50 protein-coding genes and 1 pseudogene (1 of these 51 only partly in view) are annotated in these 49455 nt (G+C 70.6%); 23 read left to right on the plus strand and 28 right to left on the minus strand.

Features of this window, described 5'->3' with window-relative positions; genetic code table 11:
• Positions 1-934 carry the 3' portion of a hypothetical protein gene (locus WME98_RS37210; RefSeq protein WP_437946416.1) on the plus strand. The gene continues 482 nt to the left of window position 1, outside the view, so the window shows 934 of its 1416 coding nt (coding positions 483-1416); its start codon lies off the left edge, out of view; the stop codon is at positions 932-934.
• Between the two features lie 111 nt (positions 935-1045).
• Here the strand turns inward: WME98_RS37210 and WME98_RS37215 are convergent, their stop codons facing one another.
• From WME98_RS37215 to WME98_RS37235, 5 genes are all read right to left on the minus strand, one after another.
• The gene (locus tag WME98_RS37215; protein WP_437946417.1) at positions 1046-1558 is read right to left on the minus strand and encodes a JAB domain-containing protein; all 513 of its coding nucleotides are present in this window, start codon (positions 1556-1558) and stop codon (positions 1046-1048) included.
• 22 nt (positions 1559-1580) lie between these two features.
• Positions 1581-2003: an HNH endonuclease gene (locus tag WME98_RS37220; protein WP_437946418.1), complete on the minus strand. Its 423-nt coding sequence runs from the start codon at positions 2001-2003 to the stop codon at positions 1581-1583.
• A 34-nt stretch (positions 2004-2037) separates the two neighbouring features.
• Complete coding sequence (locus tag WME98_RS37225; RefSeq protein WP_437946419.1) at positions 2038-2442, minus strand: hypothetical protein; 405 nt, start codon at positions 2440-2442, stop codon at positions 2038-2040.
• Between the two features lie 229 nt (positions 2443-2671).
• Positions 2672-3298, minus strand: coding sequence for a JAB domain-containing protein (locus WME98_RS37230; RefSeq protein WP_437954062.1), 627 nt, complete (start codon positions 3296-3298; stop codon positions 2672-2674).
• Between the two features lie 5 nt (positions 3299-3303).
• Positions 3304-3630: an RNA polymerase sigma factor gene (locus tag WME98_RS37235; protein WP_437946420.1), complete on the minus strand. Its 327-nt coding sequence runs from the start codon at positions 3628-3630 to the stop codon at positions 3304-3306.
• A 2-nt stretch (positions 3631-3632) separates the two neighbouring features.
• On the opposite strand from WME98_RS37235, the gene WME98_RS37240 reads away from it, so the two are divergent.
• Positions 3633-3884 carry a hypothetical protein gene (locus tag WME98_RS37240; RefSeq protein WP_437946422.1) on the plus strand — a complete coding sequence of 84 codons (252 nt, stop codon included), beginning with the start codon at positions 3633-3635 and terminating at the stop codon, positions 3882-3884.
• A gap of 254 nt (positions 3885-4138) precedes the next feature.
• On the opposite strand, the gene WME98_RS37245 is transcribed toward WME98_RS37240, so the two are convergent.
• Positions 4139-4390: an LIC_13387 family protein gene (locus WME98_RS37245; protein ID WP_437946423.1), complete on the minus strand. Its 252-nt coding sequence runs from the start codon at positions 4388-4390 to the stop codon at positions 4139-4141.
• The gene (locus WME98_RS37250; RefSeq protein ID WP_437946425.1) at positions 4390-4563 is read right to left on the minus strand and encodes an LIC_13387 family protein; all 174 of its coding nucleotides are present in this window, start codon (positions 4561-4563) and stop codon (positions 4390-4392) included. Before WME98_RS37250 ends, WME98_RS37245 begins: the two co-directional genes overlap by 1 nt.
• Positions 4564-4687: 124 nt before the next feature.
• On the opposite strand from WME98_RS37250, the gene WME98_RS37255 reads away from it, so the two are divergent.
• Both WME98_RS37255 and WME98_RS37260 read left to right on the plus strand, forming a co-directional pair.
• A complete protein-coding gene (locus WME98_RS37255) occupies positions 4688-5137 on the plus strand; it encodes a hypothetical protein (protein ID WP_437946426.1) in 450 nt (149 codons plus the stop codon).
• 208 nt (positions 5138-5345) lie between these two features.
• On the plus strand, positions 5346-5597 hold the full coding sequence (locus tag WME98_RS37260) for an addiction module protein (protein ID WP_437946427.1): 252 nt from the start codon (positions 5346-5348) through the stop codon (positions 5595-5597).
• A 435-nt stretch (positions 5598-6032) separates the two neighbouring features.
• On the opposite strand, the gene WME98_RS37265 is transcribed toward WME98_RS37260, so the two are convergent.
• Positions 6033-6236, minus strand: a complete 204-nt coding sequence (locus WME98_RS37265) for a hypothetical protein (protein ID WP_437946429.1) — start codon at positions 6234-6236, stop codon at positions 6033-6035.
• Positions 6237-6307: 71 nt separating this feature from the next.
• On the opposite strand from WME98_RS37265, the gene WME98_RS37270 reads away from it, so the two are divergent.
• On the plus strand, positions 6308-6730 hold the full coding sequence (locus WME98_RS37270; RefSeq protein WP_437946430.1) for a hypothetical protein: 423 nt from the start codon (positions 6308-6310) through the stop codon (positions 6728-6730).
• A 138-nt stretch (positions 6731-6868) separates the two neighbouring features.
• Here the strand turns inward: WME98_RS37270 and WME98_RS37275 are convergent, their stop codons facing one another.
• A complete protein-coding gene (locus tag WME98_RS37275) occupies positions 6869-7174 on the minus strand; it encodes a hypothetical protein (RefSeq protein WP_437946432.1) in 306 nt (101 codons plus the stop codon).
• A gap of 362 nt (positions 7175-7536) precedes the next feature.
• Here WME98_RS37275 and WME98_RS37280 point away from each other — a divergent pair, with 362 nt between their 5' ends.
• The 3 genes from WME98_RS37280 (at position 7537) to WME98_RS37290 (ending at position 9584) form a co-directional block, all read left to right on the plus strand.
• Positions 7537-7776 (plus strand): hypothetical protein, encoded by a 240-nt coding sequence (locus tag WME98_RS37280; RefSeq protein ID WP_020734561.1) that lies wholly within the window; start codon positions 7537-7539, stop codon positions 7774-7776.
• Positions 7773-8168: a type II toxin-antitoxin system VapC family toxin gene (locus tag WME98_RS37285; protein ID WP_437946433.1), complete on the plus strand. Its 396-nt coding sequence runs from the start codon at positions 7773-7775 to the stop codon at positions 8166-8168. The genes WME98_RS37280 and WME98_RS37285 overlap by 4 nt, the downstream gene beginning before the upstream one ends.
• A 180-nt stretch (positions 8169-8348) precedes the next feature.
• The gene (locus tag WME98_RS37290) at positions 8349-9584 is read left to right on the plus strand and encodes a hypothetical protein (RefSeq protein WP_437946434.1); all 1236 of its coding nucleotides are present in this window, start codon (positions 8349-8351) and stop codon (positions 9582-9584) included.
• An 827-nt stretch (positions 9585-10411) separates the two neighbouring features.
• Here WME98_RS37290 and WME98_RS37295 read toward each other — a convergent pair.
• The gene (locus tag WME98_RS37295; RefSeq protein WP_437946435.1) at positions 10412-11368 is read right to left on the minus strand and encodes an ATPase; all 957 of its coding nucleotides are present in this window, start codon (positions 11366-11368) and stop codon (positions 10412-10414) included.
• A gap of 623 nt (positions 11369-11991) precedes the next feature.
• Positions 11992-13155, minus strand: a complete 1164-nt coding sequence (locus WME98_RS37300; protein WP_437946437.1) for an integrase core domain-containing protein — start codon at positions 13153-13155, stop codon at positions 11992-11994.
• Between the two features lie 358 nt (positions 13156-13513).
• On the opposite strand from WME98_RS37300, the gene WME98_RS37305 reads away from it, so the two are divergent.
• Entirely contained in the window at positions 13514-13963 is a 450-nt protein-coding gene (locus WME98_RS37305; RefSeq protein WP_437946438.1) for a hypothetical protein, read from the plus strand.
• A 13-nt stretch (positions 13964-13976) separates the two neighbouring features.
• Here WME98_RS37305 and WME98_RS37310 read toward each other — a convergent pair whose 3' ends face one another.
• Complete coding sequence (locus WME98_RS37310; RefSeq protein ID WP_437946439.1) at positions 13977-14573, minus strand: hypothetical protein; 597 nt, start codon at positions 14571-14573, stop codon at positions 13977-13979.
• Positions 14574-14689: 116 nt separating this feature from the next.
• Positions 14690-15646: pseudogene (locus WME98_RS37315) on the minus strand (LysR family transcriptional regulator); the annotation flags it as partial.
• Between the two features lie 113 nt (positions 15647-15759).
• On the opposite strand from WME98_RS37315, the gene WME98_RS37320 reads away from it, so the two are divergent.
• Both WME98_RS37320 and WME98_RS37325 read left to right on the plus strand, forming a co-directional pair.
• Positions 15760-16239, plus strand: coding sequence for a DUF4260 domain-containing protein (locus WME98_RS37320; RefSeq protein ID WP_437946440.1), 480 nt, complete (start codon positions 15760-15762; stop codon positions 16237-16239).
• Positions 16236-16445: an AraC family transcriptional regulator gene (locus WME98_RS37325; protein ID WP_061628608.1), complete on the plus strand. Its 210-nt coding sequence runs from the start codon at positions 16236-16238 to the stop codon at positions 16443-16445. The genes WME98_RS37320 and WME98_RS37325 overlap by 4 nt, the downstream gene beginning before the upstream one ends.
• Positions 16446-16483: 38 nt before the next feature.
• Here the strand turns inward: WME98_RS37325 and WME98_RS37330 are convergent, their stop codons facing one another.
• Positions 16484-18013, minus strand: coding sequence for a PA4780 family RIO1-like protein kinase (locus WME98_RS37330; RefSeq protein WP_437946441.1), 1530 nt, complete (start codon positions 18011-18013; stop codon positions 16484-16486).
• Between the two features lie 478 nt (positions 18014-18491).
• Positions 18492-19472 (minus strand): LysR family transcriptional regulator, encoded by a 981-nt coding sequence (locus tag WME98_RS37335; RefSeq protein WP_437946442.1) that lies wholly within the window; start codon positions 19470-19472, stop codon positions 18492-18494.
• A 42-nt stretch (positions 19473-19514) separates the two neighbouring features.
• On the opposite strand from WME98_RS37335, the gene WME98_RS37340 reads away from it, so the two are divergent.
• On the plus strand, positions 19515-20573 hold the full coding sequence (locus WME98_RS37340; protein ID WP_437946443.1) for an SDR family oxidoreductase: 1059 nt from the start codon (positions 19515-19517) through the stop codon (positions 20571-20573).
• Positions 20574-20709: 136 nt separating this feature from the next.
• On the opposite strand, the gene WME98_RS37345 is transcribed toward WME98_RS37340, so the two are convergent.
• From WME98_RS37345 to WME98_RS37355, 3 genes are all read right to left on the minus strand, one after another.
• Positions 20710-21378: an NAD(P)-dependent oxidoreductase gene (locus WME98_RS37345; protein WP_437946444.1), complete on the minus strand. Its 669-nt coding sequence runs from the start codon at positions 21376-21378 to the stop codon at positions 20710-20712.
• A 67-nt stretch (positions 21379-21445) separates the two neighbouring features.
• A complete protein-coding gene (locus WME98_RS37350; protein WP_061628614.1) occupies positions 21446-21919 on the minus strand; it encodes an SRPBCC family protein in 474 nt (157 codons plus the stop codon).
• A 41-nt stretch (positions 21920-21960) separates the two neighbouring features.
• Entirely contained in the window at positions 21961-22830 is an 870-nt protein-coding gene (locus WME98_RS37355; protein ID WP_437946446.1) for an NmrA/HSCARG family protein, read from the minus strand.
• 103 nt (positions 22831-22933) lie between these two features.
• On the opposite strand from WME98_RS37355, the gene WME98_RS37360 reads away from it, so the two are divergent.
• Complete coding sequence (locus WME98_RS37360) at positions 22934-23827, plus strand: LysR family transcriptional regulator (RefSeq protein ID WP_437954063.1); 894 nt, start codon at positions 22934-22936, stop codon at positions 23825-23827.
• On the opposite strand, the gene WME98_RS37365 is transcribed toward WME98_RS37360, so the two are convergent.
• On the minus strand, positions 23814-24164 hold the full coding sequence (locus WME98_RS37365) for a hypothetical protein (protein ID WP_437946448.1): 351 nt from the start codon (positions 24162-24164) through the stop codon (positions 23814-23816). The genes WME98_RS37360 and WME98_RS37365 overlap by 14 nt on opposite strands.
• A 1056-nt stretch (positions 24165-25220) precedes the next feature.
• On the opposite strand from WME98_RS37365, the gene WME98_RS37370 reads away from it, so the two are divergent.
• Complete coding sequence (locus WME98_RS37370) at positions 25221-25406, plus strand: hypothetical protein (protein WP_437946449.1); 186 nt, start codon at positions 25221-25223, stop codon at positions 25404-25406.
• A gap of 119 nt (positions 25407-25525) precedes the next feature.
• Positions 25526-27889, plus strand: coding sequence for a beta-L-arabinofuranosidase domain-containing protein (locus tag WME98_RS37375; protein WP_437946451.1), 2364 nt, complete (start codon positions 25526-25528; stop codon positions 27887-27889).
• A gap of 116 nt (positions 27890-28005) precedes the next feature.
• Here the strand turns inward: WME98_RS37375 and WME98_RS37380 are convergent, their stop codons facing one another.
• A complete protein-coding gene (locus tag WME98_RS37380) occupies positions 28006-29889 on the minus strand; it encodes a metallophosphoesterase family protein (RefSeq protein WP_437946452.1) in 1884 nt (627 codons plus the stop codon).
• Here WME98_RS37380 and WME98_RS37385 point away from each other — a divergent pair.
• Entirely contained in the window at positions 29888-30667 is a 780-nt protein-coding gene (locus tag WME98_RS37385; protein ID WP_437946454.1) for a hypothetical protein, read from the plus strand. The two genes, WME98_RS37380 and WME98_RS37385, sit on opposite strands and share 2 nt — an antisense overlap.
• 565 nt (positions 30668-31232) lie before the next feature.
• On the opposite strand, the gene WME98_RS37390 is transcribed toward WME98_RS37385, so the two are convergent.
• The 4 genes from WME98_RS37390 to WME98_RS37405 form a co-directional block, all read right to left on the minus strand.
• The gene (locus tag WME98_RS37390; protein WP_437946455.1) at positions 31233-32504 is read right to left on the minus strand and encodes a hypothetical protein; all 1272 of its coding nucleotides are present in this window, start codon (positions 32502-32504) and stop codon (positions 31233-31235) included.
• A gap of 241 nt (positions 32505-32745) precedes the next feature.
• A complete protein-coding gene (locus WME98_RS37395) occupies positions 32746-33312 on the minus strand; it encodes a hypothetical protein (RefSeq protein ID WP_437946456.1) in 567 nt (188 codons plus the stop codon).
• Between the two features lie 631 nt (positions 33313-33943).
• On the minus strand, positions 33944-35761 hold the full coding sequence (locus WME98_RS37400) for a DUF885 domain-containing protein (RefSeq protein ID WP_437946457.1): 1818 nt from the start codon (positions 35759-35761) through the stop codon (positions 33944-33946).
• Positions 35762-35935: 174 nt separating this feature from the next.
• Positions 35936-36397 carry a bestrophin family ion channel gene (locus WME98_RS37405; RefSeq protein ID WP_437946459.1) on the minus strand — a complete coding sequence of 154 codons (462 nt, stop codon included), beginning with the start codon at positions 36395-36397 and terminating at the stop codon, positions 35936-35938.
• 197 nt (positions 36398-36594) lie between these two features.
• Here WME98_RS37405 and WME98_RS37410 point away from each other — a divergent pair, with 197 nt between their 5' ends.
• The gene (locus WME98_RS37410; protein WP_437946460.1) at positions 36595-37809 is read left to right on the plus strand and encodes a metallophosphoesterase; all 1215 of its coding nucleotides are present in this window, start codon (positions 36595-36597) and stop codon (positions 37807-37809) included.
• Between the two features lie 187 nt (positions 37810-37996).
• On the opposite strand, the gene WME98_RS37415 is transcribed toward WME98_RS37410, so the two are convergent.
• The gene (locus tag WME98_RS37415; protein WP_020734582.1) at positions 37997-38263 is read right to left on the minus strand and encodes a hypothetical protein; all 267 of its coding nucleotides are present in this window, start codon (positions 38261-38263) and stop codon (positions 37997-37999) included.
• 354 nt (positions 38264-38617) lie between these two features.
• Here WME98_RS37415 and WME98_RS37420 point away from each other — a divergent pair, with 354 nt between their 5' ends.
• From WME98_RS37420 to WME98_RS37445, 6 genes are all read left to right on the plus strand, one after another.
• On the plus strand, positions 38618-41011 hold the full coding sequence (locus WME98_RS37420; protein WP_437946462.1) for a glycoside hydrolase family 9 protein: 2394 nt from the start codon (positions 38618-38620) through the stop codon (positions 41009-41011).
• A gap of 228 nt (positions 41012-41239) precedes the next feature.
• Complete coding sequence (locus WME98_RS37425) at positions 41240-42160, plus strand: LysR family transcriptional regulator (protein WP_437946464.1); 921 nt, start codon at positions 41240-41242, stop codon at positions 42158-42160.
• 258 nt (positions 42161-42418) lie between these two features.
• Positions 42419-43573, plus strand: a complete 1155-nt coding sequence (locus tag WME98_RS37430) for a 2Fe-2S iron-sulfur cluster-binding protein (RefSeq protein WP_437946466.1) — start codon at positions 42419-42421, stop codon at positions 43571-43573.
• Positions 43555-44472, plus strand: coding sequence for a sterol desaturase family protein (locus tag WME98_RS37435; protein WP_437946467.1), 918 nt, complete (start codon positions 43555-43557; stop codon positions 44470-44472). The genes WME98_RS37430 and WME98_RS37435 overlap by 19 nt, the downstream gene beginning before the upstream one ends.
• 273 nt (positions 44473-44745) lie before the next feature.
• Positions 44746-45774, plus strand: a complete 1029-nt coding sequence (locus tag WME98_RS37440) for a hypothetical protein (RefSeq protein ID WP_437946468.1) — start codon at positions 44746-44748, stop codon at positions 45772-45774.
• On the plus strand, positions 45771-47090 hold the full coding sequence (locus WME98_RS37445; RefSeq protein ID WP_437946469.1) for a Dyp-type peroxidase: 1320 nt from the start codon (positions 45771-45773) through the stop codon (positions 47088-47090). Before WME98_RS37440 ends, WME98_RS37445 begins: the two co-directional genes overlap by 4 nt.
• A 47-nt stretch (positions 47091-47137) precedes the next feature.
• Here the strand turns inward: WME98_RS37445 and WME98_RS37450 are convergent, their stop codons facing one another.
• The 3 genes from WME98_RS37450 to WME98_RS37460 all read right to left on the minus strand — a co-directional run bounded on the left by WME98_RS37450 (position 47138) and on the right by WME98_RS37460 (position 49210).
• Positions 47138-48133 carry an HTTM domain-containing protein gene (locus WME98_RS37450; RefSeq protein ID WP_437946471.1) on the minus strand — a complete coding sequence of 332 codons (996 nt, stop codon included), beginning with the start codon at positions 48131-48133 and terminating at the stop codon, positions 47138-47140.
• Complete coding sequence (locus WME98_RS37455; protein WP_437946473.1) at positions 48130-48684, minus strand: hypothetical protein; 555 nt, start codon at positions 48682-48684, stop codon at positions 48130-48132. Before WME98_RS37455 ends, WME98_RS37450 begins: the two co-directional genes overlap by 4 nt.
• 223 nt (positions 48685-48907) lie before the next feature.
• Positions 48908-49210 carry a hypothetical protein gene (locus tag WME98_RS37460; protein WP_437946475.1) on the minus strand — a complete coding sequence of 101 codons (303 nt, stop codon included), beginning with the start codon at positions 49208-49210 and terminating at the stop codon, positions 48908-48910.
• Positions 49211-49455: the final 245 nt, after the last annotated feature.

Raw genomic sequence — 49455 nt, forward strand, 5'->3', positions numbered from 1 at the left:
GCTCGCCCGGCTCGCCACGGCGGATCGGATCGGGCAGAACCAAGCGCTTGCCATCCTCCGCGCGGCGGTGTCTCTTCCACCGACGTCCCGAGCGAACGCCCTGGCGCCCCTCTTGCCCGTGCTGCCCGATGAGGAGCGGGCCGGCGCTGTCTCGATGTCCTTCGATGCGTTCTTTGCCGACCACGACGAGGGCGCCGAGAGGCACGACACCGACGCATGCACCGCGGCGCTGCTTCCCTTCCTCGGGATGGTCGAGCTCTCGCGGCTTCTGGACGAGGCCCTCCCGTCCCCTTTCGCGCTGGCCGTGCGGTTCGCCGAGCTCGGCGCTCCGGAGCGCGCGCTCGGCATCATCCAAGAGCGTTGTGGCCGCGGGATCTTCGCCGCTCGTCCCTTGCTCTGCGCCGCAGCGATCGAGGGAGGCAGGCCCCTCGCGCAGGCGGCGCGCGACGCGGTGGCCTCGCTGGATCCTCCGTGGGCAGCCGCGGGGCTCGTGTGTGATCACGCTGCCGAGGCGATCCAGGTGCTCGGGCTCGAGACGGCGGTGGAGATCGCCGAGGGAGGCGGCGGAGGTGGCTCGGAGGCCGCGCGCATCATGGCCCTCGTGGCGCTCTGTCTCGCCGCCCCCGAGCGGTCGCGCCCCGGGCTGACCGCGCGCGCCATCGCTGCTTACCACGACGACCGAGGAACTGAGGGGCTGGAGGGCGTGGTGCGCTGCGCTCCCTGGATGTCGCTCACGACAGCGGCAAGGCTGTTCTTCATGAGCCTCGGGGACGCCGCGGAGGACGTCACGCTCGTCTCGACGCTGAGCCGCTGGGGCGGCGTGGAGCAGCTCGCACCGCTCATCGCGCGCGTCGGCGGAGATGACTCGCTCTCGGCTGTCGCCAGCGTCCTCCCCGAGGCGCTCCTGTGGAAATCGCGGAGGAAGACCGATTGAAAAAGGCGCCCTTTGGACGGGCTCCCCGAGGCTGACCGTGCAGTGAAGGCGGCTCCTTCGATGCGCAGGGGCGCAGCGCGCCGGCGGCGGGGCGCAGCGCCCCGCGAGGGCCTACTCGTGGACGGCGGCGTAGCGGCCGCTGGGCGTGACGATGACGTGGGCCGTGAGCGGGACTTCGAGCTCCGAGGCGAGGTGGCGCAGCTCCAGGGTCATCGCTTCGTCCTCGCGGGTCGGCGTGGGGTCGCCGCTCGGGTGGTTGCGGGCGAGGACGAAGCTGTGGGCGGCCATGTCCAGCGCCGTGCGCAGGACGGTGGAGCGGCCGACGTGGAGGGCGTCGTCGGAACCGCGGGCGAGCAGGCGCGTCTCGCGGACGCGGCCGTGGGCGTCGAGCGCGGCGATCCAGAGCTCCTCGTGGACCAGGGAGGCGAGCCTCGGGCCGAAGTACCGCGCCACGCGGGCGGCGTGGGTGCGGCGGCCGAGCTCGAAGGCGGCGGCGAGCCGGGTGGCGTCGAAGAGGGCGATCTGGGTGCGCTCGGCCAGCGCCGCGGGAGAGAGGCGGCCGAGGGAGGGGAGAGCGGCCGTGCCGAGGAGGCGCGGGCCGACGCCGGGCAGGCCGAGCACCATCTTGAGGAGGGGGTAGCCAGCTCTAAGCGGGCGGGTGCCAGCCCACCTCGGCCCAGCGCCGACGTGCGGCGACGATCGTCGGGCGGTTCATTCGGAGCGCGATGACCGTTGCTCTACCGAACGGCGTCACGCCCTCTACCCTGGTTGCGTCGACGCTCCACGTGAAGTGATCGCTCCAGCGATGGAGGCGGGGATTGAAGAGCGGCACGACTTCTCCCGTCAGCGGGTCGACCGACTCCGTGGCGCCTGCCTTGAACTCGTTGCATGGGCGGCATGCGAGGCATACGTTCTCGAACGAGGTCGGCCCGCCCTTCGAGATCGGCGTGATGTGATCGTAAGTCAGGGGAATTCCGCTATTGGCCTCGCTTGTCAGGCAGTATTGACAGCGGCGCCGGTCGGCCTCCTCGATACGAGAACGGAGCAGCTCGGAGACGTAGGTTGACACCGCAGTCCGTCTTCCTTCTCGTGGAGGGCGCGCGCTACGGAGAAGCGACGGCGTGCCCGCGCCATCGCAGGAGCGCCGCAGCGTGCGCTTTGCGGAGCATGAACAGGTCGCTCTCGTGGCGAAGGCGCTCGAGCTCGATGCGCTCGGCCGGCGTGAGGAGCCCCTGGGTGTTCCGTTCGAGCAGCTCGTCGTAGCGCGCGAGCTCTGCTTCGGACCTGTGGCTCTTTGCGATCTGCCAGAGCGCCTGGTCGTCCATCTTGTCCAGGCAGGCGAGGTCGACCTGGAACTCCGGGGGCGCGTCGTCCCAGGCGGGAGGGCTGCCGAGGCTCAGCGCCCGCAGCATCACGGCTTCGAGCGGCTGTCGGGTCGCGAGCGCAGTCCCCTTCAGTCGCTGGTAGAGCGCTTCGGGGAGAGCGAGGGTGACGGTGGCGGTCGACATCGCGCTGGGGTGGACGCGGGAGGCGAGCCCGCTTCGCCGTCGAGCCTAGCACGAGGAGCCCCCCGGCTCCTCCCCGGCCAGCCGCGATGACGAGAGCGAACGCGCGGCGGGGCTGCCGGCTGGGGCGGTGCGCGGGAGGCTTTCGGCTGGATGCGCAGGGGCGGGGGGCGCCCCACCGCAGCGGCGCCGCGCGCCGGCGACGGGGCGGGGTGCTGCGCCTCGCGAGGGCCTACTCGTGGACGGCGGCGTAGCGGCCGCTGGGCGTGACGATGACGTGGGCGGTGAGCGGGACTTCCAGCTCCGAGCCGAGGTGGCGCAGCTCCAGGGTCATCGCTTCGTCCTCGGGGGTCGGCGTGGGGTCGCCGCTGGGGTGGTTGTGGGCGAGGACGAAGCTGACGGCGGCCATGTCCAGCGCCGTGCGCAGGACGGTGGAGCGGCCGACGTGGAGGGCGTCGTCGGAACCGCGGGCGAGCAGACGCGTCTCGCGGGCGCGGCCGTGGGTGTCGAGCGCGGCGATCCAGAGCTCCTCGTGGACCAGGGAGGCGAGCCGCGGGCCGAAGTAGCGCGCCACGCGGGCGGCGTCGTTGAGGAGCGCGCCCCGGCGCGCGCGGGCGGCGTGGTATCGGCGGCCGAGCTCGAAGGCGGCGGCGAGCCGGGTCGCGTCGAAGAGGGCGATCTGGGTGCGCTCGGCCAGCGCCGCGGGCGAGAGGCGGCCGAGCGAGGGGAGAGCGGCCGTGCCGAGGAGGCGCGGCCCGACGCCGGGCAGGCCGAGCACCATCTCGAGGAGGGCGGCCTCGGTCGCTGTTGGCAGCTCGGCCGCCGTCTCGGCGGGGGCGTCGACGGGGGCGCGGCTCATCGGGCTCATCGGGGCCACCTCCGAGAGCGGGTGAGGGCGCGGGCGAAGAGGCGGCGCGCGAGGCGGAGGCGGGTGGCGACCGTGGGGCGCGGGAGCGAGAGGGAGGCGGCGATCTCGAGCGAGGAAAGGCCGGTGGCGGCGAGCGACAGGATCTCGCGCAGCTCGGGGCGGAGACGGTGGAAGGCGCGGAGGAGGCCGCGGGCGACGAGGCGGGCCTCGGGAGAGGGGGCGGCGAAGGCGGAGAGTTGGGCGGGGGGTCGACGGAGGGGAGCTCGTGGCTGACCTTGAACCGACGACAGAGGGATGACGCGAGGCGTTGAAGACGGAGACACTCATGGAGAAGCGAACCATCGAGCATCTCGAGGCGGCACTCGACGCCATCAGCAAGGACCTGGCGCCCCGCGTAGAGGAGCTCGCTCAGAAGAGCACAAGCGGCGTCCTCACGCCTGAAGAGCACAGAGAGTATGCCGAGGTCGTCCGTTTGAACGACATGCTCAGCCTCCTCAAGCTTCAGTCAGCCTGGTACCCCGAGGCTCACGCGAAGGCCCGCTCGGTGATGTCGACGGAGCCGGCCGTGCCATCGTAACCGCCTCCCCATCGCCATGGTAGTCGACTGCGGCGAGCGCCGCATCTGGGCCCTGGGGCGCCTGAAGGGCGCGCGGCGGGCGGGCAGCCGGAGGCGCCGCGCCGAAGGGACCGCTTCACGCCCCAGCCTGCGGGCCGCCGCCTCGCGATGGCGGCGCTGTCCGCCGGAACCCGAACGAGCGATCCCGCAACGGCTCCGCCGACGGGCCGCTCGTGGCGACTGCGATGCGCTATGGGCTATCTTCGCCCGCACGCTCAGTGCACCACGACCGCCGCGCCGAAGCACGCCGTCGCGACCAGCAGGGCCACGATCGGCGGCGGCGGAAACGCGCGGACGGCGATGTCCAGCAGCGCCAGCGACACCGCCGCGTTCAGCGCCACGACAGCAGGGAGCGCGGCGAGGGCGGGCGCGGCGAGCACGCCGACGGCGCCGTGCAGCGCGAGCACCAGGCCCATGGCCACGCTGAACCCCCTGAAGAGGCCGAGCAGGTCGCGCGACAGCCCCATCACAGCCCCATCATGGACATCCGGTGCGCCCGCATCGCGTCCAGGACCGCGGTCTCCGCGGCGGGCGTCGCGGGGCGACCGAGCAGCAGCGCGGTGATCGCGAGGTGCCCGATCCCGGTGACGACCCACGCCCACGCGCCCACCTGAAACAGCACCTGTGCACGGCTACTCATGACAGCCCTCGTTTCTTTGCCGCCCGTCCCTGGCGGGTGCGCTCCACATGCTGCCGTTTGGATCTGGAGCACGGCCCTGGAGATTTCAATACGGCACCGGAGGGTCTCCGGTGCGATCGTCGCCGTGACCGACAGCTCAGCCGAATCCTCCGCGGGCGTCGTCTGGCATCAGCTCGAACCGCGCGATCCGGACACCGCCGCCATGAACGATTCAGCCCTCTTCGACTGGTCTTTCACCGAGAAAGTCGATCTGGGCCAGCTCCGCCACCAACGCTTCGCGTTCGGCGCCGGCGAATCGAGCAGCGGGCTGATCTCGGACGTCGAGGGACGCCTCGGAGTCCATACCCCCTGGCTCTTCTTCTTCTCCGTCCCGTCCCTCGACGTCGCAGTCGGCCGTGTGCGCAGGCACGGCGGAATCGTCATCGGGCCCATCGCGCTTGATGCGCTCGCGCGCCCACAAGCACCGCGACGAGGCACACCGAAGGCGACAGGGACCCGCTTGGGGGCCGCAAGGGATGGCCTGGCCGGTCGCAGCGAGCCGCGCCGCACGGGGCTCACGCCAGCAAAGACATAGCGGCCAGACTCCGCTGCGGGTCGGCAGCAGAGGCCGCTGAAGCCGAGCCGAAGGAGCCAGGCTCCGTTCTGCGTGACGTGCAGGCCGGGCATCGCCCGCAGCGGCCCAAGGACCGGGGACGTCGCGAGCGATGGACCCTCGCCCAGGACCCGCATCGAGGCGGGTCCCGCTCGTGACCCGGCCGAACTTGCGGTAAGCTCCCTGCATCATGAGCGACGTCGAGGATGTCCTGGTCGTAGCGCTGCGTCTGTCGGCGGAGGACCGAGCGGCCGTGGCGGCCGCGCTGATCCAGAGCCTCGACGAGCCCGAGCAGACGACCGAGGAGGTCGAGGCTGCGTGGGCCGAGGAGATCCAGCAACGTCTCGCCGACGTCGATGCCGGGGTCGTCACGCCGGTCCCCTGGCCGGAAGCCCGGCGCCGCATCCTGGCGGCTGCAAACGGCCGTCGTGAAGATCGTTGAGGTTCTGCCAGCCGCACTCGCGGAAGCCGAGGAGGCTGCGGCGTGGTACGCGGAGCGGGATCCACGCGTCGCGGTACGGTTCGCCGAAGGGATCGAGGCAGCATTGACCCGAATTGCGGAGGCGCCGGACCGCTGTCCTACTGTTACGGGACGCGTCGGGTGCGCTTGACACGGTTTCCCTATCTCGTCGTGTACCGAGACGAGCCAACGCGCATTCTCGTCGTGGCCATCGCACACGCAAAGCAGAGACCGGGCTACTGGAGAAAGCGATGATGTGAGCGCCGCATGCGGTCCCACCGAGCTCTGAGGGTTGGACGTCCAGTGACGAGCCAACCCTGACTCTGCACCCGCGGTTGTAGCGGCGGGCCGCTGCCCCCTGGGCCTGTGGACGCGCCGGCCACTACGCCGCGGTTCGCTGAACGAGCTCCAATCCAGCTATTCAGGAAACCGCAGCGTCTCCATAGCGACGCCATCCTCGCCGCTGATCATCTTGCCCTGCTCGTCCCAGCCGACGCCGCCCTTGCCCGGCGGCCCCAGCGTGAAGGTGACACCCAGGGCCGTAAGCCGGTCCTCGTCGAGGCAGGCGATGCCGATCGAATCGCCCCCGCGCCCCGGGCCGCCGTAGCCGCAGGGAAGCACTGTAAGGGGGCAGGCAGGTCGACCGTTCCCCCGGAATGCATACGAGCTTGGGTCGAGGAGCTGGTCGTCTCGTGATCGCCGTCGCCGCGCTGCTGGCCGCGTGCGGCGACGCACACCGTCCGGGTGGGCCCCCGCGGGGCGCGGAGCAGCCGCCCGAAGCCGCCGTGACGCCGACTGCGGCATCGACGGCGACCGTCGCCGGCGGGCCGACGGGGGCGCCCCTGCCGCCCGGCCCGGCGACCTGCGCTGCCGCGTCGGACTGCGTGATCGTGGCCGCGGCCGACCGCTGCTGCTCTTGCGGCACGATCTCGTCGAGGGCGGTCGCGAGTGCGTCCAACCTGATGGTCTACGACGGCAGCGGAGCCTTCTTCCGTGAGCTCAACGCCCGTAGCCCCCCCGCGTGCCGGAACCTCCAGTGCGCCCCGTGCCCGCCACCGCCGCAGCTCGCGTGCGTGGCCGGCACGTGCCAGGCCGCGCCGCAGCCAGGCCCCTGATGGGAATAGGTGACCGGCGCCGCGCGGACGGTCACGATGCCCTTGGCTGGGCGGCTACGCCTCGTCCGCCTCGCTGGGGCTCGCCGCCGTCGCCGCCCGGGTCGCCGTCGGACGTCTCGATCTCGCTGTCGCGCACGGTCACCCTTGGCGTGCAGCGCGACGATGCCGACGCTCGGGGAGTTGTTCTCGCCCGCTTGCCGCGTCGGCCACCGCAGCCGCCGGACCCGGGGTGCGGACGAGATCGGCCGCGTCGCGCTCGGCGGCGAGCTGGATGCGGCTCGACCAGATGACGCGCCGGGCGAGCTTGCCGGGGAAAATCATGGTGTTGTCGCCCAGCGACTCGGCCTCTCGCAGGAGCTCGGCCTCGCGGGCGGCGCTCAGCGTGTACGCTGCTGCGCCCGTCGAGGAGCGAGGCGCGCCCCGTGTCTCGCGCGACGCGCGCACAGGAGGAGGTGTTTCCGGAGGATGCGGTCCAGTCCGACGCGCCTGCTCGCTAACGTGGCGTCGCACCTGACGGGCGTCACGCATCAGGTTTCTCGCCTGGCGGGTTCCGCGCCCGGCGGGTACGTTCGGCGCGCCTGGAGGCCAAAGGTCCCGCAGGTGAACTGGGGCATTGCGCTTGTAAAGACCGGGATACGGTCTCTCAGGCGCAGGTTCCGGCGCATCGCGCCGGGTCGAGCCGGCGCCTGTAGGACATGTCCGTCGGGGCCGCGCGCACCGGCCGGCCCGCCTCGGGCATCGCTCGTGACGCCGGGGAGCTCTGACGCTAGACTGAGATCGCCGGTAACGGAGTAGGAGGAAGCATCGTGCGAGCCGCCAAGATCCCCATCGTCATCCCTGCAGACCGTCGGGTAGAGCTGCAGGTGCCCGCAGACCTCCCAGAAGGCCCGGCGGAGGTGATCGTCCTCATCTCCTCTCCGCAAAAGGCTGCGCCACGCGACAAGCGGGCAGCGCTTGGCATGGATCGAGGTACGGTCCAGATCGCCGATGACTTCGACGCGCCGCTGCCGGAGGACCTACAGCGAGCGTTCGATGGTGAGACATGAGGTTGCTGCTCGACACACACTGCTGGCTCTGGCTCGTCGCCGACCCCGAGAGGATCAGGCGCGACGTCGTGGAGATGCTCGTCGCAGAAGGTGCTGACGTCTACATCTCGGCTGCGACAGCATGGGAAATCGTCATCAAGCACGCGCTCGGAAAGCTCTCCCTTCCCATCCCGCCTGCCGAATACATTCCTTCTCGCATGGCCGCCCTCGGTCACCTTTCCCTGCCCATCGAGCAACGGCACACCCTCCAGGTCGCCGGACTTCCCCCGCATCACAAGGATCCATTTGACCGGATCTTGGTCGCGCAGGCCCAGGTCGAGGACATACAGCTCGTCACCGCCGATCGGCTCATGGCGCCCTACGATGTCCGTGTGATCTGGGCAGATGCATGATCGTGCTGGGATCAAGGTATGCGTCGATCGATATATGGTGTCATTCCATCGAGACTCCGCCCGGCAGGGGCACTGCACCCGACGGCCTCCGGGCGAGACGACCGTGGTCGCGACGACGTCGGCCCGGATCCGCGAGGAGATGGAGCTCCTCGGCATCGGCGCGTTGGCACGCGCGCCTCGATGCTCATCCTCGGCACATTCACGTTGGGCGCCTGCGGGTCCGAGGTCCTCGTCCTGGATCCCGGCGGCGGCTCCACGTCGAGCGCCCAGGCCGGCTCAGGCGGCGGCTCGACGTCGGCTGGCGCGGGCGGCGGCTCGACGTCGGCCGGCGCGGGCGGCGGCTCGACGTCGGCTGGCGCGGGCGGCGGCTCGACGTCGGCTGGCGCGGGCGGCGGCTCGACGTCGGCTGGCGCGGGCGGCGGCTCGACGTCGGCCGGCTCGGGCGGCGGCTCGACGTCGGCTGGCGCGGGCGGCGGCTCGACCTCGACGAACGCGAGCAGCGGAAGCGGCGGGGCGGGAGGTGGGGTCAGCGCCGGCGGCGGCGGTCCGGGCAACATCAGCGATGTGTTCGATCCTGCGGAGGTCTACCTGCTGGGGACGGTCCAGCCGGGCTCCAGCGGTCGTGACGCCATGGCCCACTGGAGCGACCCGAACACGGCCGCCGTCGGGTTCATTGGCGCCTACGATGAGTTCAGCGCGCGCCTCCAGGACAGCGGCAAGCTGCTCTACGTGCTCGCAGGATCGGTTCGCGAGTTCGTGTGCGACGCATGTCCCTACGTGGGCACGTACCTCAACGGCTCGGACGCGAACGACCTCGTCCTGCCGACGGCACCATGCGTCCCCAACGATTGGATCGAGGACATCAAGGTGGGGCCCGGGGGATCGTGGATTCACAGCTGCTCCGGCGACGCGAACAGGCACTGGTACGACTCGAACGGCGTCATGGTGTACGGCGACGAGGAGGACATGCTCGTCCACCTCGGCTACTCGAACCTCGCGCTCACTCAGCACCGCGTCGTCGATCTCGCCAACGCGAGCTCGGTGCCGATCGTCGGCCTGCCGAACGCTCCGCTGCTCGCCGTGCGCGCGCTCGCGCCGGACTCGTTCCGCGTCGCGCTCGCCACGGGCCAGGAGAGCGGGGCAGTCGAGCTCTGGCAGATCGACGCGACCGGGACGGCGACGCTCATCGGCTCGTATCCACCGGTGCCCGCGGGGTACACGGTGCAGCCTTTCTCTCCCCACCGGCATCACGCGCTGGAGGCGACGGGCGCGCTGCTGCAGCTCGGAGAAGGGCCGATGGTGTTTCAGGACGTGATCATCCGACGCGAGATCGGAGGCTCGAGTGTGGTGGTCTACGACGAGGCGAGTGGTCCGCTCGTACAGATCCACATCTCGGGTCTCGTGACGGGGCCGTGACGATCCGCCGAGCGCCCCAGCGTTCTGTGATCTTTCCTCATCATCCTTGGGCTGCTCGCCGCGACGCCCTCGGCGTCCATGCGCCAAGCTGCAGCCTGGCGCCGGTGCGGCGGGCCATCGACCTGGAGGCCGCATCGCCGTGCGTGGCGGACCACGAGAGGCGCCCCGGGCTGGGCGACGAGTTCATCGCTGAGAACCAAGTGAGGTGACGCGTCATGTCGCTCGTGGAGTTGCTCTCGGATATTTAGTCTTTGCCGCGTGCTGACAAGCTCAAGCTGATCCAGTTCCTCGCACAGGAGCTGGCGGAGGCGGAGGAGCCGCCTGCGCTCCGGGCGGGCCGGTCCTACTCCGTGTGGTCGCCCGACCGAGCGTTTGCGGCGGCCGAGACGCTCCTCCAGACCTTGTCTCGTCAAGGGCGGTCGCGAGTGCGTCCGACCTGATGGTCTACGACGGCAGCGGCGCCTTCTTCCGTGAGCTCAACGCCCGTCTCCCCCCCGCGTGCCGGCACGTCCAGTGCGCCCCGTGCCCGCCACCGCCGCAGCTCGCGTGCGTGGCCGGCACGTGCCAGGCCGCGCCGCAGCCAGGCCCCTGATGGGAATAGGTGACCGGCGCCGCGCGGACGGTCACCCTGGCGTGCAGCGCGACGATGCCGACGCTCGGGGAGCCGTTCTCGCCCCGCTTGCCGCCTCGGCCACCGCAGCCGCCGGCCCCGCCCGAGGCTCCCCCGCGTGGCGCCCGGCCGGGCCGGCGCGCTGGCTGGGAGCCTCGACCCCTCGCGACGCGCGAGGCGCCCCCCTCCTTGACGCGCCCGCCGCGGCCTGGGGCGATCACCCCTCGTCTTCGTCCTCGTCCGGCGCGTCGCCGTCCGTCGCGCCCCCTTCCGACGCGTCGCCTTCCGGCGCGCCGTTCTCCGCGGCGGCCTCGCCTTCCTCCTCTTCCTCTCCGGTGGACGCGGCGCCGCGGGAGACGGGGAAGGGCGCGTAATCCTTTATCCTGTCGGTGCCGGCATACCAGTACTCCGCGGCGGCGCGCAGCCGCCGCTCGGCGTGCATGACGAGCGTGTACGCGGCGTCGCGGAGCTTGCGCGCGCGCTGCGCCTCGGGAGAGAACGTCTTGTCGGCGAGCATGCGCGCGAGCTCGGGCGAGAGCGCGCGGAGGCGGGCCGCCGCGTCGGCCTCGCCGCGAGGCGCCTTGCGAAGGGCCTCCGCGTGCTCGGAGCAGAGCAAGAGCAGGTCGGAGACGTCCTGGACCAGATCCGCGTCGCCGCTGCCCGCGCGGATCGCCATGAGCCGCTTTTGCCCCTCGGGGCTGTTCTTGAAGCGGAGATCGAAGAAGCGGAGGAGCGTTTGCCGGTGCAGGGCGGCCTCGGCGGCCGGCCCCTTGAACATCGCGACGGCCTGCTCCTGGCGCTGCTGCACGGCTTGCCAGCGCGATTGCGTGACGCGCAGGAGCTCGATCCTGTCGCGGAGCGCGCGGATCTCCTCGCGTGTCAGCGCGGGCTCGTCCTCGGGGAAGGGGGTGCGGACGAGATCGGCCGCGTCGCGCTCGGCGGCGAGCTGGATGCGGCTCGACCAGATGACGCGCCGGGCGAGCTTGCCGGGGAAAATCATGGTGTTGTCGCCCAGCGACTCGGCCTCTCGTAGGAGCTCGGCCTCGCGGGCGGCGCTCAGCGTGTACGCTGCTGCGCCCGTCGAGGCGCGAGGCGCGCCCCGCGTCTCGCGCGACGCGCGCTTCGTTGCGGCCTTGTCGGTCCTGGGCGACGTGGTGGTGGATGCCTTTGCCATGGTAAAAATACGCCTCCTTGTCGGGGCAGCGCCCCCCGGAATGAGGGGCTGGAAGATCGGCGAGGGTATCGGCGAACGAGGCATTGGCCAGCGGAGAGCACGAGTCGGTCGCGCCGCGGAGAAGGCGCTCGGGCCGAGGCTGGGAGAGGCGGTGTGCCACGCATCGAATCGAGGGGGGCGGCGTGCCCGGCGCCGCGGGCAGCGGGCCGCGGAGGTGGTGCACGAAAGAAAAAGAGTTGCGCAGCAACCACAAAAGGCGCGCGAGACGACGCCGGGGCTGCGCAGGAGACCCATCGGGCCTGCGCAGGAGCTCGACGAGGATGACGAAGGACCCCAACGGGGGCGCGCAGGAGGGTCGCGAGGGCCGCGCAGGATTGAGGCCATTGTAGTGCAGGACACTGTACGAGCGGAGCCCTGGTAACACTTCTGACCGGGAGCCGCGGTGACACTTCCTTAGAGCTACGGGCCGCTGCTCCGGGAGGACTGGAAACAGAGGCCGGATCCTCGTCGACGCGACACGCTCACCGCGCTCTCTCGGACCGCCAGGATCTATACACGAACCGCTTCCCGCGGTCTCGGTACACGCGAGCCTCTCCTCACGTTCCGGCGTGAGTGCGCGCAGGTCACCGTGCCTTGGCGAGCTGCAGCTCCTTGTTCTTCAAGGTGACCTGCGCGAGCAGAACCGGCCCGTAGTACAGCTCCCAGACGTCGTCGGCGATCGGAAGCAGCCCCACGGGCTCGTTGGCGATCAGCTTGGAGACGAAGGTGTTCGCGCCACCGAACTGCAGCCGTCCCATGTCCCCCACGCGTCGCACGGCCATCGTGTCCGGATACTCCGGCGAGGAGGGCTTGCTCGGCATCGTCCGCCGCGACGGCGTGTAGCGCGAAGCCGGCGTCCTCTGGCCGAGCGCCTCGTGGGGCCGCTGGTCATTGTACTCGTGCCGGAAGCGGTCGAAGACGCGCTGCTGCGCCGCGAGCGTGGCTCCGGGCGGCGATGTCGCCTCCGCCTTCAGCGTCTTGTGCATGCGCTCGTGACGGCCGTTCTGCTGCGGCTTGCCGGGCTCGATGCGCTCGGGAGCCACGCCGAGCTTGATCCAGCTCACCGACAGCGCCGAGAGCCCTCCGATGCCCAGCGTGGCGAACGGCGGGCCGTTGTCCGAGCGGATACGGTTCGGCAGCCCGAACTCGCGGAACGCGCGCTCGAAGTGCGGCCGCACCGAGGCCTCGTCCGGCTTCGCTACGCCCTCGCACTTGAGCAAGTACCGCGACGCCTGGTCCGTCAACGTCAGCGGGTGGCACCGGGTCTTGTCGCCAAGCGCAAAGTGCCCCTTGAAATCGACGCACCATGTGTCATTAGGCTGCTCCGCTGGAGCCAGCGTCGACGGCATCGCTGACGTCGGCATCACCACGCGGCGCCGCCGGGGCCGGATCAGCCCGTGTTTCTTGAGCAGCTCGCCGATGGTGCTCGTCGCCGGCAGCCCCTCAAGGCCCATGCTCTCCAGCCGGGCGCGCAGCTTCTTCGGACCCCAGGTGGGTCGCACCTTCCGCAGCTCGACCAGCGCGTCGACGATCGCCGCTGGCGTCGCATGCGGGAACGTGTGCGCCACGGGCCGCCGCTCCTCCAGACCACGAGGTCCGGATTGCTCGTAGCGCTCCACCCACTTGTACCCCGTCTTCCGGCTGATGCCGAACCGTCGGCACAGCTCCGCGAACGTCTCGTCCGACTCGTTGACCTGCGCGATGAACTGAAGCCTCTCGTCCACTGAACATGTCTCTTTCCAGGGCACCAGCGATCCTCCGTCGCCGACCCTCTACGACATGTGTCACCCAGGCTCCCGGTCCGTCCGGGTGCTACCCAGGCTCCCGGTCTGAACCGTTACCCAGGTCACCGGTCCGTACCGCGTGCCGCGGTAGCGCTATATCGTCCGATAGGCGAGCGAGACGGCGGGCGGGGCGCCTTCGGGCAGGGGGCGACGCGCGCGAGCCGGGGCGATTCGGGGCCGCAGGCACACCTCACCGTCACCGGTGGCGAGTTCACACAGGTAGGGCGCAGCTGTCAGGCCGTATCGGAGGCCGCGCACCGAAAATTTCGCGGAAAGTCCGCTGGTCCCAAGCTTGCCAGGCTCGCGAGCGACGCTTGCCAGGGTGGGAACCGAGGTCGACATGGAAGGGACCCTTCAGGAAGGGCGGCGCGCGCCCGAGTTCTTGGCGTGGGCGCCGCTGGCGGCCGTCGCGCTGTTCACGCTCAATAACTTCTGGCTCAAGGGGCGGGCGCCGGTCGTGCTCGCCGGCAAGCTCAGCGATCTTGCCGCCTGCTTCTTCTTGCCGCTGTTCGTGGCGGCGCTGCTCGCTCGCGTCACGCGCTGGTCGCGAGCGCGGCGGGTGGCGCTCGGGGCCGTCACGACGGCGCTGGTATTCACGCTGGTGAAGACGAACGCAGCGGCGTCGGCCGTGCTCGACGGCTTTTGCGCCGCGCTCGGCTCGCTCGTGGCGCTGCGGTCACCAGCCAATCGCGTGGATCCGACCGACCTGCTCGCGTTGCCGATGGCGCTGCTCGCGTGCTGGTGGTCGAACAATCAGGGGAGAAAACGATGAAGAGGTGGGTAGCTCAGAAGCTCGAGCTGGTGGCGCTGATCGCGACGGGCGCCTCGCTGGTGGCGCACGGCGGGGACATTCCGACGTGCGTTCTGAACGACGCCGAGAGCATCACCGTCAACGTGACCGGCGATTGTGGTCCTGCTGGCGTCGTCACCATCGAGCTGGGGGATGCGTCGTGCTCGGTCAGCGTGAGCGGGGACCAGACGGGCTTGCCTCGCTCGGGGCACAGCAGCAATGGCTTGAGCTCGGGGTTCACCCTGCGGGCCGAGGAGGCAGACGGCATCGAGCGCGAATGCAGTGCGAAAAAGCAGGCGGACGCCGAGGACACGTACAAACTGAGCTGCTTTGTCAGCCGCAAAGGTGGCAGTCCGTACTCGACCCTGGCGTGCGAAGCCGAGCTTTCGCCCGTCAGCGACGGGTGCGACTTGCGCCAATGCGCCCCGCTCGCGTGCCCGGACGGCCAGGAGCCGCGCTCGGCGGCAGGTGCTTGCTGCCCGGTGTGCGTCGATCCGCCGTTGCAACCCCAGCCGCCGCCGGTGCCGATCGATCCGTGCGCCGACGTCGAGTGCCCCAGCGCCTGTCCGGAAGGGCAGGAGCTGGCCTTCACCGGTATCGGGTGCTGCGCGCAGTGCACCACGCAGTCTGCAGCTTGCTTCGAGCAGCGTGACGCCTTCGAGCCCGAGCTAGCCGCGACGCTCGCGCTGACGCGCGCCTGCGAGACCCCGCGCTGCGCCTTCCCCGCGCGCCCGGCGCCCGGGCCTTCGCCGCCACCGGCCGTGTTTCGCCTGCCTGGGTCGCGTAGGCACCGAGCTGCGCGACGAGGTGCTCGAAGACGAGGCGGACGCGGCGCACGGCGCGCAGATCCTCGTGCATGACGACCCAGACGTCCAGGTGGAAGGCGAGCGTGGGCAGCACGCGCACGAGCGGCACCGGCCGCCGGCTGAGCGGGAGCTGGCACACCCCGATGCCGAGGCCGGCGCGTACCGCGGCGAGCTTCGCGATGTCGCTGTCGCTGCGGAACGCATAATCGCGCGGCGTGGTGACGAGCCCGGCGGCGGCGAGCCCGTCGATGATGGCGCGCGAGCGGTCGGCGCCGATGAGGGCGTGGTCCGGCACGAGCCCCGCGAGCGACGTCGGGGCAGCGCGCGCGGCGAGGTACGCCTTGGTGGCGAAGAGGCCGAGCTCGACGCGCCCGGCGCAGCGCCTCACCAGGCCGGCCTGCGTCGGCTCCGCCATGCGCACGGCGACGTCGGCGTCGCGGCGCAGGAGATCCTCGGTGCGATTCGTGGCGACGAGCTCGATCTGAAGGCGCGGATGAGCAACGCGGAGCGCGGCGAGCATCGGGGGAAGCACCTCGGCGCCAACGACCTCGCTGCACGTGACGCGCACGGTGCCGCGGTCGCCATCGGCGGGGCTCGACACGGCGCGCACGAGGGCGCGCGCGCTCGCGGCGATGGACTCGGCGTAGGGCAGCGTGGCCAGCGCGAGCTCGGTCGGCACCAGGCCGTTCGGCGCGCGGGTGAAGAGCACGACGCCGAGCTGCGCCTCGAGCTGCTCGATCTGGCGGCGCACGGTGGGCTGCGCGACGCCGAGGGCACGCGCGGCGGCGGAGAGGCTGCCGGTGCGCATGACGGCGAGGAAGGCACCGTAGAGGTCCCACGAGGGCTCGGCTGGGCTCATCAAAAGATGATGAGCGGATGGACACATTTGTACAATGTTCATGAGCGCCCGCGGCGACCATGCTCTCCACGTCGCCGGCGCCCGCGCCGGTACCCACGACGAGGAGGACGACCATGACCACCGCCGCGACGCTCCCTGCGCTCGACCTTGCTCCCTCGACCCGCCGCCCCGCGCCGCAGCCCACCTGCGAGGTCTCGGCGGGCGGGGCCAAGGGCATGCCGCGCGCGCTCCTGCGCCTCGAGGGCGCGCTCGTGCTCGGAGCAGCGCTGCTCGCCTACGAGCACCTGGGCGGGAGCTGGGGATGGTTCGCGGCGCTGTTCCTCCTGCCCGACCTGTCGCTGCTCGGCTACCTCGCGGGCCCGCGCGTGGGCGCGGCGGTCTACAACGCGGGGCACAGCCATCTGGCCCCGGCGCTGCTCGCGGTCGCGTCGGTCGCCCTTGGTGCGCCGGCGCTGCTGCTCGGCGCGGCGATCTGGGTCGGGCACATCGGCTTCGATCGGATGCTGGGCTATGGGCTCAAGTACGGGACGGCGTTCGGCGACACGCACCTCGGCCGCGTGGGCTCGAAGCGCTCTTTGAGTCGAGCCACGTGAATGCCATCGGCGACGATCTCGGCGTGAGCGAGCGCCACCTCCGCCGCGTGTTTCGCGACGCGGTCGGGGTCGGCCCGAAAGCGTTCGCCGAGCTCGCAGGAAGGTCGACGGACTGCACAGGAGGGCCGGCGAGCTGCCGCTCCGCCTATCCCCAGCTCCGCGATCACCTCACCGCCGTGCGCGCCCAGCACGCTGAGACGCGGTGACGCGCGGACCCGCCGCGGGCGACCCCACGCGGGGCCTATCAGGGGTTCCGGCGCGTGCCCGAACGCCGATCGCTGGTGCTCACCGAGATGACGACACGGCGGCGTGGCCGCGACGCCGCCTGAGCCTCCCCTTGCTGCGGCGGCCCTTGCATCGCCTGGTGCTGTTGAGGCCTGTGCGGCGCTTCGTGCTGCTGCGGCCTGTGCGGCGCCTCGTGCTGCTGCGGCCTGTGCGGCGCCTCGTGCTGCTGCGGCCTGCGCGGCGCCTCGTGCTGCTGCGGCCTGCGCGGCGCCTCGTGCTGCTGCGGCCTGCGCGGCGCCTCGTGCTGCTGCGGCCTGCGCGGCGCCTCGTGCTGCTGCGGCCTGTGCGGCGCCTCGTGCTGCGCAGGCCGTTGCGCCGTCGCATGCTGGGCCGGCCGATGGTCTGGCCGATGCCGCTGTGGTCGCTGCCTCGCCTCGTACTGCACCGGCGGTTGTCCTGATGGGTGCTGCGGTGGTCTTTGGGCAGGCGCGTTGCCCGCGTGCTGCGGCCTCTTGTCAGGCCCGGCGTTTTGCGGCCTTCGCCCTGGTCCGTGCTGCCGCGGCCTTGGCCCGCCCCCATTCCCGGCATGCGCAGCCGGCCTCTCCGCCTGCCGCGGTCGGTCCCGCGGATCGGTCGTTCGCCCCTCGGTCGTGGGCGCCTCGGGGGCGGGCGCGGGCGATGGGGTGGTCTTCGGCGCTCCCCGCATGCTGAGGCCCTGACGCTCGCGGCGCTTGCGCTCGTCGTAGTTCGCGTCGCCGATGAGGTCGAGCACGGCGCGGGTATCCACCCTTCGCTCGGAGACCCGATGGCGGCCGGTCAATCGGGTCTCAGGGGTAAGCGCGCCGCTGGCGTAGAGCTCCCACATCTCCTCACCATACGCGGCTCGCCGTTGCTCGGGCACGAAGCGCGTGAGGAAGCGATGGAGGTTGTCGACGTCACGGAGCAGGAGCTGCTTGGCGTTCTGGTTCTTCGCGGCGTCCACCGACTGGGGGAAGTCGATGATCACTGGCCCGTCGGCGCTCATGAGCACGTTGAAGTCCGACAGATCGCCGTGCACGACGCCGGCGCACAACATCCGCGTGACCTCGCCGATCAGGCGATGGTAGACCCACGTGGCCTGATCTCGGTCGAGGCTCGTCTCGGCGAGGCGAGGCGCGGGGCTGCCGTCGGCGTCGGTGACCAACTCCATCAGGAGCACGCCGTCGATCGCGTGGTACGGCGTCGGCACGCGGACGCCTGCGTCGCGCAGGCGGTAGATCATGTCGACCTCGGTCGAGCGCCAGGCGGCTTCGTCCTGAGCCCGGCCGTGGCGCGAGCGTTTGTCCATCGCGCGCTGGTCGCGGCTGTTGCGCACCTTGCGGCCCTCGGTGTACGCCGCGCGGTTCTTGAAGCTGCGGTTCTGCGCTTCTTTGTAGACCTTCGCGACGCGCAGCTCGCCGCCCGACCGGACGAGGAAGACCACCGCTTCCTTTCCGCTCATCAGCGGCCGCACAACCTCGTCGATGAGCCCTTCGTCGACCAGCGACGTGAGGTTGCTCGGAATTTGCATGTTCTCGTGTGTCTTCGTTTCGTGGGAGGAAAAATCTCCGGCCTCCTCTTGCCGCAAAAGATGGTGCGCTGCAACCGTAGCCCACGCTTCGGCGGCTGCGCGTCGCCCGCCTGAAGGTCCCGGCGAAGGACACGCTGGAGCGCAATCTCGCCGCCCGTGGCACGCGCGAACGTCCCCCTGCCCGTCGTGACCGGCTTCTCGCCCCCCTCGCCGCCTCCGCCGCCGCGCTGGCCCGGCGTGCCCCAGCCGCCGTCGCCGCCCCGGTCCGTTTCCCAGCCGGCTTCGCCGATGCGCCCGATAACCTGGCCGGGGGCGCCGACGGTGCCTCGCGCGCCGTAGCTCCCGTAGCTTCCTTCCGTGCAGCCCACGTCGGCCCCGTCCCCGCGTCCTCGCCGTCCGTAGTTGCTGGGGTTCGGCGTCGGGGTGGGCTCGCCGTCGCGACCGTCCTCCGTGCCGCCGGGCAGGTAGCGCCCGACCGTCAGCCGGACTCCCCCGCGCCCCGGCGGACCAGGGCCCGCAGGTGCGGCGAGAGGGCACGGCCCGAGAAGAAGAGGTCCCGGAACCAGCGCTGCGCCGGGTCGTCGTCGTGGCGCTGCGACCACAGGGCCACGACCTGCGCGGCGGGCAGCTCGAAGGGGGGCGCGAAGACCCGCAGTCCGAAGAGCTCGCGGGCGCGCTGGGCGACGCTGCTCGCGATCGTGCAGATGAGATCGGAGCTGCGAACGGCGAGGGGCGCGGCCATGAAATGAGGCACGCGCAGGGCCACGCGCCTGGTCTCGCCGAGGCGGGCCAGGGCGCGGTCGACGGCGCCGTCGCGGCGGCCCTCGACGCTGACGAGGACGTGGCCGAGGGAGACGTAGGTCTCGAGGTCGAGGCGGCGCGCGATCGCCGGGTGGCCTTTGCGGACCACGACGGCGAAGGGCTCCTCGTAGAACGGCGCGCGGCGGAGGCCAGCGGCGGGCACGGGCTGGGAGGCGCCGATCAGGGCCAGATCGACGTCGCCGAGGACCAGCGCGGGGACGGTATCGGGGGAGAAGCGCTCGATCTCCAGGCGTACGAAGGGGGCGTGTTTGCCCAGGTGGTCGAGCACATCCGGGAGGGTCGTGAGCTCGAAGTGGTCGACGGTGGCGATATGGAAGGTGCACGCCGAGGTGCGCGGATCGAAGGGCTCGGGGGAAGCGAGGGCGCGGCGGAGATGCTCGAAGGCGGCGGGCAGGGCCGCCCGGAGCTGGAGGGCGCGCGGCGTGGGGGCGAGGCCGCGGCCGAGGGGGGTGAGCAGGGGATCGCCGAAGAGCTCGCGCAGGCGCGCCAGGGAGTGGCTCATCGCCGACTGGCTGACGTGGGCGCGACGCGCCGCAGCGCTGACGCTGCCCTCGATGAGCAGCGCCTCGAGGGCGGGAAGGAGGTTCAGGTTGATGCTGCGGACATCGATCTCGCTCATGCCTGGTATGAGATACATCCAATTTTCATCATGGGTCCAGCGACGCATGCTGGGCGGCCTATGAACGTGAGCGACGTCGAGGTTCTGGTGACGGGGGGTACGGGGTTCATCGGGCGCTGGCTGCTGGCCGAGCTGACCCGGACGAAGGTCGTGGCGGCGCCGGTACGCCGCGCGCGGCAGCGGGCCGCAGCGCTCGCCGCGTTCGTCGACGCGCACGGCGGCGATTCGCGGCGGCTCCTGGTGGTCGAGGGCGATGTGGAAGAGGCGTCGCTCGGCCTTTCGGACCGCTTCGAGCAGGTGCGCGATGTCTATCACCTGGCGGCGCGCTTCGCCTTCGGGCTCGGCGCGCAGGAGGCGCGGCGCTGCAATGTCGAGGGCTCGCTGCACGCGGCCGGGTGGGCGCTCTCGCGGCCCCGCCTGCGGCGCTTCGTCTATCTCGGCGGCTACCGCATGGTGCACGCGAGCACCCGGCCGGGCGCGGAGAGCGCGCTGACCGAGCGCGCACGGGGCCGGCTCTACCGCCGGCTCGGCGCCTACGAGGCGTCGAAGCACGAGTCGAATCTCGCCGTGCGCCGCTTCGCGGCCGAGCGCGGGCTGCGCTGGACGGCCGTGCATCCGAGCAGCGTCATCGGCGACTCGCGCACCGGCGAGACAACGCAGCTCACCGGACTCGGCGAGACCATCGAGCGGCTCTGGCAGGGCCGCTTGCCGGCCCTCGTCGGCAGCGAGCGCACCTTCCTGCCGCTGGTGACCGTCGACTACCTGGCGCGCTTCCTGGCGAGCGTGCCCGAGCGCCCCGAGACCGCGGAACAGGACCTCTGCGTCCTCGATCAGGCGACGCCGCGGCTGCCCGCGCTGGTCCGCGGCATCGCCGCCCACCTGGAGCGCCGCCCCCCGAGGTGGGTGCTGCCCGTCGGCCTGGTACGCCTGCTGCCGGAGGCGCTCACCGGCGTGCCGCGAGAGAGCCTGTCGTTCCTCGCCGAGGATGCCTATGACACCCGCGCGGCCGACGCCCACGCCCGCGCGATCGGGCTGGCGATGCCGCCGATCTGGACGAGCGTCGAGCGCTGGTGCGACTACCTCGCGGCGACGCGCTTCGGCGCCGCACCCGGGAGATAGAGTCGCGCAGCAACCGCAAAGGGCGCGCGAGACGACGCCGCGGCCGGGGCTCGTCCAGGAGGGCCGGCGGGCCGCACAGGAGGCCGACGCACGACGCCGAGCGCCGAACCACAGGCCTGATCGCGCTGAGCTGCTCTCACCAGGTGATCAACGGGGAACGATGCACCCAGGTGTCGTCGCGCACCTGGTCCAAGACGAAGCCCGCGACATCTCCTCGCGATATGGTTCCGCCGTGGAAGCTCGAGAGATCCGTGAGCGCGCGGATCGTGTTGCGGCCTTGCTTGTCGTTGAGGACGGAGGGGCGAACGAGAACCCAGTCGAGCCCGCTGTCTCTGACGATAGCCTCCTGCCGGTCCTTGTCGGCGTACACCTTGCGCAAGAGGAGCGGGAAAATCAGGTTGTCGAAGAGAAAGCCGCCGTGCCCAGCGCTGTCTCCGGCGCCGATCCCTGTGATGCAGACCAGGCGTGAGACTTGCTCGCTCTTCATGGCGCTCACGAGCGCGCGCGTCGCGGACGACAGGAGGGTCACCTCGCGGAAGGGGCTGGCGGGCGTGCCGAGCGCGCTGACCACGGCGTCCCGGCCTTTGAGCGCTTGGCGAAGGACCCTCTCGTCGCGGGCGTCTCCGACGATGAGCTTCGCCCCCTTGAGGTCGCTCGCCCTCTCGGCAGAACGCACGAGCACGGTGACATCGTACCCTCGCGCCACGGCCTGGCTGACGATCAGGCGGCCGGTGGCGCCGGTCGCGCCAAGGACCAGTATCTTCGGTTGGGCAGTCCGGGTGTCGTCGGTCACGGAGTCTTGCATGGTAGCTACCTCGGAGAGCGGGACGCCTCCTGAGAGGCGGTCCCGTCGTTCATGTCCCTCGTGGTGATCAGAGCCGGCCCTCCGCGAGCAGCTCGCGGGTGCGCTTCAGCGTCGACAGCAAGGCGCTCTTGTAGCCCTTGTCGCCGTTCATCCACGCCTGCTCGGCCTGCTCCTCGGGGCCGTTCGGCGCTTTGCCGCGCAGGCCGAGGTAGCAGTAGAAGCGGAGCTGGAGCGCGCCGTCGGCGTCCTCGAACAGCTCGTTGATGATCGCGCCCTCGCGGGGACCGGTGGCCTGGAAGAAGGTGACCTTGCTCTGCGGCTCGAACGTGATGATCTCGCGCAGGTCTTCGCCCGCGATCGTGGCCTCACGCACGATGTGAGAAGCGCTCTCCTCGACGACGTCGCAACGGGTGCAGAGGCCGGGCGGGAGGAACAGGCGGGCGTCGCGGGCCTTGAGGACCAGGCCCTCCCATGCCTGCGCGCGGGTCAGCGCGGTCTCGCCTTCGGGGTTCACGGGGACGGTGGCGGTCGAATAGATCATGAGGATGTTCCTTGTCGTGCGTGTCGAGGTTCGCTCGGCCGTCAGCCCGAGGTCGCGATCTCGGCGGCGAAGTCGCGGTAGGAGCGCAGGGGGCGCCCCAGGAGCGTGGTGAGACGCGCCACGTCGCCGGCCTCGGGGAGCATGCCCTCGCTGAGGAAGCGCTCGCTCATCAGGCGCATGTCGAAGGCCATCCAGCTCGGCATGAACCGCCGGAGGCTCTGCTCGAACCCGGCGGTGTCATCGCCAGGATAGGCGATCGGGCGCCCCAGGACCTCCGTCCAGATGGCCGCGACATCCGCGCCGGTCAGCGTGTCGGGCCCGACGAGGTTGATCCGGTCGAGGGGAAGCGGGGCGGCGGCCCGCTCGCGGCGGATCAGCTCGATGGCCGCGATCTCGCCGATGTCGCGCGCGTCGATCATGGCGAGCCCCTTGCCGCCGATCGGCATCGGGTAGACACCGACTCCGGTCACCACGTCCTTGATCGTGAGATCGTTGTTCATGAAGTACGCGGGGCGCAGGATGGTGGCGCGGAGGCCCATCTGCTCGATCATGCGCTCGACGGCGAACTTGCCCGCGAAGTGCGGCACGTTCACGTAGCGGTCGCTGTGGATCACCGATAGGTAGACGATCCGCTCGACGCCGGCCTCGCGGGCGAGGTTGAGCGCGATCAGGGCCTGGGTGAATTCGTCAGGCACCACGGCGTTGAGCAGGAAGAGCGTGGAGACGCCCGAGAAGGCGCTCCGCAGCGCGTCGACGTCGAGCAGGTCGCCCTGCGCGACCGCGACGCCCGCCGGGAAGTTGGCCTTGGCGGGATCGCGGACGAGCGCGCGCACGCCGGCGCCGCGCTTCGCGAGCTGTTCGACGACGTGGCGGCCGACTGTGCCGGTCGCGCCGGTAACGAGGATGGTCATGGGGATCGCTCCGGTTTGGGTCGAAAGACACCCTGCAAATTAGTGGTTCACAGCCATGCCGATAGACGTTACCTTGGGACAGACCGTCTCGCTGGTGGAACGCATGGATTTGCTCGCTCTCGCTGATTTCAGCCTCGTCGCCCGGCACGGGGGCTTCGGACGAGCCGCGCGCGCCGCGGGGCGCCCGAAAGCGACCCTGTCCCGCCGGGTCGCGGAGCTGGAGGCCGCCCTCGACCTGCGGCTCTTCGAGCGCGGGGGGCGCACACTGAAGCTCACCGAGGAAGGACGGGCGCTCTTCGAGCGAACGGGGGCGTTGCTCACCGAGCTCGACGAGACCGCGGCGGCGATCGCCTCGGGTGGGGGCCGGCCGCGAGGCAAGCTGCGAATCAGCGCGCCTCTGCTCTTCTCGCAGATCGCGATGGGCAAGATCGCGGCCGGGTTCGCGCTGAAATATCCGGAGGTCCGGCTCGAGGTCACGACGGAAGATCGGACCGTCGACATGGTCGAGGAAGGTTATGACCTGGTGATCCGGGTCAATCCGGATCCGGATGAGAGCCTCGTCGGACGGATCTTGATGCGCGATCGGCTGGTCGTCGTCGCGAGCCCGGGCCTCGCTCGACCGGCGGACAACCTCGCTGTTCCGGCGGTCGTGCGGGGGGCAGGCGACCGGACCGCGGCCTGGGACGTCATGGCGCCAGCGGGAAGATCACGCATCGTGGTCGATCCAGTCCTGCGCCTGTCGTCGCTCATCATGGTCCGCGATGCTGTCCGAGCGGGCGTCGGCGCCGGACGCCTCCCAATTTCACTCGTAAGTCACGATCTGGCCGCTGGGACTCTTGTGCATTGGGGCGATGTGGACGGCCCAGACATCGTCCTGTGGACGCTCTACCCGTCACGGCGGCTGCTGAGCGCTCGTGTCTCCGCCTTCCTCGACCATTTGAAGGAGGCCTTTCCCATGGGAAAGCCTGACGAGCTGGCGGCCTTTATCGGCGCATGAGGCGGCCAATCCCGCCGCGGGCGAGGCGTCGTGTGCGGCGGGCGGCCGGGACCTCGTAGGCGAACGAGCCGCGCTCCTCGAGGCGGTAGGCGGAGACGTCACGGTCGATCCTGCGGCCGCCGGCGCTCGTGAGCATGCGCCTGGGAAAGACGCGCACGCGGGCCTGCGCGGCGCCGGGGAGGAGCTCGAAGCGGCCGGCGCTGAAGCCGTGGAGGCGGGTCACGGCGCGGCCGCCGGGGCCGTCGTGCTCCTCGAGACCGAAGAGGGAGGCGCCCTGCAGGGCGTGGCGCGCGTGGCCGCCGCCGTGGGCGGTGGAGGTGGCGGTGCCCTCGTGCATGTGGCCGAAGAAGTGGGCGGCGAAGCGAAGCGAACGCTCATCCAGACGGCGCTCGAGGTCGCCTGCGAGACCGCGGCGGGTGGTGGAGGCGTACCGACGGCTGCTCGCCGGGGAGGTGGCGCCGGCGGAGGTCGCGTGCGGGCTGCGGGGTGAGGGGAGCTACCGCGTGGTGCGGGGGTCGCTGCGCCGCCCTCGCGCGCGACAGGAGCCAACCATACTTTGCGCCCCCGCCTTCGTGAACGCCTCCACCCGCTCCCCGCTGATAGGAAAACGTAAAAAACGGGCTCCGTCGGGCCTCCCGCTGCTCGTGCCCCAGCATGACGACCCTGGTCCCGAACCGCGCTGAAGCGGCGCGCCTCGGAGCGAAATGTTAACGTTAACAAATCGAATGTCAATTCGGAACGGGCGCCCTCGCGCCCCCATGGCAGACGGGTCTCCTCCGAGAGCGTCGCGTTAATTTTCGGCGCGACGCGTCAAGATGGCGGGCATCGGGCTGCGGTCATGCAGGCGCTGCAGCGGCGCCGTCACCGGCGCGCGGCGGCGCGGTCGTACGCTGGCGATGCGGTCGCGACGCGTCGCGTCGCGCGCCAGCCGCCGATGCGCTGATGGGCTTCCAGTTCGTCGGCCGGTCCGGCGACGATCGCGGCAAGGCGCCCGCCCCTCCTGCCGCGGCGCTGCGGAGGAGCCCGCCAGCCCCGTGATCCAGCGGGATCGAGATACTTACAAACCTGTCGATTGGAATTGACAGCCGTAATGTTAACGTTCACATTGCCGTCCACGGGTGTCCTTGTTGCCGCGCATTGCTCGGGTCGCCACGCGTACCGAGGCCTTCGTCGTCTGATCGATTTTTTTCGCACCAACTCTGTTCGCTCGGTCGTCGCGGCAGCGGTCGCTGAACGATGGGGATGGGCATCGGGCCGAGGGGGCTCCACCAGAGAACACGGCATGCCGCGCTTGTTCGGCGGCTGTCGTGAAATATCGATTGCTGTTCACCGGAGATGATTCCCTCAAAGATGCGGCGGTGCTGGCCACGTGGCCGGGTCACAACGCCTCGCGGTGTCTGTCTCGTTCGGCGCGATGACGGGGCACCTGATCCATCGGTTTTCTCTGCCCCCGCTCCTGGTGACGCTCGCGGGCATGTCCTTCGCCCGCGGCGCGGCGTTCCTCGTCAGCATGCGGCCCATCGGCATCGATCACATGGTCAATTTACCAACCTCGAAGAGCGGTCTGGGCAGTGCTTGAGCGCGATGGTGCGACGGTCGACAAGCGAATAGAGAGGGGGCTTCGTCGCTGTTTGGCGCGGCGTAGTCTCGTCTCGAATATCCTAGATACAACGCATTCGAGATCTGAAGGGAACTGTCATGAGTAAGAGAATCCTGCAGACCCGGCGCTCGCTCTCGGGCGCCGCCGCGTTGACTGTTTCGCTTCTGCTTGGAGCTCTCGCTCCAGGGGCGGCGTCCGCCGCGGACCCCGTCGAGAAGCTGCAGGAGTTCGCGCTGGACGAGGTGAGCGTGACCGACGCGTACTACCAGAACATCTCTTCGAAAGAGATCGCGTACATCATGAGCCTCGACCCCAACCGGCTTCTGGCGGGCTTCAAGGCGGTGTCGCAAGGAAAGGACCCTGGGAATGCGACGGGTCTCAATCTCTACGGCGGGTGGGAGGGCGGCTGGAGCCTTCTGCGCGGGCACACGATAGGCCACTATCTGTCCGCCATGGCGCGAGCGTACAAACAGCTCAGTGGCTCCGACGCGGGGCAGAGCGCCGCCATCGCGCAGAAGATCGACTACACGATCGGCCAGTTGAAATCATTCCAAGACGCGAGTCCAAAAGGGTACCTGTTCGCGTCGCCGGAGACGCATTTCGACGTCATCGAGGGGAAGGCCAGCGGCTCCAGCTGGGCGCCGTGGTACACGATGCACAAGATCATCGCGGGCCTCATCGACGTCTACGAGTTCGAGGGAAATGCAACGGCCCTCGAGATCGCGAGCAGGTTGGGGGACTGGGCCTACAATCGCAGCTCAACCTGGAATGCGGACCTTCGAAGGAAGGTCCTGGGCGTTGAGTACGGCGGCATGAACGACTGCCTGTACGATCTGTACAGGCTGACGAACAAGGCCAACCACCTGGCGGCAGCCCACGTTTTCGACGAGGACACGCTCTTCACTCCGATTTCTCAAGGCAACAACGTCCTGCCAGGCAAGCACGCCAATACGCAAATCCCCAAGTTCATCGGCGCTCTGAACCGCTACCGGACGCTGGGCCAAACGGAGAACTTCTACTACACCGCGGCAGAAAAATTCTGGACCATCGTGTTGAGGGATCACACGTATGTCACCGGTGGGAATAGCCAGCTCGAGCATTTTCACGAACCCAGGCAGCTGGACGCGCAAAGGGACAACGTGAACAACGAGACGTGCAACTCGTACAACATGCTGAAGCTGGCGAGGGGGCTCTTCAAAGCCACGGGGGACGTCAAGTATGCCGACTACTACGAGCAGACCCATATCAACGAGATCATGTCTGCCGTCAATCCGACGAACGGAATGACGACCTACTTCAAGCCGATGGGGACAGGGTACTTCAAGCTGTTCGGCAAACCGGAGGACACGTTCTGGTGTTGCAACGGAACCGGCATGGAGAACTATACCAAGCTCAATGATAGCTTGTACTTCCATGACGACACGGATCTGTACGTCAACATGTTCCTCAGCTCGACGTTGAATTGGTCCGCGCGGGGGCTGTCGTTGAAACAGACCTCCAATTTCCCTGTTTCCGACAAGGCGGTTTTCGAGATCGCCGCTGCCCCGGACGATGCGGTCACGATCAACTTCAGAAAGCCCTCCTGGGTTGCTCGGTGTCAGCCCGTGACGATCACGGTCAACGGTCAGGCATGCGACGCAACGGAGGCGAACGGCTATCTTGCGGTAAGTCGCGCCTGGAAGCCCGGAGACAAGGTGGAGCTCACGCTGCCGATGGAGGTGAAGGTGTCGAGACTCCCCGACAACCCCAATGCGGTGGCGTTCGTCTACGGACCGGTCGTCTTGAGCGCCGGTCTCGGGACGGAGAGGATGCTGTCGGAGCCCCAGTGGGCATCCGCGAAGGCTACTATCCCCGCTGGTGTCGTCATCAAAGACACCATCGGCATCAACAACGGTATCACGATCAACGAGTGGATCGCCGACATCGAGAACAACCTGGTTCAAACCCCGGGTACGGTGGAGTTCACGCTGCGGAACACGGACTCCAATAACACGTTGAAGTTCACTCCGCACTATCAGCGATACGAAGATAGGTACGGCATCTACTTCCGCCTCACTGGGACGGCGGGTGAAAACATCCCAGACGACGGCGAGTGCTCGCCCCCTCCTGGAACTGGCAAACTGTGCGATAGCGTCTCGCCTTCGGAAAGCGTCGGAGCGACAAGCAGCGGAGCGACAGGCAGCGGAGCGACAAGCAGCGGAGCGACTGGCGGCGGAGCGACTGGCGGCGGAGCGACGAGCAACGGATCCACTGGCGGCGCGTCCGAGGGCGGCTCCGGTGGTTCGGGGGGCGCGGATGATGGCACCACGGACCAGGGCAGTTCGGGTTGCTCCTGCACGCTCCGTCGTGCTTCGTCGGAACGCTGGCCATTCGCCGCGCTGTTCGGCCTTGGCCTGATCGCGTGGCGCCGGGGGAGACGTCGTGAGGCGCCGCAGGGGTCGCGGACCTTCGGTGCGCGATAAGCCCCCACATCTGCCTGCGCCCGAGTGATCTTTCGCCACTCCGGAGCCCGACATCATCTCGCCCTCCTGGTCCCCGCTGTTGCCGCCCTTGCCCGGCGGCAACAGCGTGAAGGGCGTCATGCGCGGCGGGCGGTCGGGACCTCGTAGGCGAACGAGCCGCGCTCATCGAGGTGGTAGGCGGAGACGTCACGGTCGATCCGCCGCCCGCCTGCGCTCGTGAACATGCGCCGGGGGAAGACGCGCACGCGGGCCTGCGCGGCGCCGGGGAGGAGCTCGAAGCGGCCGGCGCTGAAGCCGTGGAGGCGGGTCACGGCGCGGCCGCCGGGGCCGTCGTGCTCCTCGAGACCGAAGAGGGAGGCGCCCTGCAGGGCGTGGCGCGCGTGGCCGCCGCCGTGGGCGGTGGAGGTGGCGGTGCCCTCGTGCATGTGGCCGAAGAAGTGGGCGGCGAAGCGACCGGCCGGGTCGACCTCCTGGCGGAACTCCTGGCGCGCCTGCGGGTGGAGCCACTCGGGCGGGTGGTGGGTGAGCAGCAGGTTGATGTGGTGGCGCTGCAACCACTCGGGGGCGTACTCGTCGCAAACGGCGTGGAGCTGGCGCGGGTCCACGGCGAGGCGCTCCTGGTAGTCGCCGCCGGTGAGCTGCAGGAAGGCCGAGTTGAGGCCGATGACGCCGAGCTCGAGGCCGTGGAGCGACAGCGAGTACGCGCTGTCGCCCGGCAGGAGGCCGAGCCTCCGGCGGTCGCGGACGTGCCACCGGCAGGAATCGACCCAGTCGGTGTAGGGCCTGAAGATCTGCGCGAGGCGCTCGCGGTAGCCGAGGGAGTCCTGCGCGTCGAACACCTGGTCGCGCAGGCGCGAATTGGCGTGCCACTGCGAGAGGGCGAGCACGTACGGGTCGAGGTCCCTGGGGCGGTTCAGGTCGTGGTTGCCGGGCACGGTGATCAGCCGCGGCTGCGAGCCGAGCTGGTCGAAGCGCCGCCACAGCCTGTCGAGGGTAGCGTCGAGCTTCTGGAACTCGTCGCGCGTGCCGCACTGGGTCAGGTCCCCGGTGAACAGCACGAGGTCCCACGGGCCGCACACGTCGTGCAGGCGCGCGAGGTCGTCGAACAGCGCGGTCATGACGTTCGGCCACAGCCAGCTCGTGCCGCCCATGCCCTGGTGGAGGTCGGTGAGGTGCAGCCAGCCGAGCGAGGCGGGCCTCGCGGGCGTGGACGGCGCCGGCCGCGGGGCGCTCGCGTCCTCCTCGGGAGGGCGGGTCGAGCGCGACAGCTTGGCCGAGGCGTCGGGACCCCGAGGGGCCAGGGCGACGGTCGTCGCGTCGCGTCGGGCGGTCGGCCGCGCGGGCTCCGGCGCGGGGGGCGCGGGCGGCGCGGGCGGGGCTTCTTCGAGCTCGCCCGCGTCCGAGTCCGCGGCTTCTCCGGCGAGCTGGGCCCCTTGCCAGAGCAGCACGTCGGCGCCGTGGGGCGAGATCGTGTGCTCCGCGAGGAGCTTGCGGACGCGTGCGCTGTACTCGAGGTACCCGGTCGGCCTGCCGAGCGCGATGGGCGGGCCGCCGTCGATCGCGGCGAGCCCCCGCGCCATCGTCGTGGTCGCCGGCGGGAAGCGCATGGGATCGCGGGTGTGCAAGATCATCGACGGGAACAGCCAGCCGCCGCCCGGCAGGCTGCGCCCGCGGCGGAGCTCGGCCAGGTGCTCGGCGAGCCAGGCGTCGTCGGCTCGCCATAAAGAAGGCACCGCCGCGTTGACGCCGTCGAGCGCGGCGGCCAGCAGGTTCGCGTTGTTGCCGATCAGGCCGGTGGCGAAGCGGTTGTTCACGTCGCGGCCGTCGACGTGGTCGGCGTTGAAGAGCTGGAGCAGCCGCCGGAGGCCGGCCTCGTCGAGCTTGCCGAGGGAGCCCTCGATCAGCGTGCGCGCTCGCGCGAGCGCGTCCTCCCGCCGGGCGATGCGCTCCGGGTGCAGCCGGGCCCGCGCCTGGAGCAACACCTGTTGGCGATCGAGCATGGGCGGCGACTATATCCTGGCGCGGCTCCCGTCGGCGCGCCTCGCGCGGACGGGCGTGGCCCTGGCCGGGCGAGGCCATCCGAGCGATCATGCCCTCGTGGAAGCCCTGCTCCTCTCCGCGCTGGGGGTCGCGCTGACGCTCGGCCTCGGCGGGGCCGGGCTGCGATGGGCGCTGCGGCGCGCCGAGCGACAGCGGCTGCGCCGGGCGTGCGTCGACGCGATCGCGAAGCTGCGGCCAGCCCGCTTCACCGCCGCGAGGGGCCGAGCGGTGCCCGTCGGCGAGCCGCTCGTCGCGCCCTTCAGCGGGCGCCCGTGCGTCGCCTTCCGGGTCGTGCGCTGGCGGCAGGAGCGCAAGGGCGGCGTCGGCCGCAACAACCTGGGCTTCGTCTGGGTCGTGGACGACGACGCCGAGTGGGCCCCCGACTTCGCCCTCGACGACGGCACGGGCCAGGCGCTCGTCCGACCGAGCGGCCACGTGCGCTTCGACCTCGCGGACGCCGAACCGCCCCCGGACGCCGCCGGCCACGTCCACGCCTTTCGCGAGCGCTACGGGCACGAGCGCGCGTCGTTCTTCGCCGGCTTTCACGGCGCGGTTCGCTACCGGGAGACGGTCATCGAGGTGGGGCAGCCCGTGCTCGTCGCGGGCGCCGCCGCCGTCTCGAGCCCGCTCGACGCGAACGATGCGCGGGACGGCCATCGCGCGCCGCCGCGACCGATCGAGCTTCGGCCCGACGACGACCCGCTCTACATCGGCGACGGCCGACGACCGGACGCGTGAGCCCCGATGTCCACCGCGATGGACGACCTCGTGTAGGGGAGCGCCCGCGTCGCGCGCGCAAGTCGACGGAATCCCGGTTCGCCTCCATCTCGGCCGCCGCCCCCGAGCGCGCCTCGGAGCATCACCGGCCAGGGATCCGGAGCGAGAGTGCAACGCAAAGGCGCAAAGACGCAAAGACGCAAAAAAAAGATTTGTAGTTTTGCGCCTTTGCGCCTTTGCGCCTTTGCGTTTATTTCTCTATCGCTCGTGAGGCAGAACCCTGGCGGGAGTTCTGATCCGGGGAGCGAATTAGGGCACCACCCCTGCAGGTCGCTGCCGCCTGGTCTGGACTACCGCCCGGCCGACCTGCATGTCGCCGCCGTCTGGTCAGGACCACCCTCCGGCCGACCTGCATGTCGCAGCCGCCTGGTCAGGACCACCCCCCGGCCGACCTGCATGTCGCCGCCGTCTGGTCAGGACCACGCCCCGGCCGACCTGCATGTCGCCGCCGCCCGGTCAGGACCACCCCCCGGCCGACCTCCAGGTCGCTGCGGTCCGGCCGCGACCCCATTCCCCTTCCATCCCCTCATCTCGGCTCCGCCGGACTCCCCGCGCCGGCGGCGGGCGCGTCGAGCGGCACGGTCGTCGTGCAGGTCCCCGCCGCGACCTCCACCGTGCGCCCGGCGAGCTTCACCCTGGCCGCGTCCCGGCCCCCCGCGCGGCTCAGCCGCACGAGCTCCCGGCCCGTCTTCGCGTCGTAGAAGAGCTCCTCGGTCTCGAGCCGCCCGGGGTCGCACGCGTCGGCCCCCGCTTCGTCCGCGCTCTTCCAGGCGCGGAGCTCCGCCTCGACCGTCACGTGCACCACGTCGGGCGCGAACCGCACCTCGAGCCGCTCCTCGGGGATACACGCCATCCGGTTCATCGCCGTGAGGTCCGTCGTCCGCAACACCATGCCCGCATGGAAAACGAGCAGCGCGCCGTCCGGCCGCGACAGGACGTGATCCTCGATCTCGCCCTGGGTGCTGTTCAGGTAGCGCGTCAGCAGCCACGGCGAAGGGCCCGTGCAGCGATCCGCGCCGTGGCGATCGCAGAGCGAGCGCTGCGCCTCGGCCTCCGTCGCGGGCTCCTTCGGCTCCACCTTCGGGTCGTTGTCCCGGTAGAGCTGCTCGTAGGCGTCGAGCCAGCCCCGCGCGACGACGAGCCTCGGCGCGAGGAAGTCGCCTCTGGACGGGGCTTCGCGGCGCTCGACGAGCACGCCGCACGGCATGCCGGGGCCCGCCTTGGCCCTGGCCGCGGCCGTGGGCGACAGGAAGAACGACCGGGCGAAGGCGGCGCGGGCCAGCTCGGCCTCGCCGCGCAGCTCGTCGAGCAGACCGAGGTTGTACCAGATCTGGGCGGCGAGCTTGTCGTCGGGCCCGAGCTGCTCGGCGCGCTGCAGGTCGGCGGCGGCCGCGTCGAGGTCCGCGCCGAGGCGCATCCGGGCGTGGCCGCGCTCGGCGAGGGCGCGCGGCTCGTGCGGCATCGCGGCGAGCGCGCGGTCGAAGGCGGCGATCGCCTCGGCGTACCGGCCCTCGCGCGCGGCGGCGCGGCCCCGGCCGAGGGCGCCGAGGTACGCCGCGCGATCCACCGGCGCCGCGTCGACGCGAGGTGACCCGGGCAGCGCGGCGGCCGAGCCGCTGGGCGTGGGGGCGAGCGCCGCGGCGCCGCCCGAGGCGATCGGGGCGACGGCCGCGTCGCTCGACGCGGCGGCCGGAGCCGCGGCGCCGGCGAGCGCCTCGGGCGCCGGCTGGAGCGCGGCCGAGGGATCCGGCGCGCAGTCGCGGCACCCGGGCGCGGCGAGGACCAGAAGGAGCGGCAAGGAACGACACACACGCATCGGTCGCCCAGGATAACCGAAGACCGCGCGCCAGGGCCGGACCGCAGACCGGAGGAGTTGGGGGATCCTTGCTCGTCGCTGCCGGCGCGTGCGTGCGCCGAGGGCACGCCGCGCCCCGCCTCGGGACCGCGGACCGCAAGCCCTGCGAGCACGGAGCCTGCTCGGGCACCTCTTCGGCGGCCGACTGGCGGGGATTGCGCGAGCCGCCTCTGGTTCGGGATAGTTACTCGGATTCTACGCAGATGGCATCACCGAGCGAGCGAGAGTCGGTCGCGCGGACGTTGCAATCGTACCCTGCACCGTCAATGGAGCCACCTCCACCGATCCTCGCAATTCCCCACAGCCCGACGTGAGGGCATATCTCCTCCGCGTAGGCGGAGGCGGTCGCGAAATCCACGTGCTCGAAGCCCTCGATGCACTGCTCTCCGCCTCTCACCACCGCAAAGGTGGTCCCGCCGATGTCGAAGAGCTCGTAGTTGGGCTTGCAGAGCGTGTAGTCCAGCTCGCGGGTATCGTTCGCATGCTGCTGGCAGCTGTTCCACGGGCCATCTATCGAACCCCCGTCCGCGATACGAAAGACTCCTGAATAGGGGAGCTCGTCGCAGCGGCCGACGAACGTCCAGAAGGCATCCGCCGCGGTCAACGGTGCGTATCCTACCGGGCAACCATCTCCTTCGTAGACTTCGTACTCCACCGCCTGAGCTTGCGCGGGTGCGCCCAGCGAGATTGCTCCGGCGACGAGGCCGCAAGTCAGGGCGCGCATGAGCGTCATATGATAGGTGTGTTTCATTTGTCCGCCAATGGGTTGTGATGGTTTATGTGTCCAAACCGAGCGCGTGGTCGGCGCAGGGGTTCATCGGTGCCTCTCGGCCACGGCGCAAGATGCGCTGCGGGCTCCGCAGTGGAGCGCCCGTCCCGTGCTCCGTCGGCCGGTGCGGAGGTATCATTTGCACAGGTGGAAACTCTGTCAACGTCGAAACGAGCATTCCGTTTTCATGGATATCTCTGGTTGAGATGGAAATGGCAATCGGATGACCAGAGTGTGCGGCGACATGGTGGGCGTCGCCAGCCAGCGGGCTGGAACGGCGGCGTTCGAGGAGTGAAACAGTGCTATCGCTGCTGCGGGGAGTCGAGCCGGGGAGCGAACCGCCGATCGCCCAGCGCTGGAGGACGCGCCGCGGATGCAGCTCGACCGCGAGCGGCTGAAGACCGTGTCCGCTGGAGCGACGCGCAAGAGCAGCGTCGAGGAGCATTTCGTCTCCATCCTCGACTCGTATTCTTCCGTGGTCGATCGCCACGGAATCGCCGAGGAGGATCCCTGGGAGGATGATGACGATTGGAACGGCCGATGCGCGGGCCGGAAGGGCGCACCCGCCGCCGCTCACCTCACGGCTGGACGCCGGTCCGAGGTGGCGATCGGCTCAGGGGAGGCGCGCGCGCGACGCGACCCAGCGCGCGATCTGGTCGCCGAGGATCGGCAGGGTGACCGCGCCCGCGCCGAGCAGCGCGTCGTGGAACCCCTTGATGTCGAACCGGGGCCCGAGCTTCTGCTCGGCGTCCTTGCGCAGCCGCAGGATCTCCAGCTGCCCGACCTTGTACGCGAGCGCCTGCCCGGGCCAGGTGATGTAGCGATCGACCTCGTTCACGACGACGCCCTCGCCGAGGATCGTGTTCTCCATCATGTACGTCACGGCCTGCGCGCGGCTCCAGCCCTTCGCGTGGATGCCCGTGTCGAGCACGAGCCGGCACGCGCGCCAGGCGTCGGCGCTCAGCATCCCGAGCCGATCGAGGTCGCTGGAGTAGAGCCCCATCTCGTTCGCCAGCCGCTCGCTGTAGAGCCCCCAGCCCTCCGTGAACGCCATGACGTTCGCGTGCTTGCGAAACGCGGGCACCTCGCCGAGCTCCTGCGCCAGCGCGACCTGGACGTGGTGGCCAGGGATCGCCTCGTGGAACGCGACGACCTCGGACTCGAAGCGGCGGCGCGTCTCGGGGGCATACGTGTTGACGAAGTACGTCCCGGGGCGGCTCCCGTCCTGCGCGGGCTCGCGGTAGAAGGCGGGCGGGGAGTGCTTCTCCTCGAACGCCTCCATGCGCTTCACGACGAGCGGGGTCCGGGGCAGGGCGCCGATCCACGCAGGGAGCGCGGCCCTGGCCCGCGCGACCGCCGCCGCCGCCGCCGCCTCGACCTCGTCGCGCGTGGCGTAGGCGAGCGCCTTGTCCTCGCGGAGGCGGCGCTGGATCTCCGCGAAATCCGCGGTGCCGAGCGCCTTCGCGCCGAGCGCCTTCATCTCGTCCCGGATGCGCGCGACCTGCTCGAGGCCCATCGCGTGGACCTCGTCGGCCGAGAGCGCGAGCGAGGTGCTCGCCTGGATGAGGCGCGCGTAGCACGCCTCGCCGCCGGGCACGTGGGACAGGCCCGCGCGCGCCTGGTCCCTGGCGCGCGGCAGGATCTCGCGGGCGAGCGCCTCCCGGTAGCGCGAGAAGGCCGGACGGGCGCCGCCCTCGACGGCCTGCTCCACCGCCGCCGCGAACGATTTCTGCTCCGCTTCCGGCCAGTCGGGGTGCGCGGCGTCGCGGGGGCTCATGAGCGCCCACTCGCCGGAGGGCTTCGCGAGCAGCTCGTCGAGCTGGGCGATCACGCGCTCCACCGTGGCGCGCGGGGCCACCTTGCCCTGTTCGAGCGCTCGCTGGAGCCGGTCGGTGCGAGCGTCCACGTACGCGCCGATCTTGCTCCAGCGCGCGACGAGGGCGCGGCCCTCCTCCACCGTGCGCACCGTCTGGACCCGCGCGAGCTGGAAGAGCTCGACCTGCGGCCCCCCGAGCTGGTCGGCCGTCCACGCCGAGAGGTCACACGCGCGCCACGCGAGGTCGCTCTCGATCTCATGGACAAGCATCCCGTGCGTGACGCGATCGGGGAGCGCGAGGGACGCCGCGTCGATCGCGCGCGCCCGCCCGAGCAGCGCCTCGAGGCGCGCGATCTCGCGCGCGCGGCCGGCCTCGGTGACGTCGGGGAGGCGGTCGTCGTGGCTGCGGAAGCCGAGGAACGTCGCGTCAACGGGCTCGGCCGCGAGCCGGCCGTCCCAGTACTCGCCGGCGAGCGCCGCGAGCCGCGCCGCCGCGGCGGAGCCTTGCGTCTCGGTGCGCCCCGGCGCCGCCGGCGACCGGGGATCGGTGCAGGCGAGCGGGGTCAGGGCGAAGAGCGCCAGCGACAGCAGCACGGTCCGTGATGAATGGAACAAGGAGCCCTCCAGCGTGGATGCGATGATGCCTCTTCCCGTCAAGGCGCGCGCACGATCGCCTGGTGGATGCCAGTTGCCTCGGTGCTCCGTCGCTCGATCGTACATCGACGGCGTCGATTTCATGCGCCCGAGCGCTCCCGCGCAAGCCGGGGCGAATTTTGCAGGAAGTGGCGCTCAGTCCACATAGCTCTCGGCCTTCGACGCCATCACCAGGACGAGCGGCGAAGAGCCGAGGAGGTTGCGCTCGATGGTGTCGCAGATGCGCGTGAGCGGCAGGTCGTTCGGCTCGTGGCCGAACGGGTCGTCGAGCTCCCCGCCGAGCGCCTCGATCATCAGGACGGGGTAGGCCACCATCATCGTCACCAGGGGCGTCATGAACCCGATCGCGTTGATGAGGGCGAGGGGCAGCGTGGCCAGGTAGAGCGCCACGCCACGCCGGAGGAGCAGCACGTAGCCGAGCGGCGTCGGCGTCTTGAGGATGCGCTCGCAGCCCCCGAGGCAGTTGACGAGGACGTTCAGCTCCTCCTCGGCGCACACCGCCATGTTGCGCTCGAGGCTCCCGGCCCGCGCGAAGGCCGCGAGGCGCTCGGAGACCTGCTGCGCGGCGTAGAGCGGCGGGTGGGGGTGCGCCGCCATGGCCTCGACCTGCCCCGCGGCGTACCAGCAGGGGGCCTATGCCGCAACGCCGCCAGCCCCAAGGGGGTAAGCCCGCCCGTCGCACGACCGGACCCGGGCGCCTGGCGCGGGCGCGCCGGACGCGGGAGACTCGCCAGTCCGACCGGGCAGGGCAGACCGCGGTGGCTCTGCGCGCCCGCGTCGCCTGGAGCCGTCGATTGAAGCCCCTCTCCCCCGTCGTCCTGTTCTGGGTGGCCTCCCTCCTGGCCTGGCTCCTCGTCGTCGTCGCGGCGCGGCGCCGCCGCGGCCGGCTCTACGCCCGGTTCGTCGGCGTGCTGCTCGGCATCCACACGCTGATCGCGTGCGCGCTCTTCCGCCACGTCGGCCCGCTCGCGCCGGCGTTCGCGTACCTCCACGGCGCGGTCTACCTGCACTTCCTCCTGCTCTCGCGCCCGCGGATGCGCCCGCTCGCCTACCGGGCGCTCGTGAGCATCCCGGCGTCCTACTTCGTGGCGGCGACCTTCCTGTCGTTCCCTTGGGCCATCGCGGGCGCCCTCGGCGCGACGCCGTACGGCCTCTGGGCGCCGTTCGCCCTCGCCGGCGTCGGCATCCTCCAGTCGCTCACCGCCCGCCGCGAGGAGGTCGAGCTCGTTGTCGACCGCGCGCGCGTCGACGGGCTGAAGCGCCACCCGCTCCCGCGCGAGGGCGCACCCCCCGCGCGCCGCCCGCTCCGCATCGTCCAGATCACCGACCCTCACCTCGGCCCGTTCATGTCCGTCGCGCGGCTCCGCGGCATCTGCGAGCGCGCGGTCGCGCGCGATCCGGATCTCGTCGTGCTCACCGGCGACTACCTGACCATGGAGTCGCAGGACACCGCGGAGCACCTCGCCGAGGCGCTGTCCCCGCTCCGCGCCCTGGAGGGCCGCGTGTTCGCGTGCCACGGCAACCACGATCACGAGTCGCCCCGCCTCGTCGCGACCGCGCTCGCCCGGGCCGGGGTGCGCCTGCTCGTCGACGAGGCGGCGCTCGTCGAGACGGCCGCGGGGCCGGTCCAGGTGCTCGGGATGGACTTCCACTACCGCGATCGCGCGGAGCGCATGGCCGAGGTCTGCGCCCGGCACCCGCGCGCGCCCGGGGCGCTCCGGCTCGTCCTGCTCCACGATCCGGGTGCGTTCCGCCTCCTCGGCGAGGGCGAGGGGGATCTCGTGCTCTCCGGCCACACCCACGGCGGGCAGCTCGGATTGGTCAGCCTCGGCGGCTCCTGGACCGCCCTCCGGCTCTTCGTGAACATGCCCGATCACGGCCTGTGGGCCCGCGGCCCGGACCGGCTCTACGTGCACCGCGGGACAGGGCACTACGGCTTCCCCCTCCGGCTCGGCGTCCCCGCCGAGGAGAGCGTGCTCAAGGTGCACCTCGCCGGCGACGGCGCGTGACAGGCGAGCTCCCGCCCGGGGGGCCGACGCCGGCCGCCCCGCGCCCCGAGGGGCGCGTTCCAGAGTGGATGGATGCTTCGCGGAGGAGGCCCGACGCGCCAGGGCGGCGCGGCGATCGACTCCGCGCCTCGCGCGGCGACGGCTGAGCGCGCAGGCGGGCGCGCGCGGGTAGGTAGGCGGCCGGGCGTCAGGCCTTTTCGAGGAACTTGCGCACCTGGGACTCGATGGCGCTGCCGGGGACGATGAACGGCTTGTCCGTGATGTCGACCGAGAAGCTCTGCGCGGCGATGGCATAGGAGCCCTTCACCGTCCCCGCCGGCGTGGGCACCGAGAACGTGCCGTTGCCCTCGTTGCCGCTGAACTGACCACCGGCCTTCTCGATCGCTGCCTTGGCCTTCGCGACGATGTCTTGAGCGGAGCCGGGGAAGGGGACTGAGAAGCTGTGCTTTGCCATGTCGTCTCCTCGTTTGGGGTGCTCGGTCGCGATCCGGACGCGACGAGGCTCGGCAGAGCCTAGTGCGCCCGCGCCGGAGGTACCAGCGCGAATCGACCGGCGCCGCAGCACCCGGGGGATGGAGCGCGCGCGGCCCCGGCCTCCGGCGCGCTCGCGATCTCCGGCGTGCTTTCCGTGGGGCTCCGGCGTGGCTCCGGCGCAGCGCCGCCGTGTCGCGCCGCGGGGAGCCGGGCGGGGATCCGCAGGACGGAGCGGCCCGCCGATTCGACGCGCAGGCGAGGATTGCGCTTGACAAGATGGACATAATTGCCGCTTTTTAAGCGCGGATTGCCCCCATCCGTGAACCGAGGACTTATGAACCACTCCCATCTCAAGCCGTGGATCCTCCGCCGAGCGGGGCGGGTGTCCGCGCTCGTGCTCGGCGCGCTCGCGGCGAGCGCTGGATGCGCGACCTCGCAGGGCCCCTCCGCGGAGGCTCCTTCCGCCGGCGCCGCCCCGGGCGCCGACACGGGCGCCGCGGCGAGCGCCGGGCCCGCGCAGACCAACCTGCTCAAGGCCTCCGATTTCAACGACGACAAGAGCCTGCCCTGGACCACCTCGTTCACCGCGCCGGGCGCGGGCAGCGCCGAGGTGAAGAACGGCGCCTATTGCGTGACGGTGACGAACAAGGGGTCGAACAACTGGGACGCCCAGTTCCGCCACCGGGAGATGGTGATCCAGAAGGGGCACAGCTACACGATCCAGTACAAGGCGTGGGCGTCCGCGCCCACGAAGGCGCGCCCGAAGGTCGGCATGTCGGGGCCGCCGTACGACGAGTACTGGTTCGAGACCGTCGAGCTCGGGACCGAGCCCAAGACCTTCTCCGGCAAGTTCTCGATGGCGAAGGCCGACGACGCGACGGCGGAGCTCGCCTTCCACATCGGCGGCGCGATGGCGTCGGCCAAGGAGCCGTTCGAGGTCTGCATCGACGACATCCGCCTCGACGACCCGGAGTTCAGGGCCGCCGCGCCCGCGGGCGACGCGGCGGCGGCGGCGCCGAAGGTCGCCGTGAACCAGGTCGGGTATCTGCCGGGCGCGATCAAGATCGCGAGCGTGAGCGACGCCGCGACCGCGCCGCTCGCGTGGGAGCTGCTCGACGGCTCGGGCAAGCCGGTCGCGCGCGGCCAGACCAAGGTCTTCGGGAAGGACGGCGCCTCCGGCGATCACGTCCACCTCGTCGATTTCACCGCCCACAAGGCGCCGGGCCAGGGCTACGTGCTCAAGGTCGGCGAGGAGAAGAGCTACCCGTTCGACATCGGCGCCGACATCTACCAGAAGCTCAAGTACGACGCGCTCGCGTATTTCTATCACAACCGGAGCGGCATCGAGATCAAGATGCCTTATGCCGGCAAGCCCGAGCTGGCGCGCCCGGCCGGGCACCTCCAGGACAAGAGCACGCGCTGCCTCAAGGGCAGCGGCTGCGACTACGCGCTCGACGCGTCCCGCGGCTGGTACGACGCCGGCGATCACGGCAAGTACGTGGTCAACGGCGGCATCTCGGTGTGGACGCTGCTCAACTGGCACGAGCGGACGAAGCACCTCGGCAGCTCGAGCGCCGATTTCGGCGACGGCAAGCTGAGCATCCCCGAGGGCAAGAACAACGTGCCCGACATCCTCGACGAGGCGCGCTGGGAGATCGAGTTCCTGCTGGGGATGCAGGTGCCGGAAGGCAAGCCGCTCGCCGGCATGGTGCACCACAAGATGCACGACGACGCGTGGACGGGCCTCGGCCTCGCGCCGCACGAGGACAAGATGACGCGCTCGCTGCACAAGCCGAGCACGGCGGCGACGCTCAACGTCGCTGCCGTCGGGGCGCAGTGCGCGCGCGTCTGGAAGACGGTGGACGCGGCGTTCTCCGCGCGGTGCCTCAAGGCCGCCGAGCGCGCGTGGGCGGCGGCGAAGCAGAACCCGGCCCTGTACGCGCCGCCCGGCGGCGACAAGGGCGGCGGGCCGTACGACGACACCGACGTCAAGGACGACTTCTACTGGGCCGCGGCCGAGCTCTTCGTCACCACCGGGAAGCCGGAGTACAAGCAGTACCTCCAGGCCTCGCCGCTGAACGCGCGGTTCCCGACGGAGGTCGACGGGGTGGCCTCGTCGATGAACTGGAAGGTCACGGACGCGCTCGGCCAGATCTCGATGGCGATCGTGCCCGGCCACGTCGACGCGGCGTGGCAGCAGCAGATCCGCGGCCGCATCGCGAAGGCCGCCGACCAGTACCTCGCGATCGCCGAGAAGGAGGGCTACCGGACGCTCGTCCAGCGGACGCCCGCCGGCAAGTACGAGTGGGGCTCGAACTCCTTCGTGCTCAACAACATGCTCGTGGTCGCGCTCGCCCACGACTTCACCAAGCAGCCGAAGTACCTCGACGGGGTGGTGCTCGGCATGGACTACCTCCTCGGGCGCAACGCGCTCGGGCAGTCGTATGTGACCGGCTACGGCGACAAGCCGCTCGAGAACCCGCACCACCGGTTCTGGGCCCACCAGGCGAACAGCAAGTACCCGAAGGCGCCGCCCGGCGCCGTATCCGGCGGCCCGAACTCCTCGCTGCAGGACCCCCACGTCCAGAGCGCCGGCCTCAAGGGGTGCGTCGCGCAGCGGTGCTTCGTCGACCACATCGAGGCCTGGAGCGTCAACGAGATCACGATCAACTGGAACGCGCCGTTCGCGTGGGTGACCGGCTTCCTAGACGAGAAGGCGAAGAAGTAGGGTCGCCGAGCCGAGGGCGGGCGCTCCGGAGCGCGCGTGCGCTCCGGGGCGCGGCCCCGCCGGCCCAGCCCACAGGCTGGAGAGATCGCGCCATCGACCCCACGACGCCCGCCGCCGTGGCCGGCTCGCTGGCCAGCACCCTGAGCCGCCGACCTCAAGGAGGCGCGGAGGAGCTCGCCCCCCGCGGGCCGACCGCGGCACGTGGTGGGGCCGCGCTACCCTTTCCGCATGAGCGCACCGCCGCTCCCTCGCCTGCGCGCCGTGGACCTGAACCTGCTCACCGTGCTCGACGTCATGCTCGCCGAGCGCAACGTGACACGGGCAGCCGAGCGCCTCGGCATGACCCAGCCAGCCGTGAGCAGCGCTCTGGCCCGGATGCGGCTGCTGTTCGACGACGATCTCTTCGTACGTTGCGGCAAGGAGATGGCTCCGACGCCGCGCGCCCTCTCGCTCGCCGGCCCGATCCGGAGGGCACTCGACCTGATCCAGGCCTCGCTGGCTCAGCCTGACGCCTTCGACTACACGGCGAGCCACACCTTCAAGCTGGGGATCGGCGACCTCGGAGAGGCCGTTCTCTTGCCCCGGTTTCTGCGGTGGCTCGAGCAGCTCGGCGCTCGCGTCCGGATCGAGATCTGCCGCGAGCCCGGGGCCCTGCTGCAGAATGAAATGCGGCTCGGCAAGGTCGAGCTCGTCCTGGATCACGTCGTCATCCCGGGCGAGGGGTTCCGGCGAGAGCGCGTGCTCGACGTCGAGCTCGTCCCGCTGGTGCGCCAGGATCACCCGACCGTGGGGCCATCCTTGACCGTCGACGAGTACATGGCGCTCGAGCACGTCATCCTCGAGCCGCGCGAGGGCCAGACCGACCTGGCGGAGCACACCCAGGCCGCCGTGGGGCGATCGCGGCGCGTGCAGGTGCAGGTCCCCCATTATCTATCGATGCCGTTCATCGTCTCGCAGTCGAACCTCGTCTGCACGCTGCCGCTCCCCCTGGCCCGGCTGTTCGAGCAGCACTTCCCCGTCCGGGTCGTAAGCTGTCCGCTGCCCATCCAGCCGATCCCGCTGTTCATGATGTGGCACGTATGTCAGGAGGCCGACCCGGCCCATCAGTGGCTCCGGCGATCCCTCGCCGATCTCTGCAGCCGCGTCTGACCCGTCCTCGGCAGCCGCGTCTGACCCGTCCTCGGTGGGCGGGCTGGTTCAAGAAGAGGTGCGACCCCGGATTCCGCGGAATATTCGCGCCGGTGAACTGACTCATACCGTTTCTTGATTGGGCTTTGCGTGGGTCCCCGCCCATGAAATCCGCGCGCTCAGGGCCGCACGAGCAAGCGGCGGCCGAGCGAAGAGCGACCCGAGCTCGCGGCCAGGTGCCGCGGACCTGGGGGGCCATCCACACGGAGAGAACACATCATGTTCGGATTGTCATCTGTCCGCCGAAAGCGAGGTCGAGGCGGGACGCTTCATGTCCTGGGCAGCGAGCGCGCGGCGGCCATCGAGCCCGGAGAGACGCTGCTCAGCGCAGCCGCGCGCGCAAATATCCCCTTCCCCCGGCTGTGCAACGTGGGCGAGTGCGGTACTTGCAAGTGCCGGCTCACCAAGGGGCGTGTCCGCCTCAAAAAGGACATCTCTGGCCACGTCACGCCCGAGGAGCTCTCTGCCGGCTTCATCCTCGCCTGCCAGAGCCTGGCCGAGTCGGAGGACGTGGCGGTCGAGGTCCCGGGCGTGGGCCGCGAGCGCTCGACGAGCCGTGCGCCGGTGCAGCCGGTGCAGACTGACGCGAGCATCACGCGCGCGACGCCGCTCGCGCCCGGCATCCTCGCGATCGAGGTCGGGCTCGCCGCGGAGATCCGCTACGTGGCCGGGCAGTATGCGCAGCTCACGTCGCCCGGCGTTCCTGGGCTTGGCGAGCCGCGCTGCTACTCGTTCGCCGAGGCGCCGGCTCGAGCCTCGCCGCGAAGGGCGCTCTTTCATATCCGCCACGTCCCGGGCGGCGCCTTCACCGATTGGCTCTTCGCCGCCGATCGGACGGGCTCGCGCCTCTGCTTCTCGGGGCCCCACGGCGGCTTCCGCTACCACGAGGCCGAGCGGCCGCTCCTCTGCGTGGCAGGAGGTACCGGCCTCTCGCCGATAAGCGCGATCCTCGAGCAAGGGATCTCGGACGGGCTGGCTCGCGACGTGACGCTGGTCGTCGGCGCGCGCACCCAAGAGGACCTCTACGGGCTCGACACCATCGCCTCGATCGAGGAGCGATGGCGAGGGCGGTTCGCCTTCGTTCCCGTGCTCTCGCGAGAGCCCGCAGGCTCGAGCTGGACAGGGCGGGAGGGGCACGTCACGGACTACCTCCGTGAGGTCGCCGCGGCCCACGCCGATCGCGCGGCCTACCTGTGCGGTCCGCCCGGGATGATCGACGCCGCGCTCCACGTGCTGCGCGGCGTGATCCCGCCGGACCACTTGCATTACGACAGGTTCCTGGATCGCGGCTCGATCGCCCTCGCCACCCGGGCGGGCGGAAGAGCCCGGACACCGCGCGCGGAAGGAGGGTCATCATGCTCGGAAGTGCTCTGATCGCCGTCGCTCTCATCGCGATCTTCGCCGCGTTGGAGACCGCGTTCGGCCTGTACCGTCGCCCCGGCGTGCTCACCATGCGGGAGCTCGGCGCGAGCCTCGTGGGGCTCGGCAGCTTCCTGCTGGTGCGTGGCGCATCCTTCGCAGCCTTGATCTGGGCGTTCAAGGCTCTCTGGCCGCGCTCCGAGGGGGCGCTCGCGGGCGTGAGCTTCTGGCTCGCCTTCCCGATCTACGTGCTCGTCGAGGAGTACGCGGTATACTGGTTCCACCGCAAGAGCCATGAATGGCCGTGGCTGTGGCGTGTCCACAAACCGCACCACGCCCCGCGCAACATGAACATCGGCGTCGGGTACCGGCAAAACTGGTTGTGGCATGTGCTGGTGCCGGGCGCGTGGTTGGCCCCGGCCGTCGTCTGGCTCGGCCAGCCTGGCGCCTACGCGGCTGGATTGGCCTTCAGGACGCTGATGGTCTTGATGGAGCACTCCGATCTCCGCTGGGATCTGCCGCTCCAGCGCAACCGCTTCACGCGCCCCTTCATGTGGGTGATCGAGCGCGTCGTCTCGCTGCCCGACACCCACCATGTCCACCACGGCGTCGGCCGCTACGGCAATGCCATGAAGAACTATGGCGTCGCCCTCATCTGCTTCGATGTGATCCATGGCACGCTCATGATCCCGCATGCCCGGCAGGAGGGCTTCGGGCTGCCCGACGACGCGCCGGTCGAGCCCTGGGCTGAGCAGCTTTTCTGGCCGTTCGTGCGCTCGACGAGCTCGACGAAGAAGGTGGAGAAGGTGGCGGCCCGCCGCCCGTCGATCGAGCCAGCGCCGACGGCGGCCGCGCTCGCCGCGGCAGAGGCGGTCATTTACACCGCCGATGGCCGCGCCGTCGTGGTGCGCTGAGCCGCCCCCGGGCTGGATGGGGCGCCCGCGCGATCCCGGCATGACGTCCGGAAGATCGGCGCCCCCATCATCCAGGTTCCGCCCCGTCACGACGTCGGGTCGGGCAGCCCGAGGCGTTCAAGAAGTTCGTCCGCGAGCACCATCGCCCGAGCTTCCTCGAATACTCGGAGTACGAGGGGGTCACGGTGAAGGAGATCAAGCGGGCGCTCCAGGTCGAAAAGGGGTTCTCGGCGATGCTCGACGCCATGCAGTGAGAGACCGGAGGGAGCCGAGATGACCGCACCGACGACGGCGCCGCGGACCTACAACCAGACCCACGCGCCCCGGAGCTACGCCGCCGGTCGGCGCCGCGTCAGCATCTACGCCTCCTGGACGTACCCGGGGGAGGCGAACCTGGACGTCAACGTGCTGGACGACCGGTACAACACCATGTTCGAGTTCCGCCGGGTGTTCTATCCGGAGTTCGAATGGGCGGCGAGCCCACGTTCGTACCAGCAGGGCATCGCGGGGGTACTGGAGCTGATCCTCCGGACCTGGGCGCCGTTCCAGCAGTTCGCCGAGGAGGTCACGGGACAGCCGGTCCCCCTGTTCCAGGGGATCGATCAAGCCGGCTACCCGCTCCCGCTCGACGAGCGGGTGCTCGCGGACGCGGACACGCTGCTCGTGTTCGGCACCGAGATCCTGCGCGCCCAGATGGAGCCGTCCCCGGAGGAGATCGAGGCGGTCCGACGCTTCCTGGCGCGCGAGGGGACCTGCCTGGTCGTCGGCCCGCACCACGACATCGGACGATCCGACGACCCAGAGGAGCGCGAGAAGGAGTTCCACCACCACGGCGACGTCGCGACGCCGCGCCGGCAACGCTTCGGCGGCTACGCCCGGGCCCTCTTGAAGGGGCTCGGGGTGCCCGTCGAGAACCGCTGGGGGCTCCGGTCCGCGGTCGTCCCGGGGACCCGCGACGTCACGCCGCTGTGCGTCCTGAGGGATCTGGACACGCGCGGCTTCCTCGAGGGGGTCACGGTGTTCAACTACCATCCTCACCTGCCCCATTATGCGGTGACCATCGACGACCCGAGGTCAGTTCATGTCCTGGCCACGCGGCCCATCGACATGACGAGGCCGCCGCACCCCTTCACGGAGGCGGGCAACCGGGAGTTCAACGCGGTCGTCTGGGTGCCTCCGGACGGCGACCGCGCCGGCGACGTGCTGGTGGCAGACTCCACCCTCTTCAGCTCGCTGTACGGCGTCACGGACAGCCTGAAGCAGTTCTGGCGAAACATCGTGAGGGGAGGCGGCGCGCAATGACGCTCGAGCTCGACGACATCCAGAGCGGCATCCTCCGTCCCCGGCCGACCCCCTACGCGGCGACCTACCTCCTCGTCCGCATCGACGACCCGATCGACGGGCGGAGGCTGATGCAGCGCGCGAGCGAGCTGGTGGCGTCGGCCGCGAGCGCGACGAGCCCGGACAGGGATGCGTGGGTGAACGTGGGCCTCACCTTCCAGGGCCTCAGGGCGCTGGGGGTGCCGCAGGCTTCGCTCGACAGCTTCCCGCCGGAGTTTCAGCAAGGGATGGCCGCGCGCGCCGCCGTGCTGGGCGACACCGGCGAGAGCGCCCCTGCCCACTGGGAGGCGCCGCTCGGCACGCCGGACGTCCATGTGGTGTTCGCCGCCATCGCGCCGGACGCCGAGGGCCTCGCGGCGCGGATCGATCGCGCGCTGAAGGCGATCGGCGCGCTGCCGGGGCTCGCGGCGGTCTGGCGCGAGGACTGCCACGTGCTCGCCAGCGGGCAGGAGCCCTTCGGGTTCATGGATGGTGTCAGCCAGCCCGCGATCGAGGGGAGCGGCATCCCAGGCACGAACCCCGACGAGCCCCCCTTGAAGCCGGGTGAGTTCGTCCTCGGCTATCCCGACGAGCTGGGCGGCCTGCCGCCGATGCCCACGCCCGAGGTGCTGGGCAGGAACGGCACCTACGCGGTCCTGCGCAAGGTGCGCCAGCGCGTCGCGGCGTTCCGCCAGTTCCTGAAGGAGAGCTCGGCGAATCCCGAGGAGGAGGAGTGGCTCGCCGCCAAGATGATGGGGCGCTGGCGGAGCGGCGCGCCGCTGGCGCTCAGCCCGGAGAAGGACGATCCCGCCCTGGGCGCCGACCCGACGCGCAACAACGCCTTCCTCTACCGTGACGATTCGAAGGGGTACAAGACCCCTCCGGGCTCGCACATCCGGCGCGCGAACCCGCGCGACGCGCTGGGGGGCGGAGACACGGTGCGGATCCACCGCGTGCTCCGGCGCCGCACGACCTACGGCCCGCCGCTGCCGGAGGGCGCCCTGGAGGACGACGGCGCCGACCGGGGCCAGGTGCTCCTGTTCATCGGCGCGCACCTGCGCCGGCAGTTCGAGTTCGTGCAGTCGGTCTGGCTCAACGACAGCGAGTTCATCGGAGCCGGCGCGGACCGAGATCCCATCGCCAGCACCGGCGAGGGGGGCGGCGGCTTCACCATCCCGCGCTGGCCGGTCCGCCGCCGCGTCCAGGGCCTGTCCCGGTTCGTGGTCACGCGCGGCGGAGAGTACTGCTTCATGCCCGGGCTGCGCGCCCTGCGCTGGCTCGCCGCGCTCGGCACGTGACCAGGCCCACGCGGCGACCCCCACCGGGACCGCGGTCGAGCGGAGGATCACGTTCGCGGACGGGGCCCGCGAACCCACCGCCAAAGAGCGCCCACAGCCGAGGGCGCCCGCGCCCGTCGAGGGTCCGCCTCCACGCCGAACGCGGCAATGGTGAGCACCGACATGATCGCACCGAAGACATCGAGCCTCATGAAGACCGCGATCCCGACGTGCAATCCGACCGTGGCTGCTACCCAGAGCCGCCGGGTCCGACGTGGCCAGATGAAGAACGGGTACCCGATCTCCACGAGCAGCACCATCCACCCCGCGGCCATGGCGACCCACGCGTGGTGAGCGAGCCACGAAAAATCGAACCGCCGGTACTCGGGCAGCATGAGCGAGCGCCATATCGCGTCGCCGTCCCACCACGCTGAGCCCACCGCCTTTTCCAGACCACTCGAAAGGTAGACGAGACAAAGGTGCAGCTGTACCACCCGCAGCGCGAGACGCGCAGTCGCGCTCGGCTCGGGCGGCGCTCGTCCGAAGACACGATCGAGCGACAGCGCAGCGCCAGAAGGCATGAAGATGAGGTAGAACAGGAAGATGTTCGCGAACTGATCTGCTCCGTAGTTCGTCCGCTCCGCGGTCACCATCAACGTGAAATGCACGAGCCAGGCGCACGCCGCGGAGGACCTCGTCCTCCAGCCGAGCAGGAGGCCAGCCAGCGACAGCGCGTAGAGGACACCCACCCCAGCGATCACCGAGCTCTCACCGACCCCGATGCGCGAAAATGCATTCACGAGGTGGCCGATCCGGGGGAAGCCGATCGCGCCAGACCCGTCGAGGAGCTGTCCCTGAACGATGCCCGAACGCGAGTACAGCTCGGAGGCGATGGGCGCGATCAGCGCCGCCTGCGTCAAGAGGACCGACGCGAGCCCTATCCGGAGCGCCGCCAGGGGCCGCGCCGACGCGGGGGCGAACGCGAACCGCCCCATCGAGCCCCACAGGCGCGCAGCTGCCTCTCTAGCGTTCGGCAGGCGCAGGGTATGGGTCCGCTGCCTCATGGCGTCGCCTCCTTGCTGACCTCGCCGGCGGCGAGCTGGGCCTTCAGGGTGAACTTGGCCCGATATTCGACATACCACTGCGGCTGCTTGCCCGCGCGAACCTCCGCCATCGAGGGCAGGTCGTAGCTCTCGAGCCGGATGACGACGCTGTCCGCCTCTGGGTGCTTGGCGAACACCTTCGCTACCCAGGACGCGACCAGGGAGCGCCTCACGGCCGGGTCCTGCTCATCCCAGTACATATCGATGATATTTTTGACGCGGAGGTCCGCTTCCCGGCTCGCTCCTGTCTCCAGCACATCGGTCGTCAGCGTTCCCGCGCGATCCCTGACCTCGAAGGTGGCCCAGGGCAAGGGCCCGACGCTCGGAGCAAAGAAGGAATACGCGCTGCTGGCCCCGGAGAGCGCGCCATAATAACCCACCGCGCGCTCCACCCATCCTCCGGGCGGCAAGCGCACATGCAGCACGCCCAGCACGAGCACGAGCCCGAGGTGGGTCGCGGCAGCGGGAAGCACGAGGAGCGCGTGCTTTCCTATCTTTCCTGTCTCGTCCATGGAGCTTACCCCGGCGGAGCCGTATTGCGCGGGGCGTGCCACCCGCTTTCGCCACCCACGTTTCCAATGCGTCGCCGCCGGGCCGCAGAGCGGGCCGCGGTCGGAGGGCGACGCTCGACGCGCGATGTCTCAGCGCAATCGCCCGCGATGATCGACTCCGCGCTCGGCAGAGCGGACCCGGCGTTCGGTGATGGCCGCGCCCGGCTCCGTGTCCATCCTGTGTCTAGCGCCGAAACGGCCGGTAATATCCGGCGGCGGGCCGGTAATATCCGGCGGCGGGCCGGTAATATCCGGCGGCGGGCCGGTAATATCCGGCGGCGGGCCGGTAATATCCGACAGCCGGCCGGTAAAATCTGGCATCCGGCCGTAAGGCGTGCCGCTCGTTGTCAAGCGATGGTGGCGCTGCTGTCTCCTCGACGAGGTTCAGGTTGTCGATGGGCACCGTGGTCGCCGCAGAAGCCAGCGCAGAGAGCCCGCACACTCCTGCGCTGACGGCGACGAGGCCAAGAAGTTTCACATGGTTCATCTGTCGGCTCCTTCCCTCTTCGGTCGCGCCGTGGGCGTGACGCTCCGCCCGTACGCACGACGTTGCGCCCATGGCGATGCAGGAGACGGGCCGAGTTCGACCGGCGCGGCAGGTGGCAGGCCGCTGATCGCTGCGCACAAATCATTCCTGACAATATCTGGGTTAATCAGGTGAAGGTGTGCAATGCGTCAGCGGTGCGCGGCGACACTGCGGCACCAGCGGCAATACAGCCATTCGTGGCGGTC

Source organism: Sorangium sp. So ce296 (genome assembly GCF_051529605.1).
In the GTDB taxonomy this organism is placed as follows: domain Bacteria; phylum Myxococcota_A; class Polyangia; order Polyangiales; family Polyangiaceae; genus Sorangium; species Sorangium cellulosum_D.

What these genes read in the sequence shown, in the direction of transcription:
- WME98_RS37215 (WP_437946417.1), bottom strand. Translation starts at nt 1,558, where the DNA reads ATGGTGCTCGGCCTGCCCGGCGTCGGCCCGCGCCTCCTCGGCACGGCC.
- WME98_RS37225 (WP_437946419.1), bottom strand. Translation starts at nt 2,442, where the DNA reads ATGTCGACCGCCACCGTCACCCTCGCTCTCCCCGAAGCGCTCTACCAG.
- WME98_RS37230 (WP_437954062.1), bottom strand. Translation starts at nt 3,298, where the DNA reads ATGAGCCGCGCCCCCGTCGACGCCCCCGCCGAGACGGCGGCCGAGCTG.
- WME98_RS37240 (WP_437946422.1), top strand. Translation starts at nt 3,633, where the DNA reads ATGGAGAAGCGAACCATCGAGCATCTCGAGGCGGCACTCGACGCCATC.
- WME98_RS37245 (WP_437946423.1), bottom strand. Translation starts at nt 4,390, where the DNA reads ATGGGGCTGTCGCGCGACCTGCTCGGCCTCTTCAGGGGGTTCAGCGTG.
- WME98_RS37250 (WP_437946425.1), bottom strand. Translation starts at nt 4,563, where the DNA reads ATGAGTAGCCGTGCACAGGTGCTGTTTCAGGTGGGCGCGTGGGCGTGG.
- WME98_RS37260 (WP_437946427.1), top strand. Translation starts at nt 5,346, where the DNA reads ATGAGCGACGTCGAGGATGTCCTGGTCGTAGCGCTGCGTCTGTCGGCG.
- WME98_RS37285 (WP_437946433.1), top strand. Translation starts at nt 7,773, where the DNA reads ATGAGGTTGCTGCTCGACACACACTGCTGGCTCTGGCTCGTCGCCGAC.
- WME98_RS37290 (WP_437946434.1), top strand. Translation starts at nt 8,349, where the DNA reads ATGCTCATCCTCGGCACATTCACGTTGGGCGCCTGCGGGTCCGAGGTC.
- WME98_RS37295 (WP_437946435.1), bottom strand. Translation starts at nt 11,368, where the DNA reads ATGGCAAAGGCATCCACCACCACGTCGCCCAGGACCGACAAGGCCGCA.
- WME98_RS37320 (WP_437946440.1), top strand. Translation starts at nt 15,760, where the DNA reads ATGACCACCGCCGCGACGCTCCCTGCGCTCGACCTTGCTCCCTCGACC.
- WME98_RS37330 (WP_437946441.1), bottom strand. Translation starts at nt 18,013, where the DNA reads ATGCAAATTCCGAGCAACCTCACGTCGCTGGTCGACGAAGGGCTCATC.
- WME98_RS37335 (WP_437946442.1), bottom strand. Translation starts at nt 19,472, where the DNA reads ATGTATCTCATACCAGGCATGAGCGAGATCGATGTCCGCAGCATCAAC.
- WME98_RS37340 (WP_437946443.1), top strand. Translation starts at nt 19,515, where the DNA reads ATGAACGTGAGCGACGTCGAGGTTCTGGTGACGGGGGGTACGGGGTTC.
- WME98_RS37345 (WP_437946444.1), bottom strand. Translation starts at nt 21,378, where the DNA reads ATGCAAGACTCCGTGACCGACGACACCCGGACTGCCCAACCGAAGATA.
- WME98_RS37350 (WP_061628614.1), bottom strand. Translation starts at nt 21,919, where the DNA reads ATGATCTATTCGACCGCCACCGTCCCCGTGAACCCCGAAGGCGAGACC.
- WME98_RS37355 (WP_437946446.1), bottom strand. Translation starts at nt 22,830, where the DNA reads ATGACCATCCTCGTTACCGGCGCGACCGGCACAGTCGGCCGCCACGTC.
- WME98_RS37360 (WP_437954063.1), top strand. Translation starts at nt 22,934, where the DNA reads ATGGATTTGCTCGCTCTCGCTGATTTCAGCCTCGTCGCCCGGCACGGG.
- WME98_RS37365 (WP_437946448.1), bottom strand. Translation starts at nt 24,164, where the DNA reads ATGCACGAGGGCACCGCCACCTCCACCGCCCACGGCGGCGGCCACGCG.
- WME98_RS37375 (WP_437946451.1), top strand. Translation starts at nt 25,526, where the DNA reads ATGAGTAAGAGAATCCTGCAGACCCGGCGCTCGCTCTCGGGCGCCGCC.
- WME98_RS37385 (WP_437946454.1), top strand. Translation starts at nt 29,888, where the DNA reads ATGGGCGGCGACTATATCCTGGCGCGGCTCCCGTCGGCGCGCCTCGCG.
- WME98_RS37380 (WP_437946452.1), bottom strand. Translation starts at nt 29,889, where the DNA reads ATGCTCGATCGCCAACAGGTGTTGCTCCAGGCGCGGGCCCGGCTGCAC.
- WME98_RS37395 (WP_437946456.1), bottom strand. Translation starts at nt 33,312, where the DNA reads ATGAAACACACCTATCATATGACGCTCATGCGCGCCCTGACTTGCGGC.
- WME98_RS37405 (WP_437946459.1), bottom strand. Translation starts at nt 36,397, where the DNA reads ATGGCGGCGCACCCCCACCCGCCGCTCTACGCCGCGCAGCAGGTCTCC.
- WME98_RS37415 (WP_020734582.1), bottom strand. Translation starts at nt 38,263, where the DNA reads ATGGCAAAGCACAGCTTCTCAGTCCCCTTCCCCGGCTCCGCTCAAGAC.
- WME98_RS37420 (WP_437946462.1), top strand. Translation starts at nt 38,618, where the DNA reads ATGAACCACTCCCATCTCAAGCCGTGGATCCTCCGCCGAGCGGGGCGG.
- WME98_RS37425 (WP_437946464.1), top strand. Translation starts at nt 41,240, where the DNA reads ATGAGCGCACCGCCGCTCCCTCGCCTGCGCGCCGTGGACCTGAACCTG.
- WME98_RS37430 (WP_437946466.1), top strand. Translation starts at nt 42,419, where the DNA reads ATGTTCGGATTGTCATCTGTCCGCCGAAAGCGAGGTCGAGGCGGGACG.
- WME98_RS37435 (WP_437946467.1), top strand. Translation starts at nt 43,555, where the DNA reads ATGCTCGGAAGTGCTCTGATCGCCGTCGCTCTCATCGCGATCTTCGCC.
- WME98_RS37440 (WP_437946468.1), top strand. Translation starts at nt 44,746, where the DNA reads ATGACCGCACCGACGACGGCGCCGCGGACCTACAACCAGACCCACGCG.
- WME98_RS37445 (WP_437946469.1), top strand. Translation starts at nt 45,771, where the DNA reads ATGACGCTCGAGCTCGACGACATCCAGAGCGGCATCCTCCGTCCCCGG.
- WME98_RS37450 (WP_437946471.1), bottom strand. Translation starts at nt 48,133, where the DNA reads ATGAGGCAGCGGACCCATACCCTGCGCCTGCCGAACGCTAGAGAGGCA.
- WME98_RS37455 (WP_437946473.1), bottom strand. Translation starts at nt 48,684, where the DNA reads ATGGACGAGACAGGAAAGATAGGAAAGCACGCGCTCCTCGTGCTTCCC.
- WME98_RS37460 (WP_437946475.1), bottom strand. Translation starts at nt 49,210, where the DNA reads ATGAACCATGTGAAACTTCTTGGCCTCGTCGCCGTCAGCGCAGGAGTG.